This is a genomic window from Erwinia sp. PsM31, assembly GCF_030433775.1.
In the GTDB taxonomy this organism is placed as follows: domain Bacteria; phylum Pseudomonadota; class Gammaproteobacteria; order Enterobacterales; family Enterobacteriaceae; genus Erwinia; species Erwinia aeris.
The window spans coordinates 226,652-279,029 of the sequence record NZ_JARUWZ010000004.1; the positions used below are offsets into that span (position 1 = coordinate 226,652).

46 protein-coding genes and 1 riboswitch (1 of these 47 only partly in view) are annotated in these 52,378 nt (G+C 57.4%); of the genes, 17 read left to right on the forward strand and 29 right to left on the reverse strand.

The genetic code is table 11. From position 1 onward, the window contains the following. Positions 1–1,193, reverse strand: partial view of a beta-glucosidase BglX gene (gene bglX, locus QCD69_RS05455; RefSeq protein ID WP_253454808.1) — the 5' portion only. It extends 1,105 nt beyond the left edge of the window; only the first 1,193 of its 2,298 coding nucleotides appear in the window; it begins with the start codon at positions 1,191–1,193; the stop codon falls past the left edge of the window. Positions 1,194–1,341: 148 nt separating this feature from the next. Between bglX and dld the strand changes: the two genes are divergently transcribed. Beyond that, the gene (dld, locus tag QCD69_RS05460) at positions 1,342–3,075 is read left to right on the forward strand and encodes a D-lactate dehydrogenase (RefSeq protein WP_301251279.1); all 1,734 of its coding nucleotides are present in this window, start codon (positions 1,342–1,344) and stop codon (positions 3,073–3,075) included. 281 nt (positions 3,076–3,356) lie between these two features. Here dld and QCD69_RS05465 read toward each other — a convergent pair whose 3' ends face one another. The 3 genes from QCD69_RS05465 to QCD69_RS05475 all read right to left on the reverse strand — a co-directional run bounded on the left by QCD69_RS05465 (position 3,357) and on the right by QCD69_RS05475 (position 7,583). Continuing rightward, the gene (locus tag QCD69_RS05465; RefSeq protein ID WP_301251280.1) at positions 3,357–5,792 is read right to left on the reverse strand and encodes a DUF3772 domain-containing protein; all 2,436 of its coding nucleotides are present in this window, start codon (positions 5,790–5,792) and stop codon (positions 3,357–3,359) included. 85 nt (positions 5,793–5,877) lie between these two features. Beyond that, entirely contained in the window at positions 5,878–6,816 is a 939-nt protein-coding gene (pbpG, locus tag QCD69_RS05470) for a D-alanyl-D-alanine endopeptidase (RefSeq protein ID WP_253454811.1), read from the reverse strand. Positions 6,817–6,995: 179 nt separating this feature from the next. Then, positions 6,996–7,583: a Yip1 family protein gene (locus QCD69_RS05475; RefSeq protein WP_125288822.1), complete on the reverse strand. Its 588-nt coding sequence runs from the start codon at positions 7,581–7,583 to the stop codon at positions 6,996–6,998. A 220-nt stretch (positions 7,584–7,803) separates the two neighbouring features. Here QCD69_RS05475 and QCD69_RS05480 point away from each other — a divergent pair, with 220 nt between their 5' ends. After that, on the forward strand, positions 7,804–8,379 hold the full coding sequence (locus tag QCD69_RS05480; RefSeq protein ID WP_253454812.1) for a DedA family protein: 576 nt from the start codon (positions 7,804–7,806) through the stop codon (positions 8,377–8,379). A gap of 39 nt (positions 8,380–8,418) precedes the next feature. On the opposite strand, the gene QCD69_RS05485 is transcribed toward QCD69_RS05480, so the two are convergent. Beyond that, positions 8,419–9,195, reverse strand: coding sequence for an SDR family oxidoreductase (locus QCD69_RS05485; RefSeq protein ID WP_253454813.1), 777 nt, complete (start codon positions 9,193–9,195; stop codon positions 8,419–8,421). A 142-nt stretch (positions 9,196–9,337) separates the two neighbouring features. Here QCD69_RS05485 and QCD69_RS05490 point away from each other — a divergent pair, with 142 nt between their 5' ends. The 3 genes from QCD69_RS05490 (at position 9,338) to treB (ending at position 14,219) form a co-directional block, all read left to right on the forward strand. Further along, complete coding sequence (locus tag QCD69_RS05490; RefSeq protein ID WP_253454814.1) at positions 9,338–11,152, forward strand: glycoside hydrolase family 15 protein; 1,815 nt, start codon at positions 9,338–9,340, stop codon at positions 11,150–11,152. A 171-nt stretch (positions 11,153–11,323) separates the two neighbouring features. Continuing rightward, entirely contained in the window at positions 11,324–12,550 is a 1,227-nt protein-coding gene (locus tag QCD69_RS05495) for a L,D-transpeptidase family protein (RefSeq protein ID WP_253454815.1), read from the forward strand. Positions 12,551–12,797: 247 nt separating this feature from the next. After that, a complete protein-coding gene (treB, locus tag QCD69_RS05500) occupies positions 12,798–14,219 on the forward strand; it encodes a PTS trehalose transporter subunit IIBC (RefSeq protein WP_253454816.1) in 1,422 nt (473 codons plus the stop codon). A gap of 58 nt (positions 14,220–14,277) precedes the next feature. On the opposite strand, the gene QCD69_RS05505 is transcribed toward treB, so the two are convergent. Beyond that, positions 14,278–15,291 carry a DUF481 domain-containing protein gene (locus QCD69_RS05505; protein ID WP_301251281.1) on the reverse strand — a complete coding sequence of 338 codons (1,014 nt, stop codon included), beginning with the start codon at positions 15,289–15,291 and terminating at the stop codon, positions 14,278–14,280. A 220-nt stretch (positions 15,292–15,511) separates the two neighbouring features. On the opposite strand from QCD69_RS05505, the gene QCD69_RS05510 reads away from it, so the two are divergent. Then, positions 15,512–17,119, forward strand: a complete 1,608-nt coding sequence (locus QCD69_RS05510; RefSeq protein WP_253454818.1) for an inorganic phosphate transporter — start codon at positions 15,512–15,514, stop codon at positions 17,117–17,119. Between the two features lie 34 nt (positions 17,120–17,153). Here the strand turns inward: QCD69_RS05510 and QCD69_RS05515 are convergent, their stop codons facing one another. The 4 genes from QCD69_RS05515 to QCD69_RS05530 form a co-directional block, all read right to left on the reverse strand. Beyond that, positions 17,154–18,344, reverse strand: a complete 1,191-nt coding sequence (locus QCD69_RS05515; RefSeq protein ID WP_301251282.1) for an MFS transporter — start codon at positions 18,342–18,344, stop codon at positions 17,154–17,156. Between the two features lie 101 nt (positions 18,345–18,445). Then, the gene (gene dusC / locus QCD69_RS05520) at positions 18,446–19,393 is read right to left on the reverse strand and encodes a tRNA dihydrouridine(16) synthase DusC (protein WP_301251283.1); all 948 of its coding nucleotides are present in this window, start codon (positions 19,391–19,393) and stop codon (positions 18,446–18,448) included. A gap of 88 nt (positions 19,394–19,481) precedes the next feature. Continuing rightward, a complete protein-coding gene (gene rhlE, locus QCD69_RS05525; RefSeq protein ID WP_301251284.1) occupies positions 19,482–20,894 on the reverse strand; it encodes an ATP-dependent RNA helicase RhlE in 1,413 nt (470 codons plus the stop codon). 319 nt (positions 20,895–21,213) lie between these two features. Further along, on the reverse strand, positions 21,214–21,594 hold the full coding sequence (locus QCD69_RS05530) for a YbhQ family protein (RefSeq protein ID WP_253454822.1): 381 nt from the start codon (positions 21,592–21,594) through the stop codon (positions 21,214–21,216). Between the two features lie 186 nt (positions 21,595–21,780). On the opposite strand from QCD69_RS05530, the gene QCD69_RS05535 reads away from it, so the two are divergent. From QCD69_RS05535 to QCD69_RS05545, 3 genes are read left to right on the forward strand one after another with little or no spacing between them, the layout of a single operon-like run. After that, positions 21,781–22,542, forward strand: a complete 762-nt coding sequence (locus tag QCD69_RS05535) for an endonuclease/exonuclease/phosphatase family protein (protein ID WP_253454823.1) — start codon at positions 21,781–21,783, stop codon at positions 22,540–22,542. Continuing rightward, positions 22,539–23,789: a cardiolipin synthase ClsB gene (clsB, locus tag QCD69_RS05540; RefSeq protein WP_301251285.1), complete on the forward strand. Its 1,251-nt coding sequence runs from the start codon at positions 22,539–22,541 to the stop codon at positions 23,787–23,789. Before QCD69_RS05535 ends, clsB begins: the two co-directional genes overlap by 4 nt. Next, complete coding sequence (locus QCD69_RS05545) at positions 23,789–24,757, forward strand: lysylphosphatidylglycerol synthase domain-containing protein (protein WP_253454825.1); 969 nt, start codon at positions 23,789–23,791, stop codon at positions 24,755–24,757. Before clsB ends, QCD69_RS05545 begins: the two co-directional genes overlap by 1 nt. Positions 24,758–24,786: 29 nt before the next feature. Here QCD69_RS05545 and QCD69_RS05550 read toward each other — a convergent pair whose 3' ends face one another. Continuing rightward, complete coding sequence (locus QCD69_RS05550; RefSeq protein ID WP_125288836.1) at positions 24,787–25,497, reverse strand: Bax inhibitor-1/YccA family protein; 711 nt, start codon at positions 25,495–25,497, stop codon at positions 24,787–24,789. A gap of 227 nt (positions 25,498–25,724) precedes the next feature. On the opposite strand from QCD69_RS05550, the gene QCD69_RS05555 reads away from it, so the two are divergent. Then, positions 25,725–27,668 (forward strand): methyl-accepting chemotaxis protein, encoded by a 1,944-nt coding sequence (locus QCD69_RS05555; protein ID WP_253454826.1) that lies wholly within the window; start codon positions 25,725–25,727, stop codon positions 27,666–27,668. 50 nt (positions 27,669–27,718) lie between these two features. Here the strand turns inward: QCD69_RS05555 and QCD69_RS05560 are convergent, their stop codons facing one another. The 8 genes from QCD69_RS05560 to moaA all read right to left on the reverse strand — a co-directional run bounded on the left by QCD69_RS05560 (position 27,719) and on the right by moaA (position 32,441). Beyond that, on the reverse strand, positions 27,719–28,045 hold the full coding sequence (locus tag QCD69_RS05560) for a helix-turn-helix domain-containing protein (RefSeq protein WP_301251287.1): 327 nt from the start codon (positions 28,043–28,045) through the stop codon (positions 27,719–27,721). Then, complete coding sequence (locus QCD69_RS05565) at positions 28,038–28,421, reverse strand: type II toxin-antitoxin system RelE/ParE family toxin (RefSeq protein ID WP_253454828.1); 384 nt, start codon at positions 28,419–28,421, stop codon at positions 28,038–28,040. Before QCD69_RS05565 ends, QCD69_RS05560 begins: the two co-directional genes overlap by 8 nt. Positions 28,422–28,529: 108 nt before the next feature. Further along, the gene (locus QCD69_RS05570) at positions 28,530–29,618 is read right to left on the reverse strand and encodes a DUF1615 domain-containing protein (RefSeq protein ID WP_253454829.1); all 1,089 of its coding nucleotides are present in this window, start codon (positions 29,616–29,618) and stop codon (positions 28,530–28,532) included. A 121-nt stretch (positions 29,619–29,739) separates the two neighbouring features. Then, positions 29,740–30,192 carry a molybdopterin synthase catalytic subunit MoaE gene (gene moaE, locus QCD69_RS05575; RefSeq protein WP_301251290.1) on the reverse strand — a complete coding sequence of 151 codons (453 nt, stop codon included), beginning with the start codon at positions 30,190–30,192 and terminating at the stop codon, positions 29,740–29,742. Between the two features lies 1 nt (position 30,193). Further along, on the reverse strand, positions 30,194–30,439 hold the full coding sequence (moaD, locus tag QCD69_RS05580) for a molybdopterin synthase sulfur carrier subunit (RefSeq protein ID WP_253454830.1): 246 nt from the start codon (positions 30,437–30,439) through the stop codon (positions 30,194–30,196). Beyond that, positions 30,432–30,917 carry a cyclic pyranopterin monophosphate synthase MoaC gene (gene moaC / locus QCD69_RS05585; protein ID WP_253454831.1) on the reverse strand — a complete coding sequence of 162 codons (486 nt, stop codon included), beginning with the start codon at positions 30,915–30,917 and terminating at the stop codon, positions 30,432–30,434. Before moaC ends, moaD begins: the two co-directional genes overlap by 8 nt. A gap of 3 nt (positions 30,918–30,920) precedes the next feature. After that, entirely contained in the window at positions 30,921–31,436 is a 516-nt protein-coding gene (gene moaB / locus QCD69_RS05590) for a molybdenum cofactor biosynthesis protein B (RefSeq protein ID WP_301251293.1), read from the reverse strand. 15 nt (positions 31,437–31,451) lie between these two features. Then, positions 31,452–32,441 (reverse strand): GTP 3',8-cyclase MoaA, encoded by a 990-nt coding sequence (gene moaA, locus QCD69_RS05595; protein WP_253461063.1) that lies wholly within the window; start codon positions 32,439–32,441, stop codon positions 31,452–31,454. Further along, a riboswitch (molybdenum cofactor riboswitch) is annotated at positions 32,428–32,561 on the reverse strand. (Overlaps the previous gene by 14 nt.) 177 nt (positions 32,562–32,738) lie before the next feature. On the opposite strand from moaA, the gene QCD69_RS05600 reads away from it, so the two are divergent. Further along, positions 32,739–33,647 (forward strand): gluconeogenesis factor YvcK family protein, encoded by a 909-nt coding sequence (locus QCD69_RS05600; RefSeq protein WP_301251295.1) that lies wholly within the window; start codon positions 32,739–32,741, stop codon positions 33,645–33,647. Positions 33,648–33,700: 53 nt separating this feature from the next. Here QCD69_RS05600 and uvrB read toward each other — a convergent pair whose 3' ends face one another. Next, the gene (gene uvrB / locus QCD69_RS05605) at positions 33,701–35,722 is read right to left on the reverse strand and encodes an excinuclease ABC subunit UvrB (RefSeq protein ID WP_301251296.1); all 2,022 of its coding nucleotides are present in this window, start codon (positions 35,720–35,722) and stop codon (positions 33,701–33,703) included. Between the two features lie 897 nt (positions 35,723–36,619). Here uvrB and QCD69_RS05610 point away from each other — a divergent pair. Further along, a complete protein-coding gene (locus QCD69_RS05610; RefSeq protein ID WP_253454835.1) occupies positions 36,620–37,336 on the forward strand; it encodes an ABC transporter ATP-binding protein in 717 nt (238 codons plus the stop codon). A 35-nt stretch (positions 37,337–37,371) separates the two neighbouring features. On the opposite strand, the gene bioD is transcribed toward QCD69_RS05610, so the two are convergent. The 4 genes from bioD to bioB are packed head-to-tail and all read right to left on the reverse strand — an operon-like array spanning position 37,372 to position 40,958. Beyond that, positions 37,372–38,040 (reverse strand): dethiobiotin synthase, encoded by a 669-nt coding sequence (bioD, locus tag QCD69_RS05615; RefSeq protein WP_301251297.1) that lies wholly within the window; start codon positions 38,038–38,040, stop codon positions 37,372–37,374. Continuing rightward, complete coding sequence (bioC, locus tag QCD69_RS05620; RefSeq protein WP_301251299.1) at positions 38,033–38,791, reverse strand: malonyl-ACP O-methyltransferase BioC; 759 nt, start codon at positions 38,789–38,791, stop codon at positions 38,033–38,035. Before bioC ends, bioD begins: the two co-directional genes overlap by 8 nt. Beyond that, positions 38,772–39,926, reverse strand: a complete 1,155-nt coding sequence (gene bioF, locus QCD69_RS05625) for an 8-amino-7-oxononanoate synthase (protein ID WP_301251300.1) — start codon at positions 39,924–39,926, stop codon at positions 38,772–38,774. The genes bioC and bioF overlap by 20 nt, the downstream gene beginning before the upstream one ends. Further along, complete coding sequence (bioB, locus tag QCD69_RS05630) at positions 39,927–40,958, reverse strand: biotin synthase BioB (protein WP_253454839.1); 1,032 nt, start codon at positions 40,956–40,958, stop codon at positions 39,927–39,929. It lies immediately after the preceding gene. Between the two features lie 86 nt (positions 40,959–41,044). Here bioB and bioA point away from each other — a divergent pair, with 86 nt between their 5' ends. Next, a complete protein-coding gene (gene bioA / locus QCD69_RS05635; protein WP_253454840.1) occupies positions 41,045–42,334 on the forward strand; it encodes an adenosylmethionine--8-amino-7-oxononanoate transaminase in 1,290 nt (429 codons plus the stop codon). A gap of 9 nt (positions 42,335–42,343) precedes the next feature. On the opposite strand, the gene QCD69_RS05640 is transcribed toward bioA, so the two are convergent. From QCD69_RS05640 to QCD69_RS05655, 4 genes are all read right to left on the reverse strand, one after another. Then, complete coding sequence (locus tag QCD69_RS05640) at positions 42,344–43,381, reverse strand: fimbrial protein (protein ID WP_253454841.1); 1,038 nt, start codon at positions 43,379–43,381, stop codon at positions 42,344–42,346. 37 nt (positions 43,382–43,418) lie between these two features. After that, positions 43,419–45,893 (reverse strand): fimbria/pilus outer membrane usher protein, encoded by a 2,475-nt coding sequence (locus QCD69_RS05645; RefSeq protein WP_301251301.1) that lies wholly within the window; start codon positions 45,891–45,893, stop codon positions 43,419–43,421. Between the two features lie 23 nt (positions 45,894–45,916). Next, positions 45,917–46,657, reverse strand: a complete 741-nt coding sequence (locus QCD69_RS05650) for a fimbrial biogenesis chaperone (protein WP_253454843.1) — start codon at positions 46,655–46,657, stop codon at positions 45,917–45,919. Between the two features lie 69 nt (positions 46,658–46,726). Further along, positions 46,727–47,326, reverse strand: a complete 600-nt coding sequence (locus QCD69_RS05655; RefSeq protein WP_253454844.1) for a fimbrial protein — start codon at positions 47,324–47,326, stop codon at positions 46,727–46,729. A gap of 657 nt (positions 47,327–47,983) precedes the next feature. Here QCD69_RS05655 and QCD69_RS05660 point away from each other — a divergent pair. Genes QCD69_RS05660 through QCD69_RS05670 form a run of 3 tightly spaced genes read left to right on the forward strand, consistent with a single transcriptional unit; the run spans position 47,984 to position 50,209 of the window. Then, positions 47,984–49,036, forward strand: coding sequence for an NADP-dependent oxidoreductase (locus QCD69_RS05660; RefSeq protein WP_253454845.1), 1,053 nt, complete (start codon positions 47,984–47,986; stop codon positions 49,034–49,036). Between the two features lies 1 nt (position 49,037). Next, the gene (locus QCD69_RS05665) at positions 49,038–49,718 is read left to right on the forward strand and encodes a type 1 glutamine amidotransferase domain-containing protein (protein WP_253454846.1); all 681 of its coding nucleotides are present in this window, start codon (positions 49,038–49,040) and stop codon (positions 49,716–49,718) included. 14 nt (positions 49,719–49,732) lie between these two features. Next, positions 49,733–50,209, forward strand: coding sequence for a kinase inhibitor (locus QCD69_RS05670; RefSeq protein ID WP_253454847.1), 477 nt, complete (start codon positions 49,733–49,735; stop codon positions 50,207–50,209). Between the two features lie 33 nt (positions 50,210–50,242). On the opposite strand, the gene pgl is transcribed toward QCD69_RS05670, so the two are convergent. Continuing rightward, positions 50,243–51,238 (reverse strand): 6-phosphogluconolactonase, encoded by a 996-nt coding sequence (gene pgl, locus QCD69_RS05675; protein WP_301251304.1) that lies wholly within the window; start codon positions 51,236–51,238, stop codon positions 50,243–50,245. 149 nt (positions 51,239–51,387) lie between these two features. Between pgl and QCD69_RS05680 the strand changes: the two genes are divergently transcribed. Beyond that, positions 51,388–52,206: a pyridoxal phosphatase gene (locus QCD69_RS05680; protein ID WP_253454849.1), complete on the forward strand. Its 819-nt coding sequence runs from the start codon at positions 51,388–51,390 to the stop codon at positions 52,204–52,206. The last annotated feature ends 172 nt before the right edge of the window (positions 52,207–52,378 follow it).

A 52,378-nucleotide genomic window follows, 5' to 3' on the forward strand; every position in this document is an offset into this window, starting at 1 on the left:
AGCAACACGATGCTTTTGCGAGCGACATCACGCGCTTCCGGCCGGTGTAAGCGGCTTTCGGCATTGGTGTCTTTGGGATCGCTCTCCGCCGGGCCAAGATGACTGTAGGGATCGTTAAACAGTCCCATATCATATTTGACGTTAAGCACGTGGCGCGTGGCATCGTCGATATCCGCCATGCTGACCGCGCCGCTTTTTACCAGGTTCGGCAGATACTTACTGTAGTATTCGTCGCTCATGCTCATATTCACGCCGGACTGGATGGCGACACGTACGGCATCCTGCGGATCGCTGGCCACGCCGTGCTTCATCAGCTCTTTGATCGCGCCGTGATCGCTGATGGTGATGCCTTTGAACTTCCAGTCATCCCGCAGCAAATCTTTCAGCAGCCAGCTATTGGAAGTGGCAGGCACGCCGTTGATTGAATTCAGTGAGACCATCACGCCGCCGCTGCCCGCGTCCAGCGCCGCTTTGTAAGGCGGCAGATAGTCCTGCGCCAGCCGCTGCGGGCTCATATCCACCGTGTTGTAATCGCGACCGCCCTCTACCGCACCATAGGCGGCGAAGTGCTTCACGCTGGTCATCACCGAATAGCGATCCGCCGGGCTTTTGCCCTGCATGGATTCCACCAGCATGCGGCCCATCTCCGAGGTCAGCCAGGTATCCTCGCCGAACCCTTCCGATACCCTGCCCCAGCGCGGTTCGCGCGTGACGTCCACCATCGGCGCCCAGGTCATGTTCAGGCCGTCGTCCGCCGCTTCATAAGCCGACACGCGCCCCACGGTTGCGATAGCATCCAGATCCCAGCTTGCCGCCAGCGCCAGCGGAATAGGGAAAACGGTACGCTGACCGTGTACCACGTCATAGGCAAAGAACAGCGGAATTTTCAGGCGGCTGAGCTGCATCGCCTGATCCTGCATCGCGCGGATATCGTGGCGCGTGACGGTATTAAAGATCGCGCCGACCTGCTCTTGCTTGATCATTTCCCGGATAGCCTCTTTCGGGTTATCCGGGCCGACGCTGATTAACCGGAGCTGGCCGATTTTTTCATCCAGCGTCATTTTCTGCAGGAGGTTGCTCACAAAGGCATCGCGAGCTTCGGGCGTCAGCGGGTGCTGCCCGTGGTTATCGTCGGCAAAGGCAGGCTGTAGCGCCAGCGCAACGGCGAAGCTAACAGAACAAATCCATTTCATCAGGGTAGTTTCTCTCAGGTAAACGACAGAAAATCGTGCGGCGAGTGTGCCATAAGTTGAGGATAGCAGGTAGTTTTCAAGCCGGTTGAGCCTGCTTTAGTTCAGCGGTGCTAAAGTTAGGGCGTGCGATAAAAAAGGACACAAGGATATGAACAGACCCTCATCAACCGGCAGCAGGCTGGTTTCGGAACTGGGCCGCATCGTCGGCCGCGCCCACTTGCTGACCGATCCGCAAAAAACCGAACGCTACCGCAAAGGCTTCCGCTCTGGCGAAGGCGAAGCGCTGGCCGTGGTGTTTCCCGGCACGCTGCTGGAACAGTGGCGCATTTTACAGGCCTGCGTGGCGGCAGACGTCATCGTGCTGATGCAGGCGGCCAATACCGGCCTTACCGAAGGCTCGACGCCAAACGGCAACGATTACGATCGCGACATCGTGATTGTCAGCACCCGCCGGATGGATAAAATTCAGCTGCTGGATGACGGCAAACAGGTGCTGGCGTTTCCCGGCAGCACGCTTTATCAGCTGGAAAAAATCCTTAAGCCGCTGGGGCGCGAACCGCATTCGGTGATTGGCTCCTCCTGCATTGGCGCGTCGGTGCTGGGCGGCATCTGCAACAACTCCGGCGGTTCGCTGATTAAGCGCGGCCCGGCCTACAGCGAAATGGCGCTCTATGCGCAAAAAGATGCCAGCGGCAGGCTGGTGCTGGTAAACCATCTTGGTATTGAGCTGGGCAGCACGCCGGAGCAAATTCTCAGCCGGCTTGATGATGAAACCTGGCGGCCTGAAGATGTGCGCTACGACAGGCGACACGCGTCGGATCACGACTACGCGGAACGCGTGCGCGAAGTCGAGGCGGATACGCCCTCCCGCTTTAACGCCGATGCGCGGCGGCTGTTTGAGGCTTCCGGCTGTGCGGGCAAGCTGGCCGTCTTCGCCGTGCGGCTGGATACCTTCACCAGCGAAAAAGCCCAGCAGGTTTTTTATATCGGCACCAATCAGCCTGCCGTGCTGGACGAGCTGCGCCGCTATATCCTGCAACACTTTAACGAACTGCCGGTGGCAGGCGAATATCTGCACCGCGATATGTTTGATATTGCCGAAACTTACGGTAAAGACACCTTTGTGATGATCGATAAACTCGGCACCGATAAAATGCCGCTGTTTTTCGCGCTGAAAGGCCATACCGACGCGCTGCTGAAGCGCTTCTCGTTTATTAAGCCCAACCTTACCGACCGCGTGATGCAAAAAATCAGCGGCCTGCTGCCTTCACACCTTCCCGCCAGGCTGAAAGCTTACCGCGATCGTTTCGAGCATCATCTGATGTTGAAAATGGCCGGGCCGGGCGTGGAGGAAGCGCGCCAGTACCTGAAAGATTATTTTCAGCAGGCGGACGGCGACTATTTTGAGTGCACGCCGGAAGAAGGCGGCAAGGCCTTTCTGCATCGCTTTGCCGCAGCGGGCGCGGCCGTTCGCTATCATGCAGTGCATCAGCAGGAAGTGGAGGATATTCTGGCGCTGGATATTGCCCTGCGCCGTAACGATCGCGACTGGTTTGAAAAGCTGCCGCCGGAATTTGACGACGCGCTGGTGCATCGTCTCTATTACGGCCACTTTTTCTGCCACGTCTTCCATCAGGATTACATCGTGAAAAAGGGCGTTGACGCGCATGCCCTGAAGGAGAAGATGTTGCAGATCCTCAGCGAGCGCGGCGCGGAATATCCTGCCGAACATAACGTAGGCCATCTTTACCAGGCCAAACCGCAGCTGAAAGCTTTTTATCAGCAGCTCGATCCCACCAACAGTTTTAACCCCGGCATCGGCAAAACCACCCGGGCGAAAAACTGGGCGGAGTGTGGCTGTACAGGGAAAGCGGAACGCTAAGCCAGATAGCGGCATGACCGATAGTCATGCCGCCTCAGACTGCTGACAAAGATAAAGAATACGTGCGAACCGGACTTTTTGCAGCGAAACCGCAGCCCCGCAGCAGCAGAGGCTGAGCGGATAAGCGGACCGTTTTGGCGCATGGACGCGCCAAACGAGCCTGGAGGGACGTGCGCGTCCGTGTTCCGATCTGCCTCTGCTGCTTTTCACCGGCCCGAACGCGACCTGGTGACAGCATATGAGTTTGTCAGTAATCTCCTGCGGCATATGCCGCCTGGCGTTTACGCCTCGCCGTCCTGCACCACCACTTTCTGACCGTTACGCTGCTCGACGATCATCGTCTGCGGCGTGGAAAGCACGATGCCTTCTTTGCGCAGCCGCGTCAGAATATCAAACAGCAGATCGCTCTTCGCGCCGGAAACCTGGCGCGGACTGGTGACGTTGCCGGTCACCGACAGCACAATGCCGGCCGGGGTAAGATCCTTAAAGGTGACGGAAGGCTCCGGCGTATCCAGAATGCGCTCGTTATCGACATAAACGTCCAGCAGCAGCTGGCGCACCTTGACCGGATCGATATCCAGCGGGAACGTCAGCGTAATGGTCGCCACGCCCTGCGCGTTACCCATTGTCGCGTTACGCACGTTCTGCGAGATAAACTGCGAGTTCGGCACGATCACCGTGGATTTATCGCCCAGCTGGATCTCGGTGGCGCGCACGTTAATACGACGGATATCCCCTTCAATGCCGCTGATACTGACCAGATCGCCCACTTTTACCGGCCGTTCGGTCAGCAGGATCAGACCAGAGATAAAGTTTTTAACGATTTCCTGCAGGCCGAAACCGATACCGACCGACAGGGCGCTGACGATCCAGGCCAGCTTGTTCCATTGCAGCCCCATCACCGACAGCGCCAGCAGGATCACCAACACATAGCCCAGGTTACTGAACAGCGTAATCAGCGACACCCGCATCCCGGTGTCCATAGTGGTTTTCGGCAGGAAATCCTGATCCAGCCAGCGGCGAGCCGAACGCAGCACGTAGATGCCGACAATCAGGCACAGCAGCGCGTTCAGCACGTGCGCCGGCACGATGTTCAGCGACTCCAGCCCTTTGCCGCCCCAGAACTCAATGGCTTTTTGCACCAGCTCAATCGGCGTGGCGCTGCTGAATGTGCCGTTCAGCAAGGCTATCGCGGCGATCAGCACCAGCACGGTTTTACCCAGCGCGCCCAGCAGCGCAGCGACCTGGGAAAGGTGGCGCTCGTCGATATTCAGCGAGCGCTGAATGCCTTTGCCGGTGGCGTTGCTGGTAGAAAACAGCGATTCGCTGGCGTCGGCCACCAGGTGGCTGAGAATATAAAACGAGCCGCAGACGATCCCCGCCCAAACCAGCTCGTAGCTCAGAAAGCGCGCCAGCGTGACGTAGCCGATCACCAGCGCCACCATAATCGCCACGCCGGTCAGCGTGATCGCCATCTGGATCAGGCCAACCAGCGTCGATTTGGCTTCCGGCTGCGCGCCTTCCAGCGCCAGTTTGCGGCGCACGCGATTGGTGCGGAAACTGATAGAGAGCGCCGCCGCGCCGATCAGCAGCGCGGTGATGCCGTTTGCCATCACCGTGGTGGCGACGCTGGTATTGGCGCTGCTGTTAAGGTTTTCCAGCGCCTGAAACACAAACACCAGTCCCGCCATCAGCGGCGGGAAGGGTTTTAACGCCAGCGCTACTTCGTTGGAAATCGTCGGCAGACGCCAGGAAGGCCGACGCGTGGAGAGAAACGCCCGGCCCAGGCCCGCAATCAGACCGCAGAAGATGCTCAGGCCGACCAGCTTATCGGCAAAGGCGCGCACGTCGTCCGTCACGTCAGGATGACGGGTAAAGGCCAGGTTGAGGAAGTTAAAGGCCAGCACCACGGCGGCCAGCGTGGTCAGCGCAATCGCGGCGGCAAGAAAACTGCGGCGCAAACGTCCTTCCGGCAGACGGTGGATACCCACCCACGCCAGAAACTCTTCCATATAGCGGCGTCCGAACGTCGCCACCAGGCCCGCTAACACTATCCACACCACCGTGCCCATGCGCCAGTCCGGCTGCCAGGCCAGCACCGCCGTATCGGCCAGCTCGTCAAGAAAGCCTTTCACTTTCTCATTGTCGTTGCTCTGGCTGTTGTACAGCGGCGACCAGAAGCGCGGCCCGAAAATACTGCCCGCGTTCAGGGCCAGCTGGGTCTTTAACGCATCGCGGCGCAGGCTGACGATCTGCGTAGACAGGTTGGTCGCGCCGCTTTTAATCGCTTCCGCCTGGCTAATCTGATCGTCGATTTTTGCCTTCTGGTTTTGCAGATTTTTACGCTTGCTGGTGACTTCCGAAGTCTCTTTAACACCGCTTTCCGGCTTCGGCGGCGGGCCGAGCACGTCAAGCTGGGCCTGAAGCTGAGCACGCTGCGGCGTAATGGCCTGCACCAGCGTGTCGGCGTCGCCGGACAGCTCCTGCGCCATCTCGTTCAGCGCGCTAAGCTTGCTGTCGTTGGTTTCGCCGGAAACCTGCTGTTTGATTTTATCCAGCACCTTCTGCATTTTAGGCAGCTCGACGGCGGCGTTGAGTTTGGCCGGCGCCTCGGCGGTTTGCTGGCTGGCATCATCGTCAGCGGCCCAGCTCAGCGCGGGCGAAAACGCGATCAGCGCAAACAGACAGGCGCGTAAAAAAGTCACTATGGTAGACATGAAAAGTTCCAGATATCAGACAATCGGACGGGCAAACGCGCGCTATTTTAGGGGTTTGCCCGCCTGAAAACCAGCAGATGCTTAACTATTCAGTAACGTCGCCGTTACCGCCATTGCTGACCATTTCCGCCGCGCGCTGCTTTTTATAGCTCAGGGCGGCGGCGGGAACCGGCGAAACTTTCCCCGTTTCCAGCCAGCTGCGTAGACGATTAGCGTCGGCAAAGTGGGTATATTTTCCAAAAGCGTCCAGTACCACCAGCGCCACCGGACGCTGTTTGATGACGGTGCGCATTACCAGGCAGTGGCCCGCCTGATTGGTGAAGCCGGTTTTGGTCAACTGGATATTCCAGTCCGGCCGGTAAACCAGATGGTTAGTGTTGCGGAACGGCAGCGTATAGGGTGGATTGGCGAAGGTCGCCATCTCTTCATGGGTGGTGCTCAGCTGCCCAAGCAGCGGATAGCGCTTGCTGGCGATCAGCAGCTTAGTGAGATCGCGCGCGGTCGACACGTTCTGAATCGACAGCCCGGTAGGCTCTACGTAACGGGTATGGGTCATGCCCAGCTCGCGCGCTTTCGCGTTCATCGCCCGGATAAAGGCGTCGTAGCCGCCGGGATAGTGATGCGCCAGGCTGGCGGCCGCCCGGTTTTCCGAGGACATCAGCGCCAGCAGCATCATATCTTTGCGGCTGATTTCACTGTTTAAACGCACGCGGGAAAAGACGCCGCGCATTTCCGGCGTATGGCTGATATCCACTTTCAGCATCTCGTTCATCGGCAGATGCGCATCGAGCGCCACCATCACCGTCATCAGCTTGGTGATAGAGGCCATCGGCCGCACCAGATCGGGATGGCTTTCGTAGATCACTTTATTCGTATTGAGATCGACAATCATCGCGCTGCCGGAGGCAATCTGCGGTTGCGCCAGCGAGACCTCGTGCGGGCTGGCAGCGGCCTGATGCACAGCAACCTGTCCGGAAAAAAGCAGGGCCAAACTTAAAAGAGACAAGCGAATTTTTGCAGGCATTATTGAAAACTTAATCGGGTAGTGATTCAGGTATGGCCAGGCCATACGCCGCCGCCGCACAATGCACGCCACGCGGGGGCTGGCGGCGTCATCATACGATGGTGACTCATCTTTTTCCTAAGGGATATTCGTATCCGGGCGTAACGAATCCGCCGTCGGTGACCCGACGGCGGCGACAGTCAGAACAGGCGATAGCCGTAGCCCCAAAGAACCACGGTCATGGCCAGCAGCACTTCAAAGACCAGCACGCCAATCGCCAGCGTCGAGCCGGAAAAGCGCAGGCTTTCTTCCCGGTCGATATTCAGAAACATAGGGATGCCGAGGTACAGCAGATAGCCGGTATAGGCCAGCGCCAGCGCGCCGACAAAAACGCAAAGCCAGACCAGCGGATAAAGCGCGACCAGCCCGCTGATAAACAGCGGCGTAGCGACATAGCCCGCAAAAACGGTACAGCGTTGCAGGCTGGGACGTTGCGGATAGTTCCGCGCCATCCAGTGGATCACCCGGCCCATCACCGCAACGCCGCCTAAAATCAGGCCATAAAACAGAATGGCGAGGGCGAAAGCAGTCATCAGTGACAGCTGAACGGTACGCTGCGCGCCAAAGTCCCAACCTAATCGGGTGGTGCCGATAAACGCACAAATCACCGGGATCAGCGCCATCAATAAAACGTGATGGGTATAGTGATGCGAAACGGTTTCGTTTTCTTGCCGGATATCGCGCATTTCACGGTCAGGATGCGCAAGAAGTCCCCAGACATGGTTCATATCTTCACTCCTTTAGCTTTGAGAGGCCGCAGCGGACTGGCGGGTCAGGATAAAGTATAAACGATCGTAAACTGTTTATTTTTTAAACGCCGCGTCCGCAGGCTAAGCGGTTCTGTTTGTTACGAAAAAAAGTGCGCTTTACGGCAACTTTTGTCCCGCTTTGGCCATCAACGTTTAGACTAAGAGTCTTTTAGCGCATTAACCGCAGGAGCAAAGGCAAATGGATATCAATCAACTGATCACGCAGTACGGTTACGTGGCGCTGTTTTTAGGCTGTATTGCCGAAGGGGAAACCTTCACGCTGCTGGGCGGCGTGGCGGCGCATGAAGGCCTGCTGCACTACGGTCTGGTGGTGCTGGTGGCGATGGCGGGCGGCATTCTGGGCGATACCGCGCTCTTTTTCCTCGGCCGTTACTACGGCGCAAATATCCTTAAAAAATTTACAAAACATCAGAAGCAGATCAAAAAAGCCAACTCGTTAATCCGTAAGCGGCCGGTACTGTTTGTGATCGGCGTACGCTTTATGTACGGCCTGAGAATTGTCGGCCCGATTATCATCGGTTCCAGCCGCCTGAAGCCACAAAAATTTATGCTGCTGAACGTGATTGGCGCGGTGCTGTGGGCGCTGATTTTCGTTTCGCTGGGCTATATCGGCGGCCAGGTTATCGCGCCGTGGCTGCATACGCTGGATCGCCACCTCAAGCAGATTTTCTGGGTGGTGCTGATTGTGGCACTGGTCTGGGGAGTAAGGATTTGGTTTAAGCGCCGCGCGGCGCACCAGACGGATGAAGAGTAACGCTGACAGATAAAGGGCGAGGTCGCCCTTTGTCATCGGCTACTTCTGAATATAGAACTGCGGGTTCGCCAGCGTAAAGCCGCCGTCTATCACAAAAGACTGCCCGGTAGTGTAGCTGGCCCATTCGGAACAGAGCCAGGCGACCATGCTGGCTATTTCACGCGGATCGCCCGGTCGGCCTGCCGGGATCTCCGGAATAGAAACGTTACGGGCATCATCATCGCTCATGTCGTTCATCGGCGTGGCGATCGCGCCGGGCGCTACCGAATTTACCAGAATGTTATGCGGCATCAGGCTCAGCGCCATCGATTTGGTCAGGCCGCCCAGCGCATGTTTGGCAGCGGTGTAGGCCGTCGAATCCGGCAGCGGCGTGTGCTCGTGTACAGAGGTAATATTGACAATCCTGCCGCCCTCGCCCTGTTCAACCATATGGCGCGCGGCAATTTGCCCACAGATAAAAGCGCCGTCCACGTCCACGGTAAAGACTTTCCGCCACGAATCAAACGAGGTTTCCAGAAAAGGAGATTTATCGTTGGTGCCGGCGTTATTGACCAGGGCGTCAATGCGGCCGAGTTTACTGATTAACGCCTCCAGCGCCTTGCCGCCCTCCTGCGGATCCGCCAGGTCAAGATGCTGAATTTCCGCTCTCCTGCCCAGTGCACGCACCCGTTCCGCCGTATCCTGCGCGCCCTTTTCATCCGAGCGCCAGGTAATGCCGATATCGTACCCCTGCTCCGCTAACATAATCGCGCTGGCCTTGCCTATCCCGGAATCGGAAGCGGTAACAACGGCAACTTTCTGCTCTGCTTTACTCATGGGTTTCTCCTCGGTCGCTGTAAAAAAGCTAAGTATAGATGAGGGAGATTCAGCGGCATTTACACTTGCTTGCGCTTCCTGACGCCCGTCCCGCCGGACGCTGGCTATAGTTAAAAAACAACCGGCTACCCGAGGAAGGGGCATGAGCAAGATAAAAAGAAAGATCGAGGATCATGGCGTTATCGGGGATTTACGCACCTGTGCTTTAGTCGCCAACGATGGCGCAATCGACTACTTTTGCTGGCCGGATCTGGACAGCCCGTCCGTGTTTACCGCGCTGCTGGACGGCGACGAAGCGGGCCTGTTCAGCATTGAGCCTGACTGGCCGGAGGCGCGCCGCCAGCAGCTTTATCTGCCTGATACCAATATTCTGCAAACCCGCTGGCTGGATCGCAAAGGCGTGGCGGAAATTACCGACTATATGCCGCTCTGCCAGCCGGAAGACCGGCAGCCACGCCTGATCCGACGGGTTAAGGTCATTCATGGCGAAGCAACGTTTACGCTGCGCTGCGCGCCGGTTCATGACTATGCCCGCGCGGAGACCACGGCCAGCCTGAGCGAGGGCGACGTACTCTTCAGCGCGGAGAACCAGCCCACGCTGCGGTTGAGCGGTAAAGCTGACTTCCAGCTGGCGCGCAACGCGGCAACTTCTACTTTTACCTTACAGGCTGGCGAACACCGCGAGTTCGTGCTGGGCTGCGCGGACGACGAGAAGGTGGATGAGGAAAAGACCGCCCTGTGTTTCCAGGATACGCTGCGTTTCTGGCGGGACTGGAGCGCGAAAAGCACCTATCGCGGCCGCTGGCAGGAAATGGTGACCCGTTCGGCGCTGACCCTGAAGCTGCTGACCTCGTGGAAGCACGGCTCGATCGCCGCCGCCGCCACCTTCGGCCTGCCGGAGGAGCTGGGCGGTGAACGCAACTGGGACTATCGTGCCTCGTGGCTGCGCGACGCCTCTTTCAGCATGTACGCGCTGATGCGGCTGGGCTACGTCGATGAAGCCCGCCACTTTACGCATTGGGTTGGGCGCTGCGTCGAAAACAGCCATCACGACGTGGAAAAACTTCAGGTAATGTATCGCATCGACAGCGGTACCGAGCTGCACGAAAGCGAGCTGCTTAATCTTTCCGGCTACGCGAACTCCACGCCGGTACGCATCGGCAACGACGCCTGGAATCAGACGCAGCTGGATATCTATGGCGAGCTGATGGACGCCGTTTACCTGGCTAATAAATATGGCGAGGCCATCTCCCATCGCGGCTGGCTACACGTCAGTAAAATGATCGATCACGTCGGCGAAAACTGGAACAAGCCCGATGCGGGGATTTGGGAAATGCGCGGTGAACCGGAGCATTTTCTGCATTCGCGCCTGATGTGCTGGGTGGCGCTGGATCGGGCGATACGGCTGGGCCAGAAGCGCTCGCTGTCGTTTCCCTATGAGCGCTGGCTACGCATCCGCGACGAGATCCGCGAAGATATCTGGACAAACTTCTGGAATGAAGAACAGGGCCATTTCGTTGCCACACGCCACGGCGACTTTGTTGACGCCTCAATGCTGCTGATGCCGCTGGTGAGGTTCGTCGGCGCGACCGATCCTGACTGGCTGGCGACGCTCGACGTCATTAAAGATAAGCTGGTCAGTGACGGCCTGGTTAAACGCTATAACCGAACCGAAACGCCGGCTGACGGGCTGGAAGGCACGGAAGGCTCCTTTACCGCCTGTTCGTTCTGGTACGTAGAGTGCCTTGCGCGCGCCGGGCGGGTTTACGAAGCCCATTTTGAATTTGAAAAACTGCTAAGCTATGCCAATCCGCTCGGGCTTTATGCCGAGGAGTTCGATCACCAGGGCTATGCGTTAGGCAATACGCCGCAGGCGCTCAGCCATCTGGCGCTGATCAGCGCGGCCTTTTTCCTGAACCGCAAGCTGAACGGCGACGATCCGCTATGGCAGCCCTGACGCGGCGTGCCGCAGAGAACGCTCTGCGGCTAAATTTACGTAAAGCTGGCCTTTGGCCGCAAATGCAGGTTTATTCCTGCTGAGTTATGACCATATAATGTGCAGCCGGTCACAGCCGACCTGCACAGGCTCCTTTATCCACAGTTTACATGGCGCAATACCTTGAAGAATATGAAAAAAAGCATCCGCGCGTTAGCCACTTTACTGCTGGCCGCCACCGCTTACAGCCAGTCTGCTTTTGCCGTGGTTTATAATCTGCCCGCCGCCAACAGCCGTCTTATTGGCGAAAACATTGAAATTACCGTGCCTCAGGACAGCAAACTGCCGCTGGAGGCGTTTGCCGCACAGTATCAGATGGGCCTGAGCAATATGCTCGAAGCCAATCCCGGCGTGGATGTCTATCTGCCGAAAGCAGGCTCAAAACTGATCGTGCCTCAGCAGCTGATCCTGCCCGACGCGCCGCGCGAAGGGGTGGTGATCAACAGCGCTGAAATGCGTCTTTATTACTATCCGAAAGGCGGTAAGACCGTGGTCGTGCTGCCGGTCGGCGTGGGCGAACTGGGTAAAGATACGCCGGTAAACTGGACGACAACGGTACAAAGCAAGAAAGACGGCCCAACCTGGACGCCGACGAAAAAGATGCATGAAGACGCCGCGGCGGCCGGTTCGCCGCTGCCGCCGATCTTCCCGGCCGGCCCGGATAACCCGATGGGCCTTTACGCGCTCTATATCGGCCGCCTGTACGCTATCCACGGCACCAACGCTAACTTTGGCATCGGCCTGCGCGTCAGCCACGGCTGCGTGCGTCTGCGTGCCGACGATATCAAATGGCTGTTCGACAACGTGCCTGTCGGTACGCGCGTACAGTTTATCGACCAGCCGGTGAAGGCGAGCGTGGAGCCGGACGGCACCCGCTATATCGAGGTGCACAACCCGCTGTCGCAGACCGAAGAGCAGTTCAACTCTCGCGAGCCGGTACCGCTGACGCTGACCGCCGCCGTGAATAAAGTGGTTGGCGACGCCAGCGTGGACAGCGCAAGCCTCGAAGCCGCGCTGAAAGCCCGTACCGGCATGCCGACCAAGGTCAACGGTGCGTCCGGCAACGGCTATGCGGCCCCGATCCCTGTTCAGGAGAACAACAGTGCGCAGCCAACAGAGCAGCCAACCACGCCAGTTACGCCGCAGGGCGCTAACGTGGGCGGCGAGGCGGCTCCGGCGGCTACGGTAGACGGCCAGCCCGCGACCGTAGACGGTCAGGCCACCGGCGAAGGCGCAACCGACGCGCCGCAGGCACCGGCGGCAGGCGACAACGGCTTTGTCGTGCCGGCGCAGCCTGGCCCGGTTTACGATAAGACCACCAAACCGGCAGCGAAAGTCGCGGTGCCAGCGCAGTCGTAACCGAACTCGCTCACTCACCAGCAAAAACGGGCCTTATGGCCCGTTTTTTATTGCACGCCGTGGGCTTTCTGACCGTTCTCTCCCGCAACTTTCATTTTTTTCTCAACCTGTTCTGTGATCGTTTTCAATAATTACTACATTCCTGCCAGAGATTATTTTTTAAACGGCTACGTTTTAAAAACGCAACGACATCCCATTAAAACAATAATGGCCAGCAAGACTTATCTTTCACCTCTGGAAGGCAAAAATGGCGAAAAAAAGTAATGCTCAGGATATTGATAAACTGATCGAACTGGTGGGCGGAAAAGAAAATATAGCAACGGTGAGCCATTGTATTACGAGGCTCAGATTTGTGCTTAACGATCCGGCGAAAGCCAGGCCCAAAGAGATTGAAACGCTGCCGATGGTGAAAGGCTGTTTTACCAATGCCGGTCAGTTTCAGGTGGTTATCGGCACGGATGTCGATGACTGGTATCAGGTATTGCTCAAACAAACACAGCTTAGCGGCACCGATAAAGAAAGCGCCAAGCGGGTCGCCAGGCAGAATATGAAATGGCACGAAAGCCTGATCTCGCACTTTGCCGAAATCTTTTTCCCGCTGCTGCCGGCGCTTATCAGCGGAGGGTTAATATTAGGCTTCCGTAATCTGATTGGGGATTTACCGCTTTATAACGATGCTCCGCTTACCGCCGCGTCGGTAGTATGGAAAAGCGTTTACGATTTCTTGTGGTTAATTGGCGAGGCGATCTTCTTTTATATTCCGGTAGGCCTGTGCTGGTCTGTGGTTAAAAAAATGGGCGGTACCCCGATTTTAGGGATCGTGCTGGGGATCACCCTGGTTTCGCCGCAGCTGATGAATGCTTACCTGTTAGGCCAGCAGGTGCCTGAGTCGTGGAATTTTGGCTGGTTTACTATCGATAAGGTCGGCTATCAGTCTCAGGTTATCCCTTCAATTCTGGCTGGCCTGACGCTGGCATGGATTGAGCTTAAGCTGAAGCGTATCGTGCCGGATTATTTAACGCTGGTGGTGGTGCCGGTGGTATCGCTGCTGATCGCGGTGTTTCTGGCGCATACCCTTATTGGGCCTTTTGGCCGCATTGTCGGTAACGGTATCGCCTGGGGCGTAAGCCACCTGATGACCGGGCCTTTTGCCCCCGTCGGCTCCGCGCTGTTTGGCTTTTTGTATGCCCCGCTGGTTATCACCGGCGTGCATCAGACCACGCTGGCGGTAGATTTACAGCTGATCCAGAATCTTGGCGGCACACCGGTCTGGCCCATTATCGCCCTGTCGAACATGGCGCAGGGGTCAGCGGTGCTCGGCATCATCTTTATGAGCAAAAAAGTGAACGAGCGTGAAATCTCCGTACCAGCGGCTATCTCCGCTTATCTGGGCGTAACCGAACCGGCCATGTACGGGATCAACATGAAATACCGTTTTCCCATGCTGTGCGGCATGGTGGGATCGGCCTGCGCCGGTCTTATCTGCGGGCTTTCCGGCGTGATGGCGAACGGGATTGGCGTTGGCGGGCTGCCGGCTATTTTGTCGGTTAAAACGCAATATTGGGCCGTGTTTGGCATGGCGATGGTCGTCGCTATTGTTATTCCGCTGCTGCTTACGATGGCGATTTACAAACGCAAACAGGCCGCCGGCAAGCTGCTGGTAGTCTGAGAAAAGGCCGCTAAAAATGACGGAGCGTTAGTCCGTCTGCGGCGAAGACCTCCGGGCGCTACCATTTCAGGCCCAGCCCGGTGGTAAAGTTACGCTCGTTGAGCGTATCGCGCGTGCCGCTGACCAGGTTATGGCCGTAGCTGACGTTCAGCGAAGACCAGCTGGTCAGCTGGTAACGCAGGCCGACTTCCGCATCCAGCGTAAAGATGTTGCCATCCAGCGAATGCCCCGCGTCGCCGTGGCTGAACAGCGCAATCTTTCTGCCCTCAAGAAAGCGCTGATAGTCCCAGCGCAGCGACGCGCCTAAATGGCTGTCATAACTGCCGTCGCTATAGCCATAGGTAAACGCGCCGCCCAGCAGGGCCAGCGAGAAAGAACCCAGCTCGTCATCCCAGAACTGATAGCCAGGACCGGTGCCCAGCAGCGCCTGTTCGGAAAGATCCTCCACCCAGTCGCGCTTGTAGCTGGCCCTGCCCTGCCAGAACAGCCGATCCTGAAACTTATAGTCCAGCGCGTAGCGCAGGCTGTAGTTTTCGGTGTTCATGCTGTCGTCTTCTTTTTCGCGCGTATAGGTGCCGCCGAAATCGTTACGCCATTTGCCCACGTTGACCTTGTTGTTGTAAGCGAAATGCGAGTCCTGAGTATGGGTAGAGGCTTTTTTCAGGCTGACGCCCACATCGATATTGCCGGTCCAGGTCAGCGCGTCGGTTTTAGGCTTAGGCTTCATAAATTCGTCGAACTTCGCAACCTGAACGCGCTGCTCGTCATCGCCGCGCCGCACCACAATATAGCCCCGATCGGCGGCTTCCAGCTGCGCTTTAAACACCGTATCGCCGCTGCGCAGATCTATCGCCTTTTCACTGGAAAGCGTGCTGACCGCCCCCCAGTCCAGCGAAAGCGTACCGCCGTAGCTGCTGTCCATCACCAGTTTGCCGTCGCTTAACGAACGGATGGTACCGCTGAGGCGATCGCCATTTTTCATCCAGACCGTATCGGCGCGGGCAGCCCCCGTCGCCAGCACGGGCAGTAATAGCAGGCCGGTAAGCCGCGGGCGAAATAAAGAATAAGACATAGGCGTGAACAGAATCCTCTGAAACGGTGGACGAGTGTCTTTATATCCTGGTTGATAACGCGGGCGCTAAGCACGGGAATATATCTGATAAATAAGGTGATTAACGTTATATGCTGCGTTAGTAGGCGTTATCAGACACTATTTCGGTCATCTTACTGTCATCAAGCCTGCGTACATCTTCAGACAGGTGTCTCTTTTTCGCTGACGGCTGAGAGGATTTATGAGCGACAATAGCGCAGTACCGCACTATCCGGCGGCCAGCAGTCGCCCCGTTTTCCAAAAGAACAGTCGGCTCTCCGTGCTGCTGTTTATTCTGCTGCTGGTGCTGGGCATCGCCTTCGCCGGCGTGAACCTCTTTCGTGACGTCAGCGACGCGGGCGGCGCCAGCACCAGCTACGTTCCCTATCTGCTGCTCGGCATGGCGCTGCTGATTGCGCTGGGCTTTGAGTTCGTCAACGGCTTTCACGATACGGCCAACGCCGTGGCGACGGTGATCTATACCCACTCGCTGACGCCAACCGTGGCGGTGATTTGGTCGGGATTTTTTAACTTCCTGGGCGTGCTGCTTTCCAGCGGCGTGGTCGCCTTCGGCATTATTTCGCTGCTGCCCGTGGAGCTGATTTTACAGGCGAGCAGCGGCGGCGGCTTCGCGATGGTTTATGCGCTGCTGTTTTCCGCTATTCTCTGGAACCTGGGCACCTGGTGGTTTGGCCTGCCCGCCTCCTCTTCCCATACGCTTATCGGCTCTATTATCGGCGTCGGCGTGGCGAACGCGCTGATCCACGGCCGTACCGGCACCAGCGGCGTGGACTGGGATCAGGCGCTGAAAGTGGGCTATGCGCTGCTGCTGTCGCCGGTAGTGGGCTTTGTCTGCGCGGGCCTGCTGCTGCTGGTGATGAAGCGCGTGGTGAAAAATCGTCGCCTGTATAGCGCGCCGCAGGGCAACCGCAAGCCGCCGGTGTGGATACGCGGGCTGCTGATTTTAACCTGTACCGGCGTCTCTTTCGCGCACGGTTCCAACGACGGTCAGAAAGGCATGGGGCTGATAATGCTGATCCTGGTCGGCACCATGCCGATGGCCTACGCGCTGAACCGTTCTATCCCTGCTGAACAAAGCCCGCGCGTGGCGGCGCTGGCTACCGTGACGCAACAGGAGCTGCTGCGCCAGTCGTCCGGCGTGCCGATGCCCGCTTCGCCCTACGACGTGCTGACGGCCTACGTGCGCACCACCACGCTGACGCCGCAGGTTCTTCCCGCGCTGGCGCAGCTAACCGGCGCTATTGGCGATCAGATCCGACAATACGGCACCGTGGATAAGATCCCGGCGCAGGCCGTTTCTAATACCCGCAATACTATGTATCTGGCTTCGGAAACCATCAAGCATCTGAAGAGCGAACCGCAGTTCAGGCTGCCCGCGCAGACGCAGCGGGATCTGGATGCGCTGAAGGCAGAGCTGGATAACGCCACGCGCTTTATTCCCTGGTGGGTGAAGGTGGTGGTCGCTATCGCGCTGGGTCTGGGGACGATGGTGGGCTGGCGCAGGATCGTGGTAACGGTGGGTGAAAAAATCGGCAAAACGCACCTGAGTTACGCCCAGGGCGCCAGCGCGGAGCTGGTGGCAATGGCGACTATCGGCGCCGCAGATGGTTTTGGCCTGCCGGTTTCCACCACGCACGTGCTCTCTTCCGGCGTGGCGGGCACCATGGCCGCTAACCGTTCCGGGCTACAGCTTGCCACGCTGCGCAACCTGGCCATGGCCTGGATATTAACGCTGCCGGTGTCGATCCTGCTTTCCGCCTCGCTTTACTGGCTTTTTACCCGCTTTTAACCGCCGCTTCAGGCTGCATCACCTTGATGCAGCCTTAGTTTTCTACCGCTGCGCCCGCCCGCAGGCGTAGCCGCATTATTACCACCAGCGCAAACGCCACCACCACAGCCGCTGCCAGATAAACGGTATCAATGCTCCAGCGCCCTATCAGCAGTCCCGCCACCGGCCCGGTGATGCCCAGGCCAAAATCCAGAAAGGCAGAATAGAGGCCGAGCGCCGATCCCTGGTTTTGCGGCGCCACCTGCCTGATAGCCTCCACGCCCAGCGCCGGAAAGATCAGCGAAAAGCCGGAGCCGGTCAGAAACGCGCCGATATCCACCACCAGCGACGAGTGCGCCTGCCAGATAATCAGCAGGCCAACGCACTCGATAGCGAAAGAGCAGGCGGAAACGCGCAGGCCGCCAAACCGGCTGATAAAGTTGCTGAATACCAGACGCATCGCCACAAAACCCGCGCTGAACAGCGTCAGCGAAAAGGCCGCGCCGCGCCAGCCGTGGCTGGCAAAATAGAGCGTGATAAAGGTGGCGATAACGCCGAAGCCGATGGTGCCCAACCCCAGACAGAGTCCGTACGGCCAGATACGGGAAAACACCTGGTTAAACGGAATGCGCTGGCCTGTAGTGACCACCACCGCCGGACGGCGAGACGCCAGCCAGAAACCAAAAACCGCCATCAGCACAATCAATCCGGCAAAACCAGGGATGCCGAAGGCGGCGTTAAGCATCACGCCCAGCGGCGCGCCCATCGCCATCGCCAGATAGGTCGCCACGCCGTTCCAGGAGATTACCCGCGCGCTTTGCGTGGTGCCGACAATATTAATGCCCCAGAGAATGGAGCCGGTGGCGGTCAGGCTTTCGCCCAGCCCTAACATAACGCGCCCGATAGCCAATAAAATCAGGCTGGTTAGCGGCGTGCTAAACATCACCGCCAGGATGCTGAACAAACCGCTGGCGCCGCACAGCACCAGGCCCATCAGCACCACTTTTTTCGGGCCGAGCAGATCGGCATAGCGCCCGGCCTGTGGACGGCTGATCAGGGTAGCGAAGTATTGCAGGCTGATAATTAAGCCAGCGATAAAGGTGCTGTAGCCCAACTGGTTATGCACGTAGCCAGGCAGAACCGCCAGCGGCAGACCGATAGAGAGGTAGCAAAAGAAGGTGAAAATCACCACGGAAATAATGCGCTTGTTGAGCTGAGCGCTGGATAAGGCTGGGATCGCAGACATGTCAGAGCCGGAAAATAAGTGTGATAAGCCTCACATCATACCCTTAGCACAAGGTGAGATCCTGCGGCTAAATGTTACAAATTTGTAATAGGAACGGCGAGTTATCTCACCGTTAACGCATAGCGATCCACCGCCAGCGCGATCTCGCCTGAGGTTTTCAACGCGCGCACCTGGCTAAACAGATCGCTGGCTTCCTGATAGGCTTTGCGCAGATAGCCCAGCCACTGTTTGATCCTGGCAACATGATAAAGCCCGGTATCACCCTGTTTTTCCAGCTGCACGTAGCGCTGTAGCAGCGTCACTACCTGCGGCCAGGGCAAAGGCGGTTCGTTGTATTTAATCACCCGGCTCAGATTGGGGACATTAAGCGCGCCGCGCCCGATCATCACGGCGTCGCAGCCCGTTACCCGCAGACAATCCTGCGCGCTTTGCCAGTCCCAGATTTCACCGTTGGCGATAACCGGGATAGTCAGACGCTGGCGGATCTCGCCAATCGCCTGCCAGTTAATCCGCTCCGGCTTGTAACCATCTTCTTTGGTGCGCCCGTGCACCACCAGTTCGCTGGCGCCGGCCTGCTCTACCGCATCCGCGATTTCAAACTGTCGCGCGCCTGACTCCCATCCCAGCCGCACCTTCACCGTCACCGGCAAATGCGCAGGAACGGCTGCGCGCATCGCTTTCGCGCCGCGATAAATCAGCTCGGGATCTTTCAGCAGGGTGGCGCCGCCGCCGCTGCCGTTAACGGTTTTGGAAGGACAGCCGCAGTTCAGATCGACGCCCCAGGAGCCCAGCTCCGCCGCGCGCGCCGCGTTTTCCGCCAGCCATTCAGGATACTGACCCAGCAGCTGAATACGCACCAGCGTGCCGGAAGGCGTACGGCTGGCGTGAAGCAGCTCCGGACAGAGCCGGTAAAAGGATTTGGCAGGCAAAAGCTGATCGACCACCCGCAGAAACTCGGTGATACAGAGATCGTAATCGTTGACGTCGGTGAGCAGTTCGCGCACCAGTGAATCAAGCACGCCCTCCATCGGGGCAAGTAAAACGCGCATGTCACAAACCGTTGCTGATAAAGGAAAGAGGAGGCTGGCTTAACCGCCAGCGAAAACAAGGGGATCGGGCGATCCCCCTTATTTACCGTTACGCCGGGTTAGAGCGACGCTGACGGGTTTTGTTGGTGCGCGGTGCGCCAGCGCTTTCGCCCTGACGACGTGGGCCGCTGCCCTGACGCTCCGACTGGCTACGCTCGCCGCTGGCTGCCTGGCCACGGCCACCGCCGTTACCGCTACGGTTGCCGCTCTGACCGCGTTCGCCGCCGCGATTGCCCTGCGGCGCGCCGCGACCACGGCCTGCACCGCCGCCACCGCCGCCACGCTGCTGACGACCGTTCTGAATCGGCTCCGCTTTGATGCTCGGATCCGGCTCGTAGCCTTCAATAGCGATACGCGGGATCTCACGCTTCAGCACGCGCTCGATATCGCGCAGCAGCTTGTGCTCGTCCACGCAGACCAGCGACAGCGCTTCGCCGGTGGCGGCAGCACGGCCCGTACGGCCGATACGGTGCACATAATCTTCCGGCACGTTCGGCAGCTCGTAGTTAACTACGTGCGGCAGTTCGGAAATATCGATACCGCGCGCGGCGATGTCGGTCGCCACCAGTACGCGAATGTTGCCGTCTTTAAAGTCGCTCAGCGCACGGGTACGCGCGCCCTGGCTCTTGTTGCCGTGGATGGCGGCGGCGGTGATGCCATCTTTATTCAGCTGTTCAGCCAGATGGTTAGCGCCGTGCTTGGTGCGGGTAAACACCAGCACCTGCTGCCAGTTGTCGCGACCAATCAGGAAAGAAAGCAGTTCCCGCTTGCGCTTTTTGTCCACAAAGTGCACGTGCTGGGTAATCTGCTCGGAAGCGGTGTTGCGGCGAGCCACTTCCACCTGCTCCGGGTTATGCAGCAGTTTTTCCGCCAGGGTTTTGATCTCGTCGGAGAAGGTAGCGGAAAACAGCAGGTTCTGACGCTTAGCCGGCAGCTTGGACAGCACGCGACGGATATCGTGGATAAAGCCCATATCCAGCATACGGTCCGCTTCGTCCAGCACCAGGATTTCAACCTGTGACAGATCCAGCGCGTTCTGATGCTCCAGATCCAGCAGACGGCCCGGAGTTGCCACCAGCACGTCAACGCCGCCGCGCAGCTTCATCATCTGCGGGTTAATGCTGACGCCGCCAAAGACGACCAGCGAGCGCAGATCCAGATATTTACTGTAATCGCGCACGTTTTCGCCAACCTGCGCGGCCAGCTCGCGGGTTGGGGTTAAGATCAGCGCGCGAACGGGGCGGCGACCTTTTGGATGCGGGCTTGAGCTGCTCAGCAGCTGCAGCAGCGGCAGCGTAAAACCAGCGGTTTTACCGGTACCGGTCTGGGCGCTGGCCATCAGGTCGCGCCCGCCCAGTACGACAGGGATCGCCTGACGCTGAATAGGGGTTGGCTCGTTATAGCCCTGTTCGTTAACTGCACGCAAAATATCGGCATTAAGGCCGAGAGAATCAAATGACATAAAGTTGACTGACTCCGGTTCCGCCCTGACCGCGACAAGCGGTGTAGTTTCCAGGGGGAGAATATGACGCCAGGCTCAGCCTGACGCTTGAAAGGGGGCACAAACCACGGTGCGTAAGGGCCGGATTATAACAGATGTTCCACGCCCGGCGCGAAATATTCTTTCACGGCCAAAAAAGCGGCGGGTTTATCACGGGAACGGGGGCCGGGAAGCGGCAGGATAGCGGGAAGCGGCAGGATAGCGGGAAGCGGCAGGATGGCGGGAAGCGGCAGGATGGCGGGAAGCGGCAGGATGGCGGGCCGTCGCGGCCCGCCCGGCGTTAACGGCGAACGCGCACCGGCTCTTTAGCCAGCAGCGAAACCACGGCGGGCCCGGTCAGCATGACCACGCCAACGCAGCCCAGCAGCAGGTTGTTATGCACTACGCGGGACAGCAGATACAGCACCAGCATCGCGGCGCCAAAATAGTAAGTGGTGGTGACGTCTTCCAGGAAGTCGCCCAGGCGACGTAAACGCGGCAGGCGCTGGGCCGGCAGCATGACGATAAAGACGCTGGCGTACATCGCCAGTAACACCGAGCTGACCTGGAACAGCGCATGATGCTGCCAGCCCCAGACAAGGGCGGCAATCAGCAGCAGGTGCAGCGTGATATGGACACAGGTTTGTCCGGTAACAATCTGAACACGATTGGACCATTTCATTATTTTATCTCCCGACAGACCTGACTGAGGTCTGCCCAAGCCTGGCTGTCACAGTAAGTGACAACGCATTTCATCAGACTACCGTAGTTCTTAATTAATGCCGTAAATTTCTGCACTTAGCGGCACACTTTTGTGACAAGGACTACACTTTACTCTTCCTGATCCGAAGAGGAGAGCGCGCACAGTATGTCACAAAAACCGCAAGGATTTTCATTAAAAGTCCTGACGATCAATACGCACATGGGTTTCAGCGCGACCAATAAGCGTTTTATTTTGCCGGAATTAAGGGATGCGGTCAGAGATACCTCGGCCGATATTGTCTTTTTGCAGGAGGTCATGGGCTCTCACGATCTGCACTCTATTAAGGTGCAGAACTGGCCCGACACGCCCCATTACGAATTTCTTGCCGAGATGATGTGGCAAGATTTCGCCTATGGGCGCAACGCCGTCTATCCTGAAGGCCATCATGGCAACGCGCTGCTGTCCCGCTTTCCCATTTTGTCCTATGAAAACCGGGATATCTCCGTAGAGGGCACGGAAAAGCGGGGCCTCCTGTACTGTAAAATAACGCTCCCCGACAGCGACAAGATTTTGCATACCGTCTGCGTGCATCTGGGCCTGCGGGACGCGCATCGCGCCGCTCAGCTAACCATGCTCTGCGAGCTGCTTAATAGTCTGCCGCCGGATGAACCCGTGGTGGTGGCGGGCGACTTCAACGACTGGCAGCAAAAAGCCAATAAAATATTACAACGAGGAGCGGGGATGGAAGAGGTATTCAGCCAGAAAAACGGCCGCCCGGCACGTACCTTCCCTGCCCGCTTTCCTCTGTTACGACTGGATCGAATTTACGTCCGTAATGCCGCCGTCAGTCATCCGCACAAAATACCGCTGCGACCCTGGTCGCACCTGTCCGATCACGCGCCTCTGGCTGTGGAGATACACTTATGAAAACGGAATGGCGTGACGGTAATCACCTGCGCCTGTTGGCCAATGGCGAACAATATTTTCCCCGCGTCTTCGAGGCGATCCGCCGCGCAAAAGAGAGCGTGCTGCTGGAAACTTTTATTCTTTTTGAGGATGAAGTCGGAAAAGCTCTGCAGGAAGTTATTCTGGATGCCGCCACGCGCGGCGTGAAGGTTGAAATGCTGCTGGACGGCTATGGCTCTAACGACCTTTCGCCGGAATTTATCCGCAGTCTCACCTCCGCTGGCGTGCGCTTTATCTTTTACGATCCGCGCCCGCTGGTGTTTGGCATGAGAACCAACGTTTTCCGCCGCATGCACCGTAAAACCGTGGTTTGCGACGGTGAAATCGCTTTTGTCGGCGGCATTAACTATTCCGCCGAGCATAATTCCAGCTACGGCGAGGAAGCGAAGCAGGACTACACCGTCGAGGTCAAAGGCCCGGTGGTGGAAGATATTGCCCGCTACGTCAAGGAGGCGATCAACAGCGAACAGCCGGTCAGGCGCTGGTGGAACGGACGGTCGCACCGCGCCGTGCGCAACCGTGCGCCGGGCGATGCGCAGGTGCTGTTTGTCTGGCGCGATAACGACGAGCACCGCGACGATATCGAGCAACACTATATCGATATGCTGCGCGAGGCCAAAGAAGAGGTGATTATCGCCAACGCCTATTTCTTCCCCGGCTATCGTCTGCTGCGCGAAATGCGCTCGGCGGCCCAGCGCGGCGTATCGGTGAAATTGATCGTGCAGGGCAAGCCCGATATGCCGATCGTCAAGGTCGGCGCAGAGCTGCTGTATAACTACCTGGTCGGCGGCGGCGTGGAGGTGTACGAATATATCCGGCGTCCGCTCCATGCCAAAATTGCCATCCAGGATAACTTCTGGTCAACGGTTGGCTCCAGCAATCTCGATCCGCTTAGCCTGTCGCTGAACCTGGAGGCGAATCTGATCATTCACGATCGCGCATTCAACCAGACCCTGCGCACCGAACTGACGCGTCTGCTGGCCGAGGATTGCGTACGGGTGGATGAAGATAAGCTCCCTCCTCAAAACTGGTGGCAGCTGGGGAAAAGCATTGTGGTCTTCCACTTCCTGCGGCATTTCCCGGCGATTGCCGGCTGGCTGCCCGCGCATACGCCTAAGCTGGCGCAGATCGCGCCGCCGGTGCAGCCTGAAATGGAAACCCAGGATCGCGTCGAATCTGACAGTGAAAAAGAGAGGGCTAAATCCTGATGTCTCAGTCACATGCTCGCTGGAAATGGATAAAAAAAGGGCTGACCGGCCTGTTTTTTATCGCGGTAATCGTGCTGCTGGTGATTTACGCCCGCAAGGTTAACTGGCATGACGTGCTTAACGTTATTACCAACTATAACCGCACGGCTATTCTCGCCTCCGTAGCTCTGGTGGTGGTCAGCTATCTGACCTATGGCCTCTACGATTTAATCGGCCAGGCCTACTGCGGCCACAAGCTGCAAAAGCGGCAGGTGATGCTGGTGTCGTTTATCTGCTACGCCTTTAACCTGACGCTCAGTACCTGGGTAGGCGGCGTGGCGATGCGCTACCGGCTCTATTCGCGGCTCGGCCTGAGCGGCAGCACCATTACGCGTATTTTTTCGCTCAGTATCGCTACCAACTGGCTGGGCTACGTGCTGGTGGCCGGTATCGTCTTCAGCAGCGGCGCGGTGCCGATCCCCAAAGGCTGGTTTATCGGCGAAGGCACGCTACGCGCGATCGGCGTGGGGCTGCTGGCTTTTGTGGTATTTTATCTTGCGCTCTGCGCCTTCTCCAAACGTCGCCGCTGGACGGTAAAAGGCCACAAGCTGGCTCTGCCCTCTTTCCGCATGGCGATGCTGCAGTTTGCGGTGTCCAGCGCTAACTGGCTGGTGATGGGGATGATTATCTGGCTGCTGTTTGCACAGCAGGTTGATTATCCTCAGGTGCTGGGCGTACTGCTGATCAGCAGTATTGCGGGCGTGATTATTCATATCCCTGCCGGGATTGGCGTGCTGGAAGCGGTATTCCTGGCGCTGTTGAGCGGCGAACATCTGTCGCACGGCGCCATTATCGCCGGGCTACTGGCCTATCGCGTCATCTACTTTATCGCGCCGCTGCTGTTGGCGCTGGTGCTTTATCTGTGGCTGGAGAGCCGGGCGAAAAGCCTGCGGCATAAAAACCAGCAGGATATGCAAAAGCAGGCGTAAAAAAAGGGGCGGTAAACGCCCCTTGTTCATTAACGGCGGTTGCCGAAAATCCGCAGCAGCATCAGGAACAGGTTAATAAAGTCCAGATACAGCGTCAGCGCGCCCATAATCGAGTGGCGGCGCAGATTCTCTTTATCCCGCACATCAATATTCTCACCGATATTTTTCAGCTTCTGCGTGTCATACGCGGTCAGCCCGACGAACACCAGCACGCCGATATAGGTAACGGCCCACATCAGCGCGGTGCTTTTCAGCCAGAAGTTGACCAGCGACGCCAGCAAAATGCCGATCAGCGCCATAAACAGGATGCTGCCCATCCGGCTCAGATCGCGCTTAGTGGTATAGCCCCAGAAGCTCATTACGCCGAACATCCCGCCCGTGACCACAAAAGTGCTGGCGATAGACGAATAGGTGTATAGCAAAAAGATGCTGGCCAGCGTCAGCCCGGTCAGCGCCGAATAGAGCATAAACAGACCGGTCGCGACCGCGCCGCTCAGCTTGTGCACCATGCCGGACAGCACAAAGACCACGGCCAGCTGGGCGATAATCAGCCCGTAAAAGGTAATTTTATTGGCAAAAACCAGCTGCATGACCGCAGGGGTGTTGGCGGCAAACCAGGACACGAAAGCGGTCAGCAGCAGACCGCAGGTCATCCAGCCGTAGACCTGCGCCATGTAGGTTTGCAGGCCCGTGGTGGCGCCGGAAACAATAGAACCGTTGGAACGAGGATATCTTTCCATGATGCTCTCCTTTAAGGTGAATTTACTGCTAAGTCTGGCACAGTCCGGCCGGGTTGGGCCAGCAGCGCCTGTAGCTTTTTCGTGACAAAAATTCCCCTTGCACCACAAACCTGGCCTGACGCCCCGCGACTGTATAAAGGTCAACCATTTTTTGCCGATAGAGTGAACACAGGGAGAACGCTTACCGGGAAGTCTGAGAACAATTTAATTCACTCCAGGGGTTCCTGATGAACAAGCCACACCAGAAGCGAAAAATGAGCACGCGCACCATGATGCTCCTGACCGGCGCGTTAACTATCACGCTCGGTTTTACCATCACTATTGGTCTGCTCAGCTGGCAGTCCAGCCAGCAACAGCGCAAAATCGCCGAGCAGTATCTGGGACAAATTGCCCAAAGCAACGCGCTCAGCGTGCAGCAAAGCCTTGATTACGCCCGCACGGTAGCCAGAGATATGGGCCAGAGCATTCTCGCCCTGCCCGCCGCTGGCGTGCCCGATCGCAAAGTCGCGGAAGAGTTAATGAAGGCAGCCATGAAGCAGAATCCGGACTATCTGTCGCTGTCGATCACCTTTGAAGCCAATGCCTTTGACGGCAAAGATGCGGAATTCGCCGCCCGGCCAGGTACGCCGCCGCAGGGACGTTTCGCACGCTTTGTCGATCGCGACAGCGCGGGCAATTTCGCCATGCATAATCTGGAATCCATCTTCACGCCCGGCCAGGGCGACTACTATCTGATCCCGCAAAAGCTGCAAAAGGATGTATTGATTGAACCTTACAGCTACGCCTATAACGGCGTGCCGACGCTGCTGACCTCGGTGGCGGCGGTGATTATGGATAACGGCCAGCTGAAAGCGGTCGCCACGTCCGATATCTCGCTCGCCTCGCTGCAAAAAAGCGTGGGCGCGGTGAAGCCCTGGAGCGGCACCGGCTATGCGCTGCTGCTTTCCAACAAAGGCCTGGTGGTGTCCAGCCCTGACAAAGCGGAAGCGGGCAAGGCGTATAAAGGCGAAACCAACGGCTTTACCCAGGATGTGGTGCAGCATTTTGACCGCGTGCTGGGCGAGGATGTGCTGGAAACCTGGCGCCCTGTGACCATCGGCAACAGCCAGCAGCCCTGGTATCTGGGCGTGGTGGCGCCGGTCAGTGCGGTAATGGCTGAGGCCAACCGTCAGCTGATCCATGCGCTGATTATGATGGTGCTGAGCATTGTGATTGTCTGCGCCGTGCTGGGCGTGCTGTTCAGCCGAAAAATCTCCCGGCCGGTGGGCGGCGAACCTTCTCAGGCCGCAGAAATCGCGCTTGGCGTGGCGGAAGGCAACCTCAGTGCGGATATTCCGGTTGGTGCGCAGGACAGGCAAAGCATTTTCTTCGCCATGCAGACCATGCAGCAGCAGCTGCGCACGATGGTTGGCGAGATCATTTCCGCCAGCGATTCCGTCCGCCAGGGCGCAGAAGAGATCGCTTCCGGCAACCTCGATCTGGCATCGCGTACCGAACAGCAGGCCGCCGCGCTGGAAGAGACCGCCGCCAGCATGGAACAGCTTACCGCCACGGTGAAGCACAATGCCGATAACGCGCACAGCGCCACCGAGCTGACCGATAACGCTACCGCTATCGCACAGCGAGGCGAGCAGCTGGTGCAGCAGGTGGTGGAAATCATGCAGCAGATCGACGAAAGCTCGCAGAAAATCGGCGCCATCACCAGCATCATTAACGGCATCGCCTTCCAGACCAATATTCTGGCGCTTAACGCCGCGGTGGAAGCCGCACGGGCTGGCGAACAGGGCCGTGGTTTCGCCGTGGTGGCGTCGGAAGTACGCAGCCTGGCGCAGCGCAGCGCCAACGCGGTAAAAGATATCTCGGCGCTGATTGGCGAATCGACGCAGCGCGTAAATACCGGGGTTTCGCTGGTGCAGGACGCGGGCAGAACCATGCAGGAGATGAATACCGCCGTGAATTCCGTGAAGACGATTATCGGCGAGATCGTGCACGCTTCCGACGAGCAGTCGCAGGGCATTGGCCAGGTGACGGTGGCCGTCAACCAGATGGACGGCGCGACGCAGCAGAACTCCGCGCTGGTTCAGCAAATGTCCGCCGCCGCCGCTTCGCTGGAAGATCAGGCGAAACAGCTGGCGCAAACGGTACAAATTTTCAGGCTGGAATCGGCATAACGGAAGATGGCAGCCTCTTAGTGAGGCTGCCTTAATCGCTCAGGATAACGTCAGGCAAAAGCATCCGGGCCTTTGCGCGCCAGCGTATTCAGTACCCTTAACGCCGCGCCGTTAGGTTTCTTTTCGCCCCGCTCCCATTTGGAAATGGTTACCACCGACATATTGACGTATTCGGCCAGCATCGCCTGGCTGAGATCGAAACGCTCGCGCAGCTGCCGTATCGCCTGGCCGGGCATATCCTGCACCGCCGGAAGACGCTGGCGTAGCTCCTGCAATCGAACACGGGCATCAATGTAGTGCACGGTTTCAGCAGAAACGCCGCCGACTTCATGAAAGTCGTGGGCGATTTCCTGTAAGTCCTTTAAATGGTCAACCATCAAATTTAACCTCTCGCATTTTTCCTGCGGCCAGCGCTTTTTCCACTATTTCAGGCGACATAGTGAACAGCTCCGCCGCAATTTTTCTGTATGCTTCAAGCTCGCTGGCTGAAATTTCCTTACCCGCTTTTTTTGCAGCGGATTTAGGGTAACCGTTAACAAAGAAAAGATGCTGTTGCAATTTAAACACCACCACAGCACGCGCGCCTCCGCTTTTTCCAGCCTCCAGCGGAATGCGCTTTTTATAGACATGGCCGCCCAGACTGGCTTCATAATAACCGGCTATTACTTCTCTGGCGGCCTGCCGAATCTTATCGTTATCAATACCCGTCCCCTTGAGATTTCTGTCGAACGGCTTTAATACAAAAATCGCCATTATCGCTATCCTTGCTATCAATTACCCGGCGCTTCCTGCGCCCTGACAGACCTTACTTTACTATAGTACTAAGGACAGTAGCAAAGCGCAATATTTAACCATATCGACTTAGTTTGCCCGTCCCAGACAGCTTTGATAACGTCCGTCCACGCGCTGCGCGAACCATGCGGTAGTCAGACTGCGGGTGATTTTCGGGCTTTCCAGCTTAATACCGGGCAGCATCTCGCGCGGCTGACGCCTGCCGGCATTTTTATCCGCCCGGGCAAACACCTGCTGCCATAAGTCGGTTTTTTCAAACGCCAGCGTTTCGCCTTTCTCCAGCGCGCTGCGGATGGCGCCGTCGCTTAACCCTAAGTGCAACGCCCGTACCGCCAGCTCGGTGGAGCCGGCCGCATCCGAACCGTACTGGATCAAATCGCCGTCCAGCGCCAGTTTAATGCCGCTAAGCCGCGCCACGGCAGCCTGAAACGCCGCGTTGCGGCTGGCATACCAGCCCGCGTTAAAATCCGCGAAGCGGTAAAGCGTTTTGCTGTAGTTAGCCGGATAGCCAAGCAGATGGCGGGTGCCGAACCAGACGCCGCCGCGACGGCTAAACACTTCCCGACGAATAGTGCCATCGATTGGGTAAGGGTAGCCATCGGCATGGGCCTCGGCAAAGGCAATGCTGACCTGCATCGGGCCGCCGGTGTGGATAGGGTTGAGGTTGCCAAACAGCGTCTGCCCCATCGGCACCATATTGATAAAATCATCAAAAATGGCGCTCAGCTCTTTTTCGCTGCGCACCTTGTCCAGCCTGTCGGTATAGCTCTCGCCGTTCGGCGATTTGATCCGCAGCGCGGTACGCACCACGAAGGAGGGAATATGCAGCTTGCCCGCGCGGCGGTCGATTTCGCCCCAGGCGATTTTCGGCAGGCCCGGCACGCTGGCGTTAGCATTAAAGGTGGTTTCCTGATCGGCGACGGCAATAACGGCGCAGACGTTGCTGACGGAAGGATCGAGCTTCTGGCTGGTGAACGCGGCGAAGATGTCGTCGGTCCAGCCCTGACGATCGCTGACTTTGGACGGCAGCAGCCGGGTGATCTGCGCTTTTACATCGGCCGGGCGCCGCTCGGGCAGCTTCTTTTCAGGCTGAGTGCTACAGCCTGCCAGCACCAGCAAGGCCAGCAGCGACAGACGTTTAACGGCGGAGTAAACCATGACTTTCCCTGTGTAAAAAAAATTTACCTCAAGGTTACACAGCGAAACATGATTAATCCATCAGAGCGGGCTAAAACAGCCCCGGAACGGCCCGCCCTTGCCGACCGGCGGCAAAGAACCGCTATGCCCAGCGCGAGGCGGCTTCTTTATCGCTGTCGCGGGCATCAACCCAGCGCTCGCCTTCCGGCGCGGCTTCTCTTTTCCAGAACGGCGCGCGGGTTTTCAGATAATCCATAATAAATTCCGCCGCCGCAAAAGCCGCGCCTCGATGTGCGCCGCTGACGCCAACCAGCACGATTTCATCGCCGGGAAACAGCTCGCCGATACGATGGATCACCGTCACGCGCTGCATCGGCCAGCGTTCGCGCGCTTCGGCCACAATCTCCGCCAGCGCCTTTTCGGTCATTCCCGGATAATGCTCCAGCGTCAGCGCAGAAACGTTATCGCCCAGGTTGTGATTGCGCACTTTGCCGGTAAAGGTCACCACCGCGCCATCTTCATCACAGGCGGCCAGCCAGCGGTACTCTTCCGCCATCTCAAACGGCGCCTGCCCTACTCTGATCCGGGTTTCCATTTTAACCTCCGGTTACCGGTGGGAAAAACGCGACCTCGTCGCCCGCTTTCAGCGGATGCTGGGCGGAAACCAAAGTCTGATTGACCGCCGCCAGCAGCTTGTCTGACGAGAGCGCCAGCGACCAGCGATCGCCTCGCTGCGCCAGTGCCGCACGCAGCGCTTCCACGGTGGCGTAGTCTTCGGTAACGCTGATGCTGTCGGTGCCGACCAGCTCGCGCACCTGCGCAAAAAAAAGGACGTTAATCATGCTTATCCGCCTTAAAATCGCCGGATTTGCCGCCGCTTTTGCTCAGCAGTCGGCACTGTTCAATGCTGATATCTTTCTGCACCGCTTTGCACATGTCGTAAATGGTCAGCGCGGCCACCGAGGCCGCCGTCAGCGCCTCCATCTCTACGCCGGTTTTGCCGGTCAGACGGCACAGCGATTCGATACGCACGCGGCTGTTGGCGGTATCGGCGCTCAGCGTCACTTCGACCTTGCTTAGCAGCAGCGGATGGCACAGCGGGATCAGCTCCCAGGTACGCTTGGCGGCCTGAATACCCGCAATGCGCGCCGTGGCGAAGACATCGCCCTTGTGATGGCTGCCGTCCAGGATCATCTGGAGCGTATCGGGATGCATCACCACAAAGGCTTCCGCACGCGCTTCACGTACGGTGTCGTTTTTGGCGGAGACATCCACCATGTGCGCCTCGCCGGAGGCGTTAATATGGGTCAGTTGGGACATAGTTCAGGGCTTCTTCAGGTGCGGGACAAAATTACAGGGACGAGTGCGGGCGTCGAGCTGATCGCGGATAATGCTTTCCCAGGCGCTTTGACAGGCGCGGGTGGAGCCGGGAACGGCAAAAATCACCGTCTGGTTGGCCATGCCCGCGACGGCGCGCGACTGAATGGTCGCGCTGCCGACATCTTCCCAGGAAACCATGCGGAACAGCTCGCCAAAGCCGTCGATTTCACGATCGAACAGCGGCAGCAGCGCTTCCGGCGTGCTGTTTTTGCTGTTAAAGCCCGTCCCGCCGTTCACGATCACCACCTGGACATCCGCGCTGGCGATCCAGCTGGAGACCACGGCGCGAATGCGGTAGCGGTTGTCTTTCACCAGCGCGTGATCCAGCACCTGATGCCCGGCTTCCGCCAGCGCTTCACGCAGATAGTCGCCCGAGGTATCTTCCGCCGCGTCGCGGCTGTCGGAGACGGTCAACACCGCCACGTTAAGCGGGATAAATTCCGCCGTCGATTTTGCCATTGTAGACTCCATGCGTTAGCCGCCGATAAAAGAGAGATTTTGCGTGATGCCGGTGTTGCCCTGATGCAGAAAATGCGTCTGCTTTTTGGTTTTCAGGCTGGCGGCAATGCGCGCCTGCAACTCTGCCTGCTGATCGTCGCTTTGCAGCAGATCGCGCAGCGACACGCCGCCGTCGCCAAACAGACAGAGGTGCAGCTTGCCGACGGCCGACACGCGCAGGCGGTTACAGCTGGCGCAGAAATTTTTCTCGTAGGGCATGATCAGGCCGATTTCACCGGCATAGTCCGGATGGCAGAACACCTGCGCCGGGCCGTCGCTGCGCCCGCGTAGCTGGCGAACCCAGCCCTGCTGGAGCAGCTGGTCGCGGATCACCTCGCCTGATACGTGGTGATTACGGAACAGATCGCCGCCTTCGCCGGTTTCCATCAGCTCAATAAAGCGTAGCTGGATTGGCCGGTCACGGATCCAGTCAAGGAAGGTTTGCAGGCTGTGATGGTTAACGTCGCGCATCAGCACGGTGTTGACTTTGACCTTGCTGAAGCCTGCGTCAAAGGCCGCGTCAATACCCGCCATGACCTGATGGAATTTGTCCTGACCGGTGATAGCGTGAAACTGACGGGCATCAAGGCTGTCGATGCTGACGTTCAGCGCCGTCAGCCCCGCTTCACGCCAGGACGCCACGTCACGCGCCAGCCGGTAGCCGTTAGTGGTGACCGCCAGCTGACGAATAGCGCTGTTTTCGCGCACCGCGGCGATAATGTCGGTAAAATCGCGACGCAGCGAAGGTTCACCGCCCGTCAGGCGCACCTTTTCCGTGCCCGCCGCCGCAAAGGCACGGGTGACGCGCCGGATTTCATCCAGCGAGAGGAAGCTTTTGTTGGTGACGCCCTGCGGCTTGTAGCCATCCGGCAGGCAATAGGTACAGCGGAAATTACAAACGTCCGTGATCGACAGGCGCAGATAGTAAAAGCTGCGGTCGAAATTATCAGTAAATTGTGACACCAGAACACCTTTCCAAATATCGGGAGATGCAGGCATTTCTTTCTGCACCCTGGCAACGTAAAGTTGCGGCCAAAGCACCCTATCCGAAGACTTAGGCGCCAGGGCTAAGTGTGACTTACCGGTATGGTAAGCCATGGTAGTAAAAGTCTACTGCTAACGAAGCGCGGTTGCCAGTAAGGAATTTCGCTATGTATTTTGATATATAACGTTTTTTTACCGCCGTTTTACGGCACCTTAGCGTAAAATAAGGCAAAAACCACTGACAGGCTGGCTGCACTGTTAACATATTGAAGGAATTTTATGCGTAACCGTACTCTGGCCGATCTCGATCGCGTCGTGGCGCTTGGCGGCGGGCATGGCCTGGGCCGTGTTTTATCCGCGCTGTCGTCGCTCGGCTCACGCCTGACCGGCATTGTCACGACCACCGATAACGGCGGCTCCACGGGACGTATTCGTCATGCGGAAGGCGGCATCGCCTGGGGTGATATGCGCAACTGCCTGAACCAGCTGATTACCGAACCCAGCGTGGCCTCCGCCATGTTCGAGTATCGCTTCGGTGGCCAGGGCGAGCTGGCCGGACATAACCTGGGTAATCTGATGCTGAAAGCGCTGGATCACCTGAGCGTGCGGCCGATCGAGGCGATCAATCTGATCCGCAGTTTGCTGAAGGTGGATGCCTTTCTGATCCCCATGTCCGAACAGCCGGTCGACCTGATAGCCCTTGACGATCGGGGCCAGCAGGTTTACGGCGAAACGGCGATCGACAAGCTTGCCATGCCGCCGCGCGAGCTGCTGCTTTCGGCCAGAGCCAACGCGACCAAAGAAGCGGTTGAGGCAATCCACGAGGCCGACCTGATCCTGATTGGGCCAGGCAGTTTCTATACCAGCCTGATGCCGGTGCTGCTGCTGCCGGATATGGCGCAGGCGCTCAGACGCACGCCCGCGCCGATGGTGTTTATCGGTAATCTGGGCAAAGAGCTTAGCCCGGCGGCGGCACAGCTGACGCTGGCGGATAAGCTGACCGTCATGGAAAAATATATCGGCAGGAAGGTGATTGATGCCGTCGTGGTCGGCCCGCATGTGGATACTACGGGCGTCAGCGAACGCCTGATTGTGCAGGAGCCGCTGGAGGCGGCGGATATCAAATACCGCCACGACCGCCAGCTGCTGCACAGCGCGCTGGAGCACGCGATCCAGCGGCTGGGCTAGCGCGCCGAAACCCTTGCTCCCAGGACGAGACGGCGACGGCCTGGTGCCGCGTCTCAGGAAGCGGCAATAAACAGCTCGCGTACCTGATGCAGCTGATCGCGTACGTTGGCGGCCTCTTCAAACTCCAGGTTTTTGGCGTGCTCCTGCATTTTCGTTTCCAGCTCGCGGATACGCTTCTGCAACCCTTTTGGCGATAAATCGACCACCGCCGCATCGTCCTCCACCACATCGCGAGGCGATTTAAGGCGTTTCGGTTTATTTTTGTTGATGCCCTGGCCCAGCTCCAGAATGTCGGCGATCTTCTTGTTGAGCGCCTGCGGCACAATGCCTTTTTCCTTGTTGTAGATCTCCTGCTTCTCGCGGCGACGTTCAGTTTCGCCAATCGCCCTTTCCATCGACGGCGTAATTTTATCGCCGTAGAGAATAGCCTTGCCGTTAACGTTACGCGCGGCGCGGCCGATAGTCTGGATCAGCGAGCGTTCGGAACGCAGGAAGCCCTCTTTGTCGGCATCCAGGATCGCCACCAGCGAAACTTCCGGCATATCCAGACCCTCACGCAGCAGGTTGATGCCGACCAGCACGTCAAACTTGCCGAGGCGGAGGTCGCGAATGATCTCCACACGCTCTACGGTGTCGATATCCGAGTGCAGATAGCGCACCCGCTCGCCGTGTTCGGTGAGGTACTCGGTCAGGTCTTCCGCCATACGCTTGGTCAGCACCGTCACCAGCACACGCTCGTCAATCGCCACGCGCTTGCGGATTTCCGACAGCAGATCGTCAACCTGAGTAGCGACCGGACGCACTTCGATCAGCGGATCCAACAGGCCGGTCGGACGCACCACCTGATCCACCACTTCGCCGCCCGATTTTTCCAGCTCGTACTTGCCTGGCGTAGCGGAAACGTAGATGGTCTGCGGCGCCAGCGCCTCGAACTCTTCAAACTTCATCGGACGGTTATCCAGCGCCGACGGTAGGCGGAAGCCGTACTCCACCAGCGTTTCTTTACGCGCCCGGTCGCCGCGATACATGCCGCCGATCTGCGGGATGGTGACGTGCGATTCGTCAATCACCAACAGGCCATCCGCCGGCAGATAGTCAAACAGCGTCGGCGGCGCCTCGCCAGGCCCACGGCCGGAAAGGTAGCGCGAGTAGTTCTCAATGCCCGAGCAGTAGCCCAGCTCGTTCATCATTTCTAAATCGAACTGCGTGCGCTGGGAAATACGCTGTTCTTCCAGCAGCTTATTGTTCGCCAGCAGCGTTTTACGGCGATCGGCCAGCTCGACTTTAATGTCTTCCATCGCCTGTATGATGCGCTCGCGCGGCGTCACGTAGTGCGTCTTTGGATAGATGGTATAGCGCGGGATCACCGAGGTGATCTGGCCCGTCAGCGGGTCGAAAATCGACAGCCGTTCGACCTCTTCGTCAAACAGCTCGACGCGCAGCGCATAGTCGTCCGATTCCGCCGGGAAGATATCGATCACTTCGCCGCGTACGCGGAAAGTCCCGCGCTGAAAAGCCTGGTCGTTGCGGCTGTATTGCAGCTCCGCCAGACGCCGCAGAATGGCGCGCTGATCGATAACCATACCGCGCGTCAAATGCAGCATCATTTTCAGATAGGAATCCGGATCGCCCAGGCCGTAAATCGCCGACACCGACGCCACCACGATGACATCCCGACGCTCCAGCAGCGCTTTGGTCGCCGACAGACGCATCTGTTCAATATGCTCGTTAACGGAGGCGTCCTTTTCGATAAAGGTATCCGAACTGGGCACGTAGGCTTCCGGCTGATAGTAGTCGTAGTAGGAGACGAAATACTCCACGGCGTTTTCCGGAAAGAATTCCTTCATCTCCCCGTAAAGTTGCGCCGCTAAGGTTTTATTCGGCGCCAGCACCATCGTAGGCCGATTGAGATCGGCGATGACGTTGGCAACGGTAAACGTTTTGCCCGACCCCGTTACGCCGAGCAGCGTCTGATGCGCCAGTCCATCCTGCAGCCCTTCTTCAAGGCGGCGAATGGCTTCAGGCTGATCGCCGGAAGGTTGAAAGGCGGAATTAAGTTTAAAGACTTTGCTCATTGCATGGCTACCTGATGATGAAAAGCGCGGACAGGGTGGTAATTTTACTCTGCTATGACGATTTTGCCAGCAAAAAATACTGGATATATCTCCAGTTATCGATTAGAACAAAGGGAAGGCAGCGCGCGTGTGGGCCAACAGCGTTGAACGGATGCTTAAGCGGCAAGAAAGTGAAGGGGTTATCCCCAGCCGGACTGAAACTTTAACATTTGTCAAGACATCCTGACAAAATGGCGCGGGCAAAATATGCTGCGATCCTTTCCCGCTTGATTTTCACTAACGCCTTGAAATTTAATGCAATGTTATTTCAGCCGAGTTTAGCACCAACTCAAGCTTAAGCCGCGCCGGCTCTCGCCTTTTACAGGTTTTCAGTCATTCATACACATGGTTATCCACAGGAATGGTGGATAACTGATTTCAACGCCCAACCCGTCTGCTGTGTATAAAACGCAGCGTCCTGTGAGCGCGTACGCAAAAAAAATTTTTTCCTTAAATTTTTTACCTGTCCTGCGCGGTCTTGTCCGACCTGAAGCATACTTCTGCCTTCAGGGCTATCCCCATTAAGGCTTTTTTTTCAGCGGGTCGGGCGGCCGATCTGCCTTACAGGCAGGCGCCTGCACCATAAATGTTGGGTTTAGGGCACCATCAAAGTGCAGTCGGAAATTTCCGTCGGCAATTGTTAACCTTTTCTGACCAATTACCCGCCCTGCTTTCCTGATTTGCCGGTCGTTTTTTTCTGCATTTTAAAACCTGGCCTGCGAATTGCAGTTCCTGTTGACCGCCTCACGCTTTCAACATACCAGAGCGAGAAGCCCAAGCCATGGACGCTGCGTCCATGGTCAATCCTTCGTCACGCTACGAAGGCGCGCTCGAAAACTGTCTGGAGGAGAGTGTCAGATGCTGAGCTTACATGCGATAAATCAGTTTTACGGGCAGGATCATATTTTATGGGATGTGGATCTGGAACTGCCGCCGGGCACCTGTACGGGCGTGCTGGGAAGGCCGGGAATGGGGAAAACCACGCTGGTCAACTGCATTATGGGCCATCTGCCAATTAACAGCGGCACCATTATGTGGCAGGAAGGCAATCTGCCGCCGCAAAATCTGCTGCAGCAGCCGGTAGAAAAACGCGCGGCGCTCGGCATCGGCTATGTGCCTCAGGGGCGGCATATTTTCTCACAGCTCAGCGTCGAGGAGAACTTGCAGATAGCGCTGCTGGCGGGCGCAGGACAACAGCGCCATCCGGCCATTCCGCCGATGGTTTTCGATCTTTTTCCCGCGCTTTATTCGCTTCGTCACCGGCGCAGCGGCGAACTGCCGCTCGATCAGCAGCAGCAGCTGGCGCTGGCCAGAGCGCTGGTGCTCCAGCCGAAGCTGCTGATCCTGGACGAGCCGACGGAGGGCATGTCGCCCTGGCTGGAAGAGGAGATGGGGAATTTGATCCATCGATTGAATCACGATTTCGGCTTGACCATTCTGCTGCTTGAGCAGCGGATCTCTTTTATCCGTAAGGTGGCGGACTATTTCCTGCTGCTGCATCGTGGGCGCAACGTGGCCCACGGCAGCGTGGCGCAGCTGGATGAGAGAATAGTCAACACCTGGCTTACCGTTTAGTCATGCCCTCCGGCGCGCTGCCAGAGGGCATCGCCTTATTCCGGCAGGCGCACGTAGTGACCAAGCCGGTCAAAATCGGCGCTGTCGGTGAAAGGGATTTCACCTAGCAGCGGCGCGGGCAGCCGCTGTTGCAGCGTCGCCATGTATTCCGCATGACGCCTGCCCGGCGGCTGCACCGTATTGGCTATCCAGCCAGCCAGACGCAGACCGCTGGCCGTGACGGCCTGCGCCGTCAGCATGGCGTGATTGATGCAGCCCAGCTTGACGCCGACCACCAGCACCACGGGCAGCTGTTCCAGCGTCACCCACTCCGCGAAGGTCGTCGTGGCTGAAAGCGGCGTAAACCAGCCGCCCGCGCCTTCGGTCAGCACCCACTCCGCCTGCTCGCGCAATGCCGCCAGGCCAGCCGAAAGCTGAGTAAACTCAATGGGCCTGCCCTCTTCCGCGCTGACGATATGCGGAGACGTCGGCTCCAGAAAGGCCAGCGGATTGATCTGCTCATAAGGCAGCGTCAGCACGCTGTTGCGCTGTAAAGCCAGCGCGTCGCTGTTGCGGATACCTTCCGCCGTCATTTCACAGCCGGAAGCAACGGGCTTATAGCCTACGCTGCGCAATCCGGCGGCGCGGGCAGCCTGCAACAGCGCGGTACTGGCGACCGTTTTCCCTACTTCCGTATCCGTTCCGGTAATAAACCAGCTACTCACAATCAATCACTCCATACAGCAGATGATAGCTGAGCAGGAAACCGCGCTCGTCGCGCGGCCAGCTCTGCGCCAGCTGACTCAGATGATGACGGCTCAGCAGGCCGTCACGGCGGCCCTGATGCAGATGCGTGGCGCCGATGCCCTTCAGCGAACGCAGCGCGCCGAGCACGTCCGGGAAAGCCAGCGTCTGCGTCTGCGTGATTAGCCGAAGCCCGAGCGAGCTTCCCGCTTCCGCTATTTGCGCCTCGCTCAGAAAACGGTTAACGGGCGCGGGCAGATCCAGCGCCTGCCAGGCCTGGTTAAGCTCGTTCAGCGAGCCGGCGGCCAGCGTTGAAAACAGCACCTGGCCGCCAGGCCGGGTCACGCGGCGCATTTCGGCCAGCGCCAGCCGTAAGTCGCTGCACCATTGCACGGCAAGGTTGCTCCAGCACACGTCGAAAGCGGCATCGGTAAAAGGCAGCGCTTCGATATCGCCCAGCTGATAGGCGTCGGCGGTGTCGCCAAGCCGCGCCTCGTTCAGCATGGCCGGAGAAAGATCCAGCGCGGTGACCCTGTTGCCCGCACTGCGCCAGCGCTTGCTGAACCAGCCCGGCCCGCAGCCCGCATCCAGCACCTGCTTTTGCTCACGGCCGCGCGCCAGCGCAAAGAGTGCTTCGCCGCTCAGACGCTGCAGCTCCGCGTGCCGGTTGTAGCTCTGCGCCGCCCGGCCGAAGGCTCTGGCGATCGCCGCTTTATTGACCGTTTGCGTCATGCAGCGCCTCCAGCAGTCGTTGAATATCTTCTTCCTGATGCGCCGCGCTCAGCGTGATGCGCAGCCTCGCCGTTCCCGGCGGCACGGTGGGCGGGCGGATAGCCGTTACCCAGCATCCCCTTTCGCGCAGCCGTTCCGCCAGCCGCAGCGCCGCCTGCTCTTCACCTACCAGCAGCGGCTGAATAGCCGTTGAAGAAGGCAGGATCGCCAGCCCGCCAGCCGCCGCGCCTTCGCGAAACAGGCGGATATTCTTTTGCAGCCGCGCGCGCAGGTCGTCGCCCTGCCGTACGGCGCGTAAAGCCGTCTGGAGCGCGAAAGCCTGCGCGGGCGGCATCGCCGTGCTGTAGATCAGATGACGCGCGAACTGCAACAGGTAGTCCGCCGTCTCTTCGCTACAGAGCACTGCCGCGCCGCTCAGCCCAAATGCCTTGCCGAAAGTCACGATCAGCAGCTCCGGACGCACGTTCTGCTGCCAGCAGCTGCCGCGCCCCTGCTCGCCCGTTACGCCGATGCCGTGCGCATCGTCCACCAGCAGCCAGCCGTTGTGCAGAGCGGTAAGCTGATGCAGCTCTTGCAGCGGCGCGCTGTCGCCATCCATGCTGAAAACGCCTTCCGTCACCACCAGCGTTTCGCCGCCGTCGGCAGGGCTGAAGAGTTTCGCCAGCGCTTCCGGCTGATTGTGCGCAAAGCGGCGCAGCGTAGCCGGACTGAGCGAGGCCGCTTCCAGCAGCGAAGCGTGCGCCAGGCGATCGGCGAAGATGCGATCGTTTTTCTGCAGCATTGCGGCAATGATTGCCTGATTCGCCGCAAAGCCTGAAATAAACAGCAGCGCGCGCGGATAGCCCAGCCAGTCGGCCAGCTGCTGCTCAAACGCCTGATGAGGCGCGCCATAGCCGGTAACGTGACCCGATCCGCCTGCGCCGACGCCGTAGCGTTCGGCCCCCTGCTGCCAGGCGGCGATAACGTTCCGATCCCGGCTCAGCCCCAGATAGTCATTAGCGGAGAAGTTCAGGTAGCGACGGTCGTTCACGCACAGGGTGCGCACGTCGTCGTGCTGGCTGACGCGGCGCTGGCGAAACTGCTGCTTCTCCCGGCGCTCCGCAAGCGCCAGGCTGATGCGTTGTTGCCAGCCCATTTACACGGCCGCGTTATAGAACTGGTCGGTATCGGCATTCAGCAGCTGACCCGCCAGCGCCTGCTGCTGCTCGTTGTCGCCCGCTTCCGTGGTGGTGTGCGCCGGATTCAGGCCCAGCTTGCGGAACAGGATCAGATCCTTGTCCTCTTCCGGGTTCGGCGTGGTCAGCAGCTTGCAGCCGTAGAAAATCGAGTTGGCGCCAGCCATAAAGCACATCGCCTGCGTCTGCTCGCTCATCTGCTCGCGGCCGGCGGAAAGACGCACGTGGGAGGTCGGCATCATAATGCGCGCCACGGCGATGGTGCGGATAAAATCGAAAGGATCGACATCGTCGTTGTCGGCCAGCGGCGTGCCTTTGACCTTGACCAGCATGTTGATCGGCACGCTTTCCGGCGGCACCGGCAGGTTAGCCAGCTGCACCAGCAGACCGGCCCGATCGTTAACGGTTTCGCCCAGGCCGACGATGCCGCCGGAGCAGACTTTAATGCCCGCGTCGCGTACCTTGCCCAGCGTGTCCAGGCGCTCCTGATAGCTGCGGGTGGTGATAATGCTGCCGTAGAATTCCGGCGAGGTATCCAGGTTATGGTTGTAGAAATCCAGCCCGGCGTGCGCCAGCCGCTGCGCCTGCTCATCGCTCAGCGTGCCCAGCGTCATACAGGTTTCCAGCCCCATTGCTTTAACGCCTTTGACCATCTGCTCCAGATAAGGCATATCGCGTTCGTGCGGGTTTTTCCACGCCGCGCCCATGCAGAAGCGGTCAGATCCTGCGGCTTTGGCTTTGCGGGCAGAGGTCAGCACCTCTTCCACTTCCATCAGGCGCTCCGCTTCCAGGCCGGTTTTGTAGCGGGCGCTCTGCGGACAATATTTACAGTCTTCCGGACAGGCGCCGGTTTTGATCGACAGCAGCGTGCTGACCTGCACCTGACGCGGATCGAAATGTTGACGATGCACCTGCTGCGCTTCAAACATCAGCTCCAGAAAAGGCTTGTCGAAAAGGGCCTGGGCCTGGGCGACTGTCCAGCGATTTGCCATTGCTTGCTCCAAAAGAAAAGATCTCATGTTCATTTTACGGTTATACTTGTAAACTAAATTTTTTAATTTTGGTTTACAAGTATTTTATGACCCCTCTCGACCTCGCTTTTGACCGCGACCATATCTGGCATCCCTACACGTCAATGAGCAAACCGCTGCCGGTGTATCCGGTGGTCGCGGCCTCTGGCACCTCGCTGCAGCTGGCTGATGGCCGCGAGCTGGTGGACGGCATGTCTTCCTGGTGGGCAGCTATCCACGGCTATAACCATCCGCGCCTGAACCAGGCGATGCACGCCCAGATCGAGCAGATGTCGCACGTGATGTTTGGCGGGATCACCCATCCTGCGGCCGTGGCGCTCTGTCGTCGTCTGGTAGAGATGACGCCGCAGGGGCTGGAGTGCGTTTTTCTGGCGGATTCGGGCTCGGTAGCCGTTGAGGTTGCCATGAAAATGGCGCTGCAATATTGTCAGGCGCGCGGCGAAAGGCGTCAGCGCTTTCTGACGCTGCGCAACGGCTATCACGGCGATACCTTTGCCGCGATGTCGGTATGCGATCCGCAGAACTCCATGCATTCGCTCTATCAGGGCTATCTGCCGAACCACCTGTTCGCCGCCGCGCCGGGCTGCGGGTTCGACGATGAGTGGCAGGAAAGCGATATCGCCGATTTTGCCCGTCTGATTGGCGAACAGGCGCACGAACTGGCCGCGGTGATCCTGGAACCCATCGTGCAGGGCGCGGGCGGAATGCGCTTCTATCATCCGCGCTATCTGCAAGGCGTGCGCGAGCTGTGCGATCGCCACAACGTGCTGCTGATAGCCGATGAAATCGCAACAGGCTTTGGCCGTACCGGCAAGCTTTTCGCCTGCGATCACGCCGGGATATCGCCTGATATTCTGTGCGTTGGCAAAGCGCTGACCGGCGGCACCATGACGCTTTCCGCCACGCTGACCACGCGCGAGGTTGCCAATACCATCAGCAACGGCGAGGCGGGCTGTTTTATGCACGGCCCGACGTTTATGGGCAATCCGCTGGCCTGCGCGGTGGCCAGCGAAAGCCTGGCGATGCTGCAGGAAAATCGCTGGCAGCGGCAGGTAAGCGCGATTGAAGCGCAGCTGAAAGCCGCGCTGCTGCCGCTAAAAGCGCAGCCGGAAGTGGCGGATGCCAGGGTACTGGGTGCGATTGGCGTTATCGAAACTCGTCGACCGGTGAATATGGCGGCGCTGCAGCGCTTTTTCGTTGAGCGCGGCGTCTGGATCCGTCCTTTCGGCAGGCTTATCTATTTAATGCCGCCTTACGTTATCGAGCCGGAAGCGCTGCAAAAGCTGACGACAGCGATAGCGGCGGCGGTTGCCTGCCCCACGCTGTTTTTATCCTGACGACGGCGATCAGTCATAGTCAAAATAAATAGTCGCGGTGGCAACGACCGACCCTGGACTGAGATTAGCCGGATCGAACACCTTATAGGCAGCGTTCAGGTTAATGGCGCTGGCATGAATGTCGGCGCCTTTGGTAATCGACAGCAGCGAAGTGGCTTCGCCTGCCGCCGTCCCGCCTGACAGAGAAACGGCCTTACCGGCGCTGTCGCTCAAGACGATGCCGACGCCCTGCGAGCTGGAGCGGCTGTTACGCATAATCTGCTGGCTGTTCTCCACCAGGTCGGCGCTATAGAGCCAGGCATTAACCGAACGCGTAGCGCCACCCGCCAGGGTTGCAGAGCAGCTGATCGGCAGCGTAAAAGAGGTACTGTCGGTGGCAATGCCGTTACGCAGCATATTCAACGACACCCTGGGTAACGTCACCTGCTGGTCTGGCATTTCACAGGTGGTTTCCGCCGGGTTAAAGGTCACCGTCAGGGACTGATAGCCCAGGTAATCATTGTTCCAGTTGCCCGAAGCCGCCACTTCAGCCGCCTGCTCCACCGTAGGCGTGGAGCCAATAAAGTTGGCGTTATGCATCACCATGGTCACGATCTCCGCGCTCCCGGCGTCGGTCACCTTGTAAAATTTGCTGTCGGTTACGCCCGGATCGCTGTCCAGTAAGGTGGCGGTAAGCTGATAGCTAAAATCTGAGCCTTGCAGCGTTCTGTCGCCGTTTTCATAATCTATCTTTTCGATAAATCCACTGGTCTGAAGTTTTATCCAGCGTGCCGTGCCCGCTGCGTTAACAAACTTCACCCAAAAGCCATTTTGTATCGGGCTGACAAAGTGCACCGCGTTGCTATTGAAAATAAGATAGCATGTTACCGGCACTGACCAGGTTGCCGTTCGGGTTTCGCTGTGGCTATCCTGCGCGGTCAGCAAACCTGAAAGGTTCAGGCTGTCGTTGGCCTTTACCGTCGAACCGCTTATAAGGGTACAGCCCGCCTGCACGCCTGCGGAAACAGCGCACAGCCCGAGCAGTAACGCTATCCAGTATTTTTTCATGATGACTCCCTGAAAACGAATGCGGCGCCTTTTCGGCTTAGCGCACGCAAAAAGAGGTCTGCGCCGCGTTGGCTAAATGGATCCGGCACGTTTTACTTTCCTGCCCTTCCGTCAGCTGCACGTGCAGCCATTCGGGAAGCTGCTTCGCTTTGAGATAAATCAGGCTGCCCTGCGCTACGTAGCCCAGCGAGTTGCCTTCTGCATCGGTGACGCCGGCCCCAAAAGGCAAAGGCTGCCCGTTATCAAACAGCGCTTTGAAGGTAAACACGGCACGCGTGTCGGTTTTATATTGCACATAGTTAATGCTGCCTGCCCAGGGCGTCACGCGTCCGATATTGCCCAGCAGTTCGCCCTCGCTTTCACCGCGAGGGTTATCCAACAGATAAGTGTTCATACGGTAAGGCGTGACGGAAGGCACCAGAACCCGGCCTGCGCGGTTGGTTCTCATATTGGGATTGCCGTTGACCGTGGCCTGAGCAATACCCGGCGCGTCCAGGATCACAAAAGTATTGCCCGTGTTGCCTGAAGCCAACACGCCATCGCGCCAGAGTACGGCGCTGCCGCTGGCGCCTATGCCAAGCTGGCGGAAATCGCTCGCCTCGCTGTACTGACCCGTTAACTTTGCATAAGGCGTGCGCCAGGCGCTGTAGGCCCCAAACTTTGCGCTGTGTCCGGTACGGTCATGGCTGAAGTTAAGGCTGTAGTCCAGGCTTTCCAGCGAGCTGTTGACCCCGGCTTCCATACCGCTATATTTACCGTCCTGCGACGAGGTACGCAGCGTGACGCTGTGGCGGTTGCCGGACAGAGAGAGCGGAATAGTAACAGCCAGGTCGATCCGCTGCTCATCGTAGCTTTTGCTGCTGTAACGCCGCTCTTCTTCGCTGCCGTCATATTCATAGTGATTGCGACGAAAGGTCAGGCTCCACGTCGCTTTTTTGTACAGGTTGCTGTAGGTCAGGCTGTATTGCTTTAGCATGCGATCGCTGTTCCAGTACTGACGCCACAAGCCGTCAATCGCAATCCGTCCCCAGCCCGGCGGCAGGGTCTGATCGAGGTTAACGCTGAAGCTCTGTTTGCTTCGCAGGTATTGCTTACCGTTCTCCTCACGCGCTAGCGCATTGGTTTGTACCGTGTCATACAGGGAAAGATAGCGCGCCGTATTGTAATAGTAAGTCGCCAGCGTCAGGTTGGTTTTGGTCATAAAGAAGCGGCTGTAAGCTAATTTCCAGCGCTCTCCCTGCATCGATTCCCCACTGTTCAGATGCGCGCGGGCCATGTCCACATTGGTTGAAAATGATCCGACCCGTGGCAAACTGAACGCGCCGCCCAGCAGAAAAGAAGCATAATCCTGGCTTAGCGTGGCGCCGCTATAGAGCGTCAGATAGTTATTAATGCCGTGTGAGCCATTGCCCTGAACAAAGGCCGGGTGTAAATCCACGTCATGCAGCTGAACGTTACCCGCCGTTAACAGCCACTCTGACGAGCCGCTTCTCAACATATCGGAAACGGTAGAGTAAGGGACGGTAAAACGCTCGGTGATGCCGCCAGCGTTGGCAACTTCTACCGTGAGATCGCTGCGCGATCCGCCAGGCATAAGATCGTCAATAACAAAAGGGCCCGGCGGCACGTTTGTTTGATAAATGGCGCTGCCGTTTTGATAAACGCTGACTACGGCGTTCGCCGTGGCGTTACCGCGAATAACCGGCATATAGGTACGATAAGAATCGGGATACATGCGCTGGTCTTGTTTTAAGGTGATGCCGCGAAAACGTACGTTATCGAACCAGGGCGAATTGGTATAGCTGTCCCCTATCCTGAATAACGAATTAATAGCTGGCAGCGCGCGTTCGACATAGCGGGATTGCGTATTCCATTCTCCCTGGCGACTACGCGTACGTTGAAACTGGCTGTTATCGACCAACTGCCAGTGGGCTAAATTAATGCCGCTGCTGAGCGAAAGAAAAACGTTATCCGCATTGCCATCGTTGTTATGCTGTTGGAGGTTATTATAGCTGAGGCTGTAATTGGTAAAAGCGCCATTAATCCCTGCATCCCACAGTTCCGGCGCGATCCAGCGGCGATCTTTTTTATCTATCCTGGCCTGAGGAATAGTCAGATTCAGGCGCAGCATTCCTCTGTTAAGCGTGGCCTGTCCGCCGTAAAGTATTTCGGCTACCGGCACCCACTCTTTTTTAGTTATCGCTTTTTTATCAATATATTTAATTGGCAGAGCTTTAAGCGTTGCGCCTGACAGCCAGAAAGCTTCCCCTGAATCCACTTTCACCGGAAAATTACCGCTCCAGCTGCCGTTAATATAAATATCCAGATCGTAAACTCCGGATAAAATGGTCTGCCCCTGATTATTCCAGTCAGCCTGAGAAGAATCCCCTACCATCAAACTGGTATTGAATGTTTCAGCCGCGTTGACTACAGAGCAGTTCAGAATAATACAGGTGAGATAAAATAGCTTTCCATAGCCTGTTGGGGCAAGCAAATTTACTGTCGCCTTCATTATTTGCTCCTGAATAATTCCTTTTATTTTACTAAATCAATTGTAACAGGGACTCTGCTGCCATAGTCGTCAATATAAGTCAGCTGATACTTGCCGCCTGAAGCGGATACTTTTCCTGCATCAAGAGGCTGACAGGTAAAAGGCGGTACCGAAACGGTTTTACTAATCAGATTATCCTGTTTTTTTCCTTGCTGAACGCGCGTGCTTTTTCCGTCCCATCTCATCAGCTGTATGGCAGTCAGATAAAAAGGCGATGCATTATTGATGCAGACATTCTGGTTTTTCCTTTTCAGGCTCAGGTACCGACCAATATTTTCAGGCGAGATCTTTAGTCCTGTCGGACGCCAAAAAATTTTTATCCGGCTGCGTATAGCGACCTGCATATAGTTAGCCGCCGCATCCAGCTTTTTCGGTACAGGAGGAATATCCAGCACGTTCAGCCAGTACAGCGACTCGCGATCTTTGGCCAGGGTTCTGACCTGATCGTTGTGATTAATCCTTAAAACCTGGCCATCGTTACCCTGAATTTTTACCACCGGGGGAACCACCATAAAGGGCGTTGAGATATTTTCAGGCTTTTCGTTTTGTCTGCCGTCATCTATCCATGCCTGCACCAGATGCTGTTCTTTACTTTTATTGATTAGCTGCACTGAAACACTTTTAGCGTCGGCAGGAAAGATCACGCGGGTTGAATTAATAATAACATTGGCGCTGGCGGCACAGCTGAAGACATAACAGACGATAATAAGCAAAAACTTTTTCACAAACACTCCTGAAATGCCGTCCGGAAGAGACAGGAAAGCCGACGCTCTCCTGTCCGGGTGCAAGGTAGATTATTCGTAGCTGAACGTATAAGTTGCGGTAGTCACTACTGAACCAGTAGAAACGTTGCTGCCGCCGTAGTTGTAATAATGCGCGTAAAGATTAATGTCGCCTGCCGCAGCCGTATCGTAATTCCCACTGGCAGCGGATTGGCTTGTAGCCAGTCCTGTTGCCAGAGCCTCGTTCATTTTTACCAGATCGCTACCGTTTTTAGTGATGGCGATACCGACACCTTCGGCTGAACCCGATTCGTTTTTCAGGTAATTCATATCATCCGAAACATTGGCGCCGGTGAAGACAATATTCAACGACTGTGCAGCCGTGCTGGCGTCATCAAAACCGCTACAGCCCGAAACGGTAATCGTAAAAGGCGTGGCGCTGCTGCCGATCACGCCTGGCGTGGTGCCCATGTCTTCTTTAGTGACAGGCGACACGTTAACGGTAAAGTCCGACCCGCTATTCGTGGTGACATTACAGGTTGTGTCGCTGACCGCGCCGTTAAAGGTAATAGTGCCCCCGGCGACAGAGGTGCCGGTTGCTGCATATACGCTGCCAGTAAAAAGGGTACCCGCCATAGCGGTAGCTAATAATAATTTTTTAAATTCTTCCATAAATTCCCTCTACTTCACATGTTTATGTGGCTGACTTTTTAGATATAAATTCATCAGGAACATTCCAGCTCAGGAATATAGCATTCCTTAAGAAGGCCCCGAGCCTTATTATCGCCCTATTTCTAATTTCTTGTAAATAGTTTTTAGGACAAATCTAATTAAACAGTCCCATCAAAAAGCTTAGCTATTGTTTAGATAAATAGTAAATTATGTTAAGGGTAACGATAAAAATAAATATAAATACATTAATTAACTAACAATACTCTTAAGTTAAACTAAGTTTTGTCAGAAGATTCATAATTTATACCTAAAATCCTGAATTTCTCGCCCGGACAATAATTAAAACATTGTTAATGAAACGCACATCTTCATCAGGAAATACGCAATAACTAACCTATTTATATCCCAATACAAGCTCTATTTTTGCGTTAATTATATGAACGCTTTTACATTGATTGCGCGATAAAGCTTTTAAAAATTGTTAATAATAATTGCGTTGCCGCCCCGGTTTTAACCCACAGGCAAGCAGAAAAAGATTAAAAAGCCTCACTAAATTTCAGTGGCGCTGTTTTACCTGTTTTACGGCCCAGAGCAAAGCGAGCACGAGACATATGCACTACGCTTTTTACGGGTTGTATTTTGTAAAGGAGAAAAACCATGCCGCAAGACAAACAGACAAATCGCCGTATCGTGCTCGCCTCGCGCCCGCATGGCGCACCGACTGAAGCTAACTTTCGTCTGGAGTCACAGCACGTACCAACGCCAGGGAAAGGCCAGATTCTACTTCGGACGATCTGGCTCTCGCTGGATCCTTATATGCGTGGCCGGATGAGCGACGCGCCTTCCTATGTGCCGCCGATCGCCGTTAACGACGTCATGGGCGCGGGCACCGTCGCCATCGTTGAACAATCAAATCATGAAGATTACCAGCCTGGCGACTGGGTAGTCAGCCAGAGCGGCTGGCAGGATTTTGCCCTGTCGGACGGCAAAGATCTGTTTAAGCTCAGCGGCCCCGTGCTGAAACACCCTTCGTGGGCGCTCGGCATGCTGGGGATGACCGGTTTTACCGCCTATATGGGCCTGTTGGATATTGGTAATCCGCAGCCGGGCGAAACCGTGGTCGTGGCGGCGGCAACCGGCGCGGTCGGCTCTATGGTAGGCCAGATAGCGAAGCTGAAAGGCTGTTACGTGGTGGGTATCGCCGGTGGCGAAGAAAAATGCCGCTACGCCGAAGACGTGCTGGGCTTTGACCGCTGCCTCAACCATCGGTCAGGCGACTTATCAGAATCGCTTAAACGCTACTGCCGCGACGGTATCGACGTCTATTTTGAAAGCGTCGGCGGCCCGGTATTTGACGCCGTCCTGCCGCTGATGAATACCAAAGGCCGTATCCCGGTCTGCGGCCTGATCGCCGACTACAACAGCAAGGATGCGCCGGAAGGGCCAAATCGCCTGCCGCTTTTCCAGAGCGCCATCCTGCGTAAGCGCCTGCACGTTCAGGGCTTTATTATCAATCAGGATTACGGTCATCGCTTTAACGAATTTTTCCAGCAGATGAGTCAGTGGGTCGCGGAGGATCGTTTTGTTTTCCGCGAAGACATAGTAGAGGGTCTGGACAACGCGCCGGAAACCTTTATCGGCATGCTCGAAGGTAAAAACTTCGGTAAAGTGCTGATTAAAGTGGCTGGCGACACGCCAACAGGAGCCTGAAATGAAAATTTTAATGGTGCTGACTTCGCATGACCGACTTGGCGAAACCGGCAAAAAAACCGGTTTCTGGCTGGAGGAGTTCGCAGCGCCTTATTACATTTTCCGCGATGCGGGCATCAACGTGGTGCTGGCGTCGCCCGCTGGCGGACACCCGCCGCTGGATCCCAAAAGCGACGAGCCGGATGCGCAAAGCGCCGATACCGAACGCTTCCGTAAAGATATTGCCGCTCAGCAGGCGCTGGCCAATACCCAGCAGCTGGGCAACATCGACAGCAGCAAATTCGACGCGGTGTTTTATGCCGGCGGCCACGGCCCGCTCTGGGATCTGGCGGAGGATCGGCAGAGCATTGAACTGATTGAGAGTTTTTACGCTAACGGCAAACCGGTCGGCGCGGTCTGCCACGCGCCGGGCGTGCTGAAGCGGGCGAAAAAGCCGGACGGTTCGCCACTGGTGGCCGGAAAACGCGTGACGGGCTTCAGCAACAGTGAAGAAAGCGCCGTCGGGCTGACGAATGTGGTACCTTTCCTGGTTGAGGATGCGCTGAGAGGGCTGGGCGGCAACTATGAAAAAACCCATGACTGGGGCAGTTTCGCCATTACGGACGGTCACCTGGTGACCGGCCAGAATCCCGCATCCTCCGTCGCCGCAGCCGAGGAGCTGCTGAAACTGCTTCATCAATAATGCCAGGAGGGGAAATGAAACTCTTTAGTCAGGATTTTAACGACGGCGACAAGCTACCGGCTCGCCAGGTTTTTAACGGGATGGGCTACGAAGGCGATAACCTGTCGCCGCATCTGACCTGGGATGACGTGCCCGCCGGCACCAAAAGTTTTGTCGTCACCTGTTTTGATCCCGATGCGCCAACCGGCTCCGGCTGGTGGCACTGGGGCGTGGCCAATCTGCCTGCCGACACGCGCGTGCTGCCGCAGGGCGCAGGCTCCGGCGTGGCCGAACTGCCTTCCGGTGCGGTGCAGACCCGCACGGATTTCGGCAAAGCGGGCTATGGCGGCGCGGCACCGCCAAAAGGCGAAAGCCATCGCTACATTTTCACCGTCTATGCGCTGGACGTGGAAAAGCTGGACGTGGACGAGCAGGCGAGCGGCGCGATGCTGGGCTTTAACGTGCATTTCCATCAGCTGGCGAGCGCTTCGCTTACCGCTATCTACAGCTGATAAAAAACAGGCGGCCTTATCGCCGCCTGTCCTTTAAATTTCCGTGATGGTCACCCACATCGGCCCCTGCCCTACCGCATAACGTCCCAGCGGCGTCAGCAGCCCTCTCTCTTCCGCAATGCTATAGACTGCAATATGGTGCGACTTCTGTCCCGCCGCAATCAGGTAGCGACCGCTGGCGTCGATGTTAAAGCCGCGCGGCTGCGTTTCCGTTGGCTGATGGCCCTCAATCGTCAACAGTCCGCCGTCCTCGCTGACGCTGAACGTGGTCAGTACGCTGGCGGTACGGTCGCAGGCGTAAAGGTGACGACCGTTCGGGGTCAGGCGAATATCCGCCGCCCAGCGCGTGTCGCTGAAGCCTGCGGGCATCATATCCAGGCTCTGCACGCGTTCGACTTCGCCATGCGCGTTATTCAGCTGCCAGACGTCAACCGTACTGTCCAGTTCGTTTACGCAGTAGGCGTACTGCTGGTTCGGATGAAACACCATATGGCGCGGGCCAGCGCCCTCAACCGTATTGACCTGAGGCTGCGCGTGCGGCAGCAGCTGACCGTCTTCCTGTAAATCAAACAGACAGATGCGATCCTGTTTTAGCGCCGGGACGAACAGCGTTTCGTTTTTAAGATCGATGTTAGCCGAGTGGCAGCCATCCAGCCCTTTAATCACCTGCAACGGTTCGCCCGGCAGGCCTTGCGCATCGATCGGCGTGACGCTGACGCAGGCGTCGTTATAGGAACCGGTAAAAATAAAGCGTCCCTGACGATCGGTAGAAATATGGGTCGGGCTGCCCGGCAGCGGCGCTTCTGCCGCTTTGGTCAGCTTGCCTTCGCTGTCGATATGAAAAGCGATAACGCGGAAATCAGGACGGATACCGACATACAGAAAAGCTTTATTCGGGCTGACCACCATTGGCTGAACCTGGCCTGGCAGATCGACCACCTGCAGCAGCGTCAGCGCGCCCTGCGGGTCAAGCTGCCAGGCATGGATCTGCCCGCTTTCCGGGCTGGCGGTATAAACGACTTGTTTCATAAATGCTCCTTTTTCAGGTCAATCGGGTCTGCTTCAGCGTAGCGCGTTTTCGCAGGCCACGCAGGCGGATTTGTGCCGGACGATTTTGTCAGCGCCGCCACAGGGTGTAGACTCAAAAATTCGTTTTCAAACCACATTCGGAACGATTTATGAGTTATCGCGTTATTGCTTTAGATCTGGACGGTACGCTGCTGACGCCGCGTAAGACCATTCTTCCTGAATCGCTGGAAGCGCTGCAAAAGGCCCGGCAGGCTGGCGTAAAAATTGTGATAGTGACCGGCCGCCATCACGTCGCTATCCACCCTTTTTATCAGGCGCTGGCGCTCGACACACCTGCAATCTGCTGTAATGGCACCTATTTGTATGATTATCAAGCAAAAAAGGTGATATCTGCCGATCCGCTGCCGCAGGATCAGGCGCTGCGGGTGATTGAGATGCTGGACGAGGCCGCCATTCATGGCCTGCTGTATGTTGATAACGCGATGCTTTACCAGGCCGAAACCGGCCATGTAACCCGCACCATTAACTGGGGGCTGTCGCTGCCGGAACATCAGCGTCCGGTGTTTATTAAGGTGCCGAGCCTGAGCAAGGCGGCAGAAGAAGCGGAATCGATCTGGAAATTTGCCATATCCCATCCCGATACCCGCGCGCTGCAACAGTTTGCCGACAGCGTGGAGCAGGAAATGGGCCTGGCCTGCGAATGGTCATGGCACGATCAGGTTGATATTGCCAAAGCGGGCAACAGCAAAGGCAAACGGCTGGCGGAATGGGTTGAATCTGAAGGCTATCGGATGAGCGATGTGCTGGCCTTTGGCGATAACTATAATGACCTGAGCATGCTGGAAAACGTCGGGCTGGGCGTGGCGATGGGCAACGCCGACGATGCCATCAAGGCGCGCGCGCATCGGACGATCGGCACCAATCTGGAGCCGGGTATCGCACAGACTATTTATCAGGAAGTGCTGTAGCGGCCTTGCCGATGGCAGGCGATCGGCAGCAGTCTGGCGCTGGGTATCGCACAGACTATTTATCAGGAAGTGCTGTAGCGGCTTTGCCGGTGGCAGGCGATCGGCAGCAGTCTGGAACCGGGTATCGCACAGACTATTTATCAGGAAGTGCTGTAGCGGCCTTGCCGATGGC

Excerpts from the sequence above, each read along its gene's own strand:
- clsB (WP_301251285.1), top strand. The coding sequence starts at position 22,539 with ATGAAAACGGAATGGCGTGACGGTAATCACCTGCGCCTGTTGGCCAAT.
- QCD69_RS05570 (WP_253454829.1), bottom strand. The coding sequence starts at position 29,618 with ATGGTTTACTCCGCCGTTAAACGTCTGTCGCTGCTGGCCTTGCTGGTG.
- QCD69_RS05505 (WP_301251281.1), bottom strand. The coding sequence starts at position 15,291 with ATGTCTTATTCTTTATTTCGCCCGCGGCTTACCGGCCTGCTATTACTG.
- QCD69_RS05515 (WP_301251282.1), bottom strand. The coding sequence starts at position 18,344 with ATGTCTGCGATCCCAGCCTTATCCAGCGCTCAGCTCAACAAGCGCATT.
- treB (WP_253454816.1), top strand. The coding sequence starts at position 12,798 with ATGGCGAAAAAAAGTAATGCTCAGGATATTGATAAACTGATCGAACTG.
- moaD (WP_253454830.1), bottom strand. The coding sequence starts at position 30,439 with ATGATTAACGTCCTTTTTTTTGCGCAGGTGCGCGAGCTGGTCGGCACC.
- QCD69_RS05600 (WP_301251295.1), top strand. The coding sequence starts at position 32,739 with ATGCGTAACCGTACTCTGGCCGATCTCGATCGCGTCGTGGCGCTTGGC.
- pbpG (WP_253454811.1), bottom strand. The coding sequence starts at position 6,816 with ATGCCTGCAAAAATTCGCTTGTCTCTTTTAAGTTTGGCCCTGCTTTTT.
- QCD69_RS05495 (WP_253454815.1), top strand. The coding sequence starts at position 11,324 with ATGAAAAAAAGCATCCGCGCGTTAGCCACTTTACTGCTGGCCGCCACC.
- dld (WP_301251279.1), top strand. The coding sequence starts at position 1,342 with ATGAACAGACCCTCATCAACCGGCAGCAGGCTGGTTTCGGAACTGGGC.
- QCD69_RS05550 (WP_125288836.1), bottom strand. The coding sequence starts at position 25,497 with ATGGAAAGATATCCTCGTTCCAACGGTTCTATTGTTTCCGGCGCCACC.
- QCD69_RS05545 (WP_253454825.1), top strand. The coding sequence starts at position 23,789 with ATGTCTCAGTCACATGCTCGCTGGAAATGGATAAAAAAAGGGCTGACC.
- moaB (WP_301251293.1), bottom strand. The coding sequence starts at position 31,436 with ATGGCAAAATCGACGGCGGAATTTATCCCGCTTAACGTGGCGGTGTTG.
- QCD69_RS05560 (WP_301251287.1), bottom strand. The coding sequence starts at position 28,045 with ATGGTTGACCATTTAAAGGACTTACAGGAAATCGCCCACGACTTTCAT.
- uvrB (WP_301251296.1), bottom strand. The coding sequence starts at position 35,722 with ATGAGCAAAGTCTTTAAACTTAATTCCGCCTTTCAACCTTCCGGCGAT.
- QCD69_RS05480 (WP_253454812.1), top strand. The coding sequence starts at position 7,804 with ATGGATATCAATCAACTGATCACGCAGTACGGTTACGTGGCGCTGTTT.
- moaC (WP_253454831.1), bottom strand. The coding sequence starts at position 30,917 with ATGTCCCAACTGACCCATATTAACGCCTCCGGCGAGGCGCACATGGTG.
- QCD69_RS05530 (WP_253454822.1), bottom strand. The coding sequence starts at position 21,594 with ATGAAATGGTCCAATCGTGTTCAGATTGTTACCGGACAAACCTGTGTC.
- QCD69_RS05660 (WP_253454845.1), top strand. The coding sequence starts at position 47,984 with ATGCCGCAAGACAAACAGACAAATCGCCGTATCGTGCTCGCCTCGCGC.
- bioF (WP_301251300.1), bottom strand. The coding sequence starts at position 39,926 with ATGGGCTGGCAACAACGCATCAGCCTGGCGCTTGCGGAGCGCCGGGAG.
- QCD69_RS05645 (WP_301251301.1), bottom strand. The coding sequence starts at position 45,893 with ATGAAGGCGACAGTAAATTTGCTTGCCCCAACAGGCTATGGAAAGCTA.
- QCD69_RS05555 (WP_253454826.1), top strand. The coding sequence starts at position 25,725 with ATGAACAAGCCACACCAGAAGCGAAAAATGAGCACGCGCACCATGATG.
- rhlE (WP_301251284.1), bottom strand. The coding sequence starts at position 20,894 with ATGTCATTTGATTCTCTCGGCCTTAATGCCGATATTTTGCGTGCAGTT.
- dusC (WP_301251283.1), bottom strand. The coding sequence starts at position 19,393 with ATGCGCGTTTTACTTGCCCCGATGGAGGGCGTGCTTGATTCACTGGTG.
- QCD69_RS05565 (WP_253454828.1), bottom strand. The coding sequence starts at position 28,421 with ATGGCGATTTTTGTATTAAAGCCGTTCGACAGAAATCTCAAGGGGACG.
- QCD69_RS05475 (WP_125288822.1), bottom strand. The coding sequence starts at position 7,583 with ATGAACCATGTCTGGGGACTTCTTGCGCATCCTGACCGTGAAATGCGC.
- bioB (WP_253454839.1), bottom strand. The coding sequence starts at position 40,958 with ATGGCAAATCGCTGGACAGTCGCCCAGGCCCAGGCCCTTTTCGACAAG.
- bioA (WP_253454840.1), top strand. The coding sequence starts at position 41,045 with ATGACCCCTCTCGACCTCGCTTTTGACCGCGACCATATCTGGCATCCC.
- QCD69_RS05465 (WP_301251280.1), bottom strand. The coding sequence starts at position 5,792 with ATGTCTACCATAGTGACTTTTTTACGCGCCTGTCTGTTTGCGCTGATC.
- pgl (WP_301251304.1), bottom strand. The coding sequence starts at position 51,238 with ATGAAACAAGTCGTTTATACCGCCAGCCCGGAAAGCGGGCAGATCCAT.
- QCD69_RS05680 (WP_253454849.1), top strand. The coding sequence starts at position 51,388 with ATGAGTTATCGCGTTATTGCTTTAGATCTGGACGGTACGCTGCTGACG.
- QCD69_RS05670 (WP_253454847.1), top strand. The coding sequence starts at position 49,733 with ATGAAACTCTTTAGTCAGGATTTTAACGACGGCGACAAGCTACCGGCT.
- QCD69_RS05655 (WP_253454844.1), bottom strand. The coding sequence starts at position 47,326 with ATGGAAGAATTTAAAAAATTATTATTAGCTACCGCTATGGCGGGTACC.
- QCD69_RS05665 (WP_253454846.1), top strand. The coding sequence starts at position 49,038 with ATGAAAATTTTAATGGTGCTGACTTCGCATGACCGACTTGGCGAAACC.
- QCD69_RS05535 (WP_253454823.1), top strand. The coding sequence starts at position 21,781 with ATGTCACAAAAACCGCAAGGATTTTCATTAAAAGTCCTGACGATCAAT.
- QCD69_RS05640 (WP_253454841.1), bottom strand. The coding sequence starts at position 43,381 with ATGAAAAAATACTGGATAGCGTTACTGCTCGGGCTGTGCGCTGTTTCC.
- QCD69_RS05510 (WP_253454818.1), top strand. The coding sequence starts at position 15,512 with ATGAGCGACAATAGCGCAGTACCGCACTATCCGGCGGCCAGCAGTCGC.
- QCD69_RS05485 (WP_253454813.1), bottom strand. The coding sequence starts at position 9,195 with ATGAGTAAAGCAGAGCAGAAAGTTGCCGTTGTTACCGCTTCCGATTCC.
- QCD69_RS05490 (WP_253454814.1), top strand. The coding sequence starts at position 9,338 with ATGAGCAAGATAAAAAGAAAGATCGAGGATCATGGCGTTATCGGGGAT.
- bioC (WP_301251299.1), bottom strand. The coding sequence starts at position 38,791 with ATGACGCAAACGGTCAATAAAGCGGCGATCGCCAGAGCCTTCGGCCGG.
- QCD69_RS05610 (WP_253454835.1), top strand. The coding sequence starts at position 36,620 with ATGCTGAGCTTACATGCGATAAATCAGTTTTACGGGCAGGATCATATT.
- moaE (WP_301251290.1), bottom strand. The coding sequence starts at position 30,192 with ATGGAAACCCGGATCAGAGTAGGGCAGGCGCCGTTTGAGATGGCGGAA.